Genomic DNA, 56,015 nt, shown 5'->3' with positions numbered 1-56,015 from the left:
CACCGCGGGCAGCATGCCGACCAGGTCGCTGCCCTGGATCAGGAACAGTCCACCGGCGGGGTTCGGCACGCATGCGACGACCCGGCGACGCAGTCCGTGCTCGGCCAGCAGGTCGTCTACCGGTCCGCGCAGCCGACCCCTGCGAGAGAACACCACATGCTCGGCATCGGAGAACCGGCGCAGCGTGACGCGCTTGTCCGCAAGTTCATGACCCTCCCGCACCACGCCCACCAATCGCTCATCGATCAGGTGCTCGATGAGCGTCTCCGGTTCGGTACGGCGGATCTGACCGATCTCGATGTCCACCGAGCCGTCGCGCAACGAGTGGGTGTCCTCGTGGCTCTCCCCCACGAATCTGACTGTGACGCCCGGCGCTTGGTCGTGTATGCGAGCCAGTAAGCGCGGGCCGCAGGTGCTGAACAGGCCTTCCCCGAGCTGAATCGAGAAGGTCCGCTGCAGGTTCGGCAGATCCGGGACGTCCGGCGGCGTGAACACCGCCCTGGCCTGCGCCACGATGTCGTGCACGCGACCCTGCATCGCCAGTGCCCTTGGCGTCGGGACCATTTCACGACCGGCCCGCACCAACACCGGATCCCCCAACGCGCGCCGCAAGCGCGCCAGGGTCCGGCTCATCGCCGGCGCCGAGGTGTGCAGCCGCTGCGCCGCGCCGCCGACGCTGCGTTCGTCGAGCAACGCGTCGAGGGCGAGCAGCAGGTTGAGGTCGAGATTCGGCTCCATCTTCAATTCCATTTCTGATAACTATTGCTTACCAAACATGCACTGGAAGGCAATCCAGAACGAGAATACCGTGAACCGCATGACAAGTACCCTGACCAGCGATTCGGTCGCCACTGTCCTGCAACGTCTTCTGTCGGCTGAACAGGACGGTGACCCGGCCGCATTCGCCGCGGTCGGCGAGTTCCCCCTGGAGTGCGGCGCGGCCGAGCGTGCCGAACTGTTCAAAGACGTCTACATGTCGGTCTCCGCAAGCGGGGGCGAGCTGCTGTACCTGCTCGCCCGTGCCGTGGGTGCCCGCACGGTCGTCGAGTACGGCACGTCATTCGGGGTCTCGACGATCTATCTCGCCAGCGCCGTGCGCGACAACGGCGGTGGGACAGTGGTCGGGACCGAACTGCAGCCCGACAAAGCCGCTGCGGCACAACGGAACTTCGAGTCCGCGGGGCTCGACGACGTGATCGATCTTCGGATCGGCGACGCCAGGGACACACTGTCCGCACTTTCGGGCCCGGTGGATCTGGTTCTGCTCGACGGCTGGCCCGAGCTGGCGCTGCCCGTGCTCAAGATTCTCGAGCCGCGGCTACGTACCGGCGCCCTGGTCCTGATCGACGACGTGAACCACGATTTCGGCAACGACGCACACGGCGCATTGCTGCGCTACCTGGCCGAATCCAGCGACTACCTGTCGGTGACACTTCCTGTCGGCGATGGGATCGAAGCCTGCATTCGGTTGACCTGAAGCTCAGCCCGCGATCAACTCGGCCGCCTTCTCTCCGACCAGCACACTGGGCGCGTGCGTGTGGCCACGGATGAGCGTCGGCATCACCGATGCGTCGGCGACCCGCAACGCCTCGATTCCCCGGACTCGTAGTTGCGGGTCGACCACGCTGCCCTCGTCGGTTCCCATGCGGCAGGTGCCGACGGGGTGATACAGCGTGTGTGACACTGAATTGATTGCCCGCGTGAATGTTTCGTCGTCCAGATCGGCCGCGTCGAGTGGCCTGGCCACCTTGCCAACCACATTCGCCAGTGCCGGCGCCCGCGCGATATCGGCGGTTATCCGCAGGCCTGCCATCAGTGCGGCGCGGTCGGCTTCGTCGCTCAGGTAGCGCGGGTCGATGATCGGTTTGTCCGTCGGATCGGCCGACCGCAGCGTGATGGTGCCCTGGCTGCGGGGCTTGAGCAGGATGGGGCCCATCACGACGGCGTGACCGTACGGGTCACCGATACCCTCGTCGAAGAAGGGGGCCGGGGCGAAGATCAGTTCGAGGTCAGGGAGATCCAGTTCCGGACGGCTCCGGACGAATCCGTACGCCTCGCCGACGTTGGAGGTCAGCATGCCCCGGCGGCGAGCCAGATAGTTGACCAGTTCGAGCGGCTTCTCGGCGGCGAACAGGCTGTCGTCACGGACGTCGAACCCCAGCGGAACCACCAGGTGGTCGAGGAGATTGGTGCCGACGGCGGGCGCGTGCCGGGTCACCTCGATCCCGTGGCGCGCAAGCTGGTCCCGGTCTCCGATTCCCGACAGCATCAGCAGGTGCGGGGAATTGATCGCGCCCCCGCACAGGATGACCTCGCGGCGCGCCGTCACCACATCCCGAACACCGCCCCTGTCGAACTCGAGGCCGATGGCCCGATTGCCCGCGAAGACGATCCGCGTCGCGGTGGCCTCGGTGAGCAGTTCGAGATTGCGCCGCCGCAGCGCGGGCTTGAGGTACGCGTCGGCGGTGCTCCACCGGGCGCCGCGGCGCTGGGTGACCCTGGTCTCGCAGAAGCCGTCGTGTCCACACTCCTTGGCCGCGGCCAGCCACGCCGCCGTCGAACTGCGCGGGCTGCGCTGCGCCTCGATCGCCAGCGGCCCGGCCTCGATCCGCTTCAGGTACTTTTCCAGGCCGGCGTAGTTCCAGTCCGCGCCGGCATGTTCGCCCCACTCGTCGTAATCGGCGGGGAAGCCCGGGACCCACATCATCGCGTTCATCGACGACGAGCCGCCGAGTGTTTTGCCACGCGGCCAATAGATCTGGCGGCCGTCGAGTTCCGGTTGCGGCTCGGTCAGGTAGTCCCAGTCGACCTCGCTGCGGAACAGCTTGGAGAATGCCGCCGGGATGTGGATGAACTTGTTGCGATCGCGCGGCCCGGCTTCCAGCGCCAGCACCGACACATCCGGTCGTGCACTCAGCCGGTTCGCCAGGACCGCGCCTGCCGAACCGGTCCCCACCACGATGTAGTCAGCCTCCACGTGGCGGAGTGTATGGCCCTGCACGGCCACGTGCGGCTAATTCGATGTGGCGGTCAGTTCGATGTGGTGTGCGCCGGCGACGCTGGCGTAGCGGTCTGGGCTGCAGGTCAACACGATGACCTGTCCGTCTCCACCGACCGCGTCGAACACCGCGCCCATCTTGGTCAGCCGGTCCGGATCGGTGAAGCCGAGCGCGTCGTCGATGATGACGGGCACGCTGTCCTCCTTGGCCACCATCGTGGCACCGGCCAACCGCGCGACGATGGCCAACTGCTCCTTGGCCCCGCCGGACAGCGATTCGTACGGAACCGTCCGACCGGACAGCGTGCGGGTCCTGATGTTGAGATCACTGTCGACATCGACCTCGAAATCCTCACCGAACACGAGCCGGCCCAGCCGCTGCACCTCGAGGCGGAACGGATCGGCGTACCGCTGCCGGGTGGCGTCACGGTGGCGCGCCATCACCGACCGCAGCGTCTCGGCCGCGCGGGCCCGACGGTGCACCCGTAGATACTCGGCATGGGCGTGCTCGCGTTCGGTCTCGGCGGCATCGAGATGCCCCTTGCGGCCCTGCGTGCCGTACACCTTCAGTTGCGCGGCCACCTCCCGCAACCCCTCGACCGCAGCCTCGTGACGGGTATTGAGCAGTTCCGCGCGGCGCACCGCTTCGTCGAGCGCGGCCTTCACCGAATCCGGTTCAGTCGCCGACAATTCGGTCCGCAGCGCGGCCACCCGGCTCGCGGTGGCGGCGGCCTCCTCGTGGGCGGCCTGCGCCTGCACCGCCAACTCGTCATCGCCGGTTTGGGCGCGCTGGACTTCGAGCCGGCCGCCGGCCACCGTCAGCTCGGCCTGCGCCGTGGTGAGCTTGTCGCGCAGCACGCTGCAGCGGGTCGACTTCTCCGACAGCTTCTTGGCCGCCGCGACGATCACCTTGCGGCTGGTCTCACTGTCGGCCACCGCTCGGCGGTGCGCCCCCACCGCGGCTTCGAGTTCGGTTCGGGCGCCGGCGGTATCGGTGGGCCCGACCAGCTCGAACAGGCCGGCCTCATCGGGCTGGTCGGCTTGCAGCTGTGTCAGCCGTGATCGCAGATCCGCCAACGCATCGTCACCGGTGAGGGCTTCTACCGTGGCGCGCAACCGATCCCGGCCACCGAGCAGCTCCCGGCGACGGGCGTCCAGGACACGCGCGCCATCCACATCGTCTACCCCGGCTGCGGCCAGCGCGGCGATCAGCGCGGTCTGTGCCTCGTCGAGACGGGCCTGCGTCTGAGCGGCCGGCGTGCCAGGCACCACGCGCACCGTGAGCACCCCGGGCACGTCGATCTCGGTGTCGGCGGTGGTGTTGACCGACCACGGTTGCCCCGCTTCCAGGGACACCTGCACCTCGTCCACCCGGACATCGAAGTCGGACACCGCCACGAGTTCGATTCGCGCGGAGGCGAGTTCCGCCTGTCCCGCGGCACGTTCCACCGCTACCGCGGCGGTCTCGATGGCCCGCAGCCCCGCATCGTCGAGGGTGATCTCGGCGAGTTCGCGGTCGACCCGGTCGAGTTCACGCGCACCGGCGTCGATCTTGCCCAGCCGGGTGGCCAGCCGGTCGGCCTCGTCACGATCCGTCATCCGCGTCAGCGTCGTGCGGGCCGTCTCGACCCGGGTTTCGTGCTCCTGCGCTGCCACCCGCGCCTCTTCGGCTGCCACCTCGGCTGCCTCGTGAACCTCACGGGCCGTGGCGGTTTCGCCGTCGGCCACAGCCAGCGCCGCCTGCAATTCGGTGATCGTGGTGGCGCGCTCGTCGAGCTCGGCGCGCAGCCGCCGGCGTTCGGTGAGCGCAGCGGCCGATGCGGTCCGGGCCACCCGGGCGGCCTCGGCGACCACCTCGGCCTCCTTGAGCCGCTGGACCAGTGCGGCGACCGCATCGGCGGCCTTGCGGGCGGCCGCCAGGCCGGCCTGGGCCTGTTCGCGTTGGCCGGAGGCACCGGTGACCTCGGCGGTGAGCTCGGCGTGCCGGCGCACTGCGTCATCGACCTCGGCCACAGCGGCGGCGCACTGCGCCACCTCGCCCTCGGCGGCGGCGAGCCGCTTGGTCACCGCCGCCCACTCGCCGGTCGGCCGGCCGGTGGCGGTGAAGTAGCGCAGATACTCCGCATCGATCCGCTCGATCAGCAGCGGCTCGTCCCCGGAGAGCGCGACCGCCTCGCCCGCGGCCACATCCAGCGCGCGGGCCAGCGCATCCGACCCCGACAGGTCGACCGGTGCCGTCGAGCTCGACTGCAGCACCCGCTGGGCCTGCCACAGATTGGTGTCCACGGTCTCGGCGAGCATGCCCAGCACTCGCTCGTGCGCTTCGTCGCCGCTGAGCTGCTCGCGGACCGGCGCCAGCACCGTCAGCTGGGTCTCGGCACGCTTGTGAAAGCGCTTGCGGTACATGAACCGGTAAGGGCCGGTGGAGATTTCGGCCATCACCTCGGCACCGACATCGGCGTGGGTGGGCTTGACCTGCTTGACTTCCTTCTTGCCCGAGCGGTCCTTGGCCTCGAGCAGCAGATCCAGCGCCTCGATCATCGAGGACTTGCCGATCTCATTGGCGCCGCTGACGACCACCACACCGTGATCGGGGAATTCGATCTCGCGGTGGGTGATGCCGCGGTAGTTGGTCAGGACCAGGCGGTGCAGCTTCATGCCGCACTCCCCCGGTCGACCAGGCGCAGCAGAAGCCCCAGCGCGGCCCGCGCGTCGTCGGCCCCGGGGCCGTCGGTGCGGGCGGTGGCCACCAACTCGTCCACCGCGGCTGCGGCGAAACCGCCGATTCCCAGGTCGTCGAACTCACCGTCGGCGGGCAGGACCGCGATCTCGGTGTGCCGCTCCCACAACGTCAGCGCGGCGAACAGCCGGGCGTAGCGGTCCAGGCAGGCATCCAACGCGGCCTTGTCCGTCACCGTCAGCGAGCCCGTCAGTGCCAGGCGCACCACGGTGCGTTCCTTGTCCTCCAACAGATCCAGATTCAGGTCCAGATCGGCCACGTCGCGGTCGGTGTCCACCTCACGGCGCAGCGTGATGAACCGCCAGCGGCCCACGCGTTCGGAGTCGACCCGGACGCCGCGGTGCGGATCGGTCTCGTCGATCTCGACCAGCAGTACATGCCCCGGATCGGATTCGATGTCGTCGTAGTTCGTCACCTCGGGTGAGCCCGAGTACCAGACCCGGCCGGTCGACCCGACCTCGGTGCGGGAGTGCTTGTCTCCCAATGCCACATAGTGAACCGCGCCCCGCGCCAGGGCGTCTTCGACGGCGGCCAGCCGGATCAGCGACGGCTTGTCCTTGTCCGGATCGAGGATGTCGACGCCGCCGTGGCCGACGACCACGCGGGTGACGCCGTCGGCGGGCAGATCGGCCAGCACGTCCCCGATCAGATCCGAGGTGGGCGCCTTGGAGCGCCACGGCGCCGCGACGATCTCCAGCCCCGGCCGCACCTCGTGCACGCCCGCACGATCGAGGACGACGACGTTGTCCGGGCATTCGGCGGTGAACAGCGCACTGGTGTAGATCGACGCGGCATCGAGCGGGTCATGGTTACCGGGCAGCAGATACACGGGCACGCCGATGGCACGCATGGCCTCCAGCGACAAGCTGACCTCACGGGGGGCCAACTGGTTGTGCTCGAACACGTCCCCGGACACCACGACGAACTCCGCGCCCGATGCGGCGGCCACCGGGCCCAGGGCCGCGACGGCCTCCCGGCGCGACGCCGAGTAGCGGGGCTGGGCCTCCCCGTCGCCGGCACTGAGGAAATGACGGGTCATGCCGAGTTGCCAGTCGGCGGTGTGCAGAAAACGCATCGGCCCCGTCCCTTCTGTGTCCGTTCCCCGTGGGTTCATCCCGGAAGCAAGGCGAGTCTAAAACCGGGGGCCGACAAGTCCGGGGACCTGCGGCGGCATGGCCCCGGTTTGCCGATACCGTATGAAGAATGGCCAGTCCGATCAGAACCCTGCTGCTGATGCGCCACGCCAAGTCGGACTATCCCGACGGGGTGGCCGACCACGATCGCCCGCTCGCCACGCGTGGCATAAGGGAGGCTGCGCTGGCCGGAGACTGGATCCGGGCCAATTTCCCCGTGGTGGACGCGGTGTTGTGCTCGACGGCGACGCGGACCCGTCAGACGCTGGAGCGCACTGGTATCGAGGCACCCGTACAGTTCGCCGAGCGCATCTACGACGCCCAGGGCACCGTCATCGACGAGATCAACGGTGTGTCGTCACGTTTCGGCACCGACCCGTCCACGGTGTTGGTCATCGGCCACGAACCCGCCATGTCGGCCGTCGCACTCGGGCTGGACGACGGATCCAACCCCACTGCTGCGGAGAGCATCTCGCTGAAATTCCCGACCTCGGCGATCGCGATGCTGCGCACCGGCGACCCGTGGAACCAGCTCGCGCTGGGCGGCGCGACGCTGGTGCGTTTCCACGTGCCTCGCTAGGAGTTGGTGGCCAGCGTCAGTTCCATGAGCTTGATGGCCATGGGGCAGGCATCGATCCCCGGCCCTTGCGGATTGACCCACCAGCCGACCACACCGGCCGCGTCGCTGGCCACGCCGCACGCGCCGTTGAGCCCGTTGGGCCGCATGATGATCGAATCGACACCGGCGATCCGGCGTTGCTCGATCGCGTACTGCAGCTTCTCGGCGGTCTGGCGCTCGTTGGCCAGGCTGCCCTGCTCGTACCAGAACCGGGTGATGTCGACCAGGCCGGCCGGGTTGGCCGCCTGCCAGCGGCACACCGCGCCGACGAACGTGCTCTGGATGTCCAGCGGGTCGGCACCCACCGTCTTGGCCAGGATGTCCGTGGTCAGGACGTCACATTCCTTGAGCAGGTTGGGGTAGGTCTTCTCGGACTTGTTGTTGCTGGGGCCGCCACCGGAACCCTCCTTGGCCGCGGTGCCCTCCACCGTGCTGGTGCACCCGGTCAGGCCGACGAACACCGCCATCGCTGCCACGAGTCCGGCGGCCCCACGTCGCGTCATCATTTGGAATTCACAATCGACTGGCGGGTCAGCTCTTTGGCGACCTCGCACGGATCGGGATAGGGCTTCTGGTCGAAGCTCACGGACCACTCGATGAAATCGTCGTCGAACTGGATGCCGATCTCACACAGGTTCACGTCGCCGGCCTTGAGCGGGTTCTCGCCGATGGCGATGAAGCCGCCGTGACCCTCGATGTTGATGTCCTCCACGCTGGTCCGCGACAGCTCCTCGGTCTTGCGCTCCCGGCCGATCGGGCTACCCCGGAACCAGGTGAAGGAGAAGTGCGGTCCGAGGATGCTGCCGCCCTGCAGCCACTGGCAGCCAGAGGAATTGGTCGCGGTGTTGACCAGCCCCTGCACCTGGGTCAGCTCGGTCACCGTCTGATCGGTGACGCCGCCGCAATGCGGGAAATGCGGACCGTGCTTGCCCGAGGCATCGGCACTCGGCGTCTCTGTCTGGGGAACCTGCGGAGACGCGGGCTCGCCGGACGAGCAGCCCGCGAACACGGGAACCACTGCGGCAGCCAGCACCGCAAAGGCTCTGGCGTGGGCGAATCGTGCCTTGGCGGCCGTGCGGACAGTCACGCCATGCACTGTAGCGGCAACACCTATGTCGTATCCCTACATACCGACTGACCTGGAGTTTCATGAACGCGGACACGACGACCTCAGGAAACGGACGACATCGGGCCGGTATGCGAGAGTAGCCAGATGCTCTGGGCGCTGCTGCGACAGTACGCGCGGCCGTACCGGCGGCTGCTCGCGGTCGTCGCGACGCTTCAGGTGATCAGCACCCTGGCCTCGCTGTATCTGCCCACGGTCAACGCGGCCATCATCGACGACGGAGTGGCCAAGGGCGACACCGGGCTCATCGTCGAGCTCGGCGGCGTGATGCTGGGTGTCACCGGTTTGCAAGTGGCCTGCGCCATCGGAGCGGTGTTCTTCGGGTCGCGCGCGGCCATGAGTTTCGGCCGCGACCTGCGCTCGTCGGTCTTCCGTCACGTCACCACGTTCTCGGCCGAGGAAACCGCCCGGTTCGGCGCGCCGTCGCTGCTGACCCGCACCACCAACGACGTCGGCCAGATCCAGCAGCTGCTGCAGATGACCGCGACGATTCTGATCACCGCCCCGATCATGTCGGTGGGCGGAATCCTGATGGCGGTGCATCAGGACGCGGGCCTGTCCTGGCTGCTGTTGATCAGTGTCCCGGTCCTGGCGCTGGCCAACTACTGGGTCATCACCCACCTGATGCCGATCTTCCGTCGCATGCAGCGAATGATCGACGGGATCAACCGGGTGATGCGCGATCAGCTTTCCGGCATCCGCGTGATCCGGGCGTTCGCCCGCGAACCCGTCGAACAACGACGCTTCGACGACGCCAACCAGGCCCTGTCGGCCACGGCGCTGGAGGCCGGACAGTGGCAGGCGCTGGTGCTGCCGGCCACGACCCTGGTGATCAACATCTCCAGCGTCGCGCTGATCTGGTTCGGCGGGCTGCGCATCGACGCCGGGCACATGCAGGTGGGCTCGCTGATCGCGTTTCTGGCCTACTTCATGCAGATTCTGATGGCGGTGCTGATGGTGGCCGTCCTGGCGGTGATGCTCCCGCGCGCGTCGGTGTGCGCCGAGCGCGTGACGGGCGTGCTGGCCACCCGGCCCGAGATCACCAGCCCCGAGAACCCGGTCCGTCCGCCGGCGCTGACCGGCGAGATCGCCTTCGACGACGCATCGTTTCGCTACCCCGGCGCCGATCGCCCCGTGCTGCAGCAGGTTACGTTGCGGGTACAGCGCGGCACCACCACCGCGGTGGTCGGCTCCACCGGCTCCGGCAAGTCCACTCTGCTCGCCATGATCTGCCGGTTCTACGACGTCACCTCAGGGGCAGTGCGCGTCGACGGCCACGACGTCCGGGAACTCGACCTCGAACAGCTGTGGGCGTCGATCGGTCTGGTCCCCCAGCGCGGCTACCTGTTCTCCGGAACCATCGCCGAGAACCTGCGCTACGGCGCAGCGCCGGGCCAGGAACTCACCGACGAACAGATGTGGGAGGCACTGCGCATCGCGGCGGCCGACGACTTCGTGGCCGCCCACCCCGACGGGCTGCAGCGCCCGGTGGCCCAGGGCGGCATCAATTTCTCTGGCGGACAGCGACAACGGCTCGCGATCGCCCGTGCGGTGATCCGCAGGCCCGCGATCTACCTGTTCGACGATGCGTTCTCGGCACTCGACGTACACACCGACGCCCGGGTACGGGCCGCCCTACGCGAGGTATCGGCCGACGCCACCGTGGTCATCGTGTCGCAACGGATCTCGACGGTGACCGACGCCGACCAGGTGGTCGTGGTCGAGGACGGGCGCATCGTCGGCACCGGCACCCATGAGTCACTGCTCACCGACTGCCCCACCTATGCCGAGTTCGCCGCATCGCAGGCGGTCACCGCCGGAGACCCGCGATGACCGGGCCCGTGTTGCGCCGCAGCGGAACCCCGACCGCCCCGGTCGAGCGCACCCGGGACTTCCGCGGATCGGCCCTGCGACTGGTCAGACGCCTGGTACCGCAACGCGGCCTGGCGATCTCGGTGGTGCTGCTCGGCGTGGCCGGGATCGCGATCGGGGTGATCGGTCCGCGGATTCTCGGGCACGCCACCGACCTGTTGTTCAACGGCGTGATCGGGCGGGAGCTGCCCGCCGGCCTGACCAAGGAGCAGGCCGTCGAGGCCGCCCGGGCCCGCGGCGACACCAGGTTCGCCGACCTGCTGTCCGGGATGAACGTGGTCCCCGGGCACGGGGTGGACTTCGGGGCGGTGGCCCGCACGCTGGCGCTGGCACTGGGCCTGTATCTGCTTGCCGCCGTGCTGGTTTGGCTGCAGGCCAGGCTGCTCAACGTCACGGTGCAACGCACCATGGTGGCGCTGCGGGCCGAGGTGGAGGACAAACTGCACCGACTTCCGCTGTCCTACTTCGATTCCCGTCAGCGTGGTGAGGTCCTCAGCCGGGTCACCAACGACATCGACAACATCCAGACCTCGGTGTCGATGACCATCAGCCAGCTGCTGACATCGGTGCTGACGGTGTTCGCGGTGCTGGTGATGATGCTGACCATCTCGCCACTGCTGGCGTTGCTGACCGTCGTCACCGTGCCGTTGTCGCTGTGGGTGATCCGCTGGATCACCCGCCGGTCGCAGCCGTTGTTCGTCGCGCAGTGGCGCAACACCGGCCGGCTCGCGGCCCACATCGAGGAGACCTACAGCGGGTTCACGATCGTCAAGACCTTCGGGCACCGGGAGGCCGCACAGCGACGCTTCGATGAGCTCAACGACGAGGTCTACCGGTCGGCCATCGGGGCGCAGTTCTTCTCGGGTCTGGTCGGCCCGGCGACGATGTTCATCGGGAACCTCAGCTATGTGGCCGTCGCCGTGGTGGGCGGCCTGCAGGTGGCCGGAGGACAGATCACCCTCGGCAGCATCCAGGCGTTCATCCAGTACGTGCGGCAGTTCAACCAGCCGCTGGGCCAGATGGCCGGGATGTACAACACGCTGCAGTCCGGGATCGCCAGCGCCGAGCGTGTTTTCGATCTGCTCGACGCGGAAGAGCAGAGTCCGGAGCCGGCCACCGCACTCCAGATCCGTGCCGGCCGCGTCGAATTCGACCGGGTGAATTTCGGTTACCTCCCGGACACCCCGGTGATCGAGGACCTGTCGCTGGTGGCCGAAGCCGGCAGCACCGTGGCGATCGTCGGCCCCACCGGTGCGGGAAAGACGACGTGCGTCAATCTGCTGATGCGGTTCTACGACGTCGATTCCGGCCGGATCCTGATCGACGGTGTGGACATCTCCACGGTGAGCCGGGAGTCGGTGCGATCCTCGATCGGCATGGTGCTGCAGGACACCTGGCTGTTCGGCGGGACCATCTACGACAACATCGCCTACGGCCGGCCGGACGCTTCCGAGGACGAGGTGCGCGAGGCCGCCAGGGCGGCGTACGTGGACCGGTTCGTGCACACCCTGCCCGCCGGCTACGACACCCGTGTCGATGACGACGGAGGCGCCATCAGTGCCGGTGAGAAGCAGCTCATCACGATCGCCCGGGCGGTGCTGGCGCGACCCCGGGTGCTGGTCCTCGACGAGGCGACCAGCGCGGTGGACACCCGGACCGAACTGCTGATCCAGCACGCGATGGCCGAGTTACGCCGGGACCGGACGAGTTTCATCATCGCCCACCGGCTCTCGACGATCCGCGATGCCGATCTGATCCTGGTGATGGATGCCGGCCGGATCGTCGAACGCGGTACCCATGAGGAGCTCGTGGCGCGGCATGGACGGTACTGGGAGATGACCCAGGCTTAGCGTCAGGTTGCGATTTCCGAGCCGGCAGCGCGGAGGTTCCACAGTCCGCTGGTGGTTGTCAGATAAGGAGTGCCGTCGCCTGCGATCACGACGGTGCCGGAGGGCGTGCCGGGCAACTCGTACGTCGCGCTGCTGCCGTCAGGCTGCAGAACCGAGACGACGGTGCTTTCCGTCTTGATGCTGACTTGGTAGGCCGCGCCGTCGGGGCCGATGACGGCACCGCGACCGGACTGGCCTGCCTGGGCGTGATCGGTGAATGTCCCGTCGGGATGGTAGGCGCGCACCAGCGTGGTTTGGTTCTGGTAGGTGCCTCCTCCGGTGGTTAGGTAGATGGTGCCGTCGGATGCAATCGCGAACAGGCCGGAGCCGCCGACTGGCTGGCCTGGCTGGGTGTAATCGGTGGTGGTGCCGTCGGGGTGGAACGCTCGCAGAGTGGTGGTGCTGTCGCTCATGTTGTAGCTGGTCGCGTAGACGGCTCCGTCCGGCCCGACCTCCAAGTTCGAAAACGGCCGGCCGGGTTGGGCGTAGGAGGTGGTGGTGCCATCGGCGTGCAGCACAGTGATCGTGGTCGTGGTGGCCTGGTAGGCGTCGCCGTTGGGGGCTACGACTACCTGGGTCAACGGCTGGCCGGTCAATGTCGTCGTGGTGGTGGTGCCGTCCGGATGCAGCACGCTCACGACTGTTCCGGTGGCCGAAGATCCGGATCGATAGATCGTGCCGTCGGCGGCGACGATCGCGCCGCCGATCTGGTCGGCGGGGCCCGGGCGGGCCGTTGTGGTGCCGTCGGAATGCAACTCGACCAACACGGCGTCCGAGGTCATGGTGCTGGAGTTCCTGACCGTGGTGTTCAGGTAGACCGTGTTGCTCGGTCCGAGAATCACCCCGTCGAGGGGCGCGCCGTTCAGCGTGTATTCGGTGGTGGTCCCGTCAGGACGCAAGGCGACGACAACGGTGGTGAAGCTGTGGTCGGCGAGTTCCCGGTAGCTGGTTTGGTATGCGGTGCCGTCAGAGCCGATGACGACGCGGCCGCTGATTCCGCCGGCTTGGGTGTGCGTGGTGCTTGTCCCATCAGGACGCACGACCAGGACCGTGGTCGTGCGGTCGGCGGGGCTACTGCCGTTCGCGATGGTCTGATAGATCGTTCCGTCGGTTCCGACGACTGGGCCATGTTCGCCGACGCCGGATTGGGTGTAGTCGGTAGTGGTTCCGTCGGCGTGGATCACTCGCATGGTCGTGGTGTAGTAGGTGAAGTCGCTGCCGTAGTTGTCGGTGAAGCTCGTTTGGTAGATGTCGCCGTTGGGCCCGACCACCACGCCGTCGTAGCTCGTACCGGGCTGTGAGTAGTGGGTAGTCGTGCCGTCGGGCTTTACGACGGTCACGTAGGTGACGTATTCGCCGGATGAAGTTCGCCCCGCGCTGGTTTGGTAGACGGTGCCGTCATGGCCGACGACCGCCGCACTCTTCGGACTGCCGGGTGTGGGGACGCCTCCGGGGGGCCGGTTTGTCGCGGTGACGCTGACCGGGACGGTGACGGTTGTGGTGTCAGAGCCGCTCAGGCCGACGGCTTGGGCCAGGGTATGGAAGAGCCCGAAAATCGCGCCGGCGACACCGGCATTCCGGTAGGCCGCTCCGCTGTCAACGGCAACGGTGAAGTGATCCATTCCGCCGCTGTTCGCGAAATCTGTGTCCGGGGTATAGACGTAGCTGCCATCGGGATTTACCGTCACGCTGCCGTGCGCGGGCTGCGCGGTGACGGTGTAGGTCACCTGATCGCCGTCGGAGTCGCCGGCCCAGAGATTGCCGGTAACCACTCCCATGGGGGATTGTCCGGGCGTCTGCGCCGGACTGGCGGTCGGGGCCTTGTTGGAGAATGCATGCTGCAGCATCTGAAGCACCGAAGGTGGCGTGCTCTGCGTGGCCGTCGCCGCCACAGGTTCGGCAGCAACGGTCTGGCTGCTTGCCGCCGTCCGCACGGTGGATGCCGTTGGGACAGCAAGCAACCGAGTGTCCTCGAAACGGCGGACCGCCGCCCACGCCAGCTCGGCCAGTTGAGGCACGGCGACCGGGCTTGCCGGGGTGGTTGAGGCCAGCAGCCGCACCGTCTCTCCTTCGGCAGCGCCACTGTTCACCACGACCTCACCCGGGTCGACCTTGCTCTGCTTGATGCCGGCCGGACGGAGACGCGCCACACGGCCGGCCATCGCCGGGCGTGGCCCCTTGGACTTGTGCGTCACAGAGACCACGTCACCGTCGGTGGGAGACACCCTGATCGCGCTTGACGTGCGACGGCTCTTGGGCTTGGGTGTCGATTTCACGCCGTCAACCGAGCCGGTGGCGCTGGTCGACCTCGCACCGGATGACGAATCGTGGGCCCTGCTGCTCCGGGGCGAGGAGGAAGTGCCGGAACCGGTGTCGTCGGCATGCGCGATCCCCGAACCGCTCGCGAGCGCTGCGCCAACGCCCAACGTGATCGCACCGGCACCCAACCACGAACCAATCCCGAGCTGCCGACGACTCCGGGTGCGACGTCGCCCCCGGGGGTTGTTGCCACTCGCCGAAGCCTTCGATCCGCGCACGCCAGCCACTGCCATCCCCTGTATCGCTGTGAAAACGCAGGACAACGGCTGTCACAGCGCTGCGAGGATATATATCAGACCGCGATCGCGCCGGATGCCCCAATCGGCGAATCATGGCGCCGCAGTGGGCAGCTCAGGGCTCACCGGGATCGCACGTCCGGATTCAGTACCCGAAACCCGTTACAAATTGTAGTGTCGATGTAATGACGACCAGTACCGTGCACACGTTCTGCCGGTACTGCCTGGCGTCCTGCGGTCTGGAGGTGACGGTCGAGGACAACCGGGTGGTCAAGATCGCTGCCGACAAGCTCAACCCGCACACCTGGGGCGATTTCTGTGCAAAGGGCCGCACCGCCGGCCAGGTGGTGGACCATTCGCGCCGCATCGTGGCGCCGATGCGGCGGGTCGGTGACAGCTATGTCGAGGCGACATGGGACGAGGCGATCAGCGATATCGCGCAGCGGATGAACCGGATCATCGAGACCGGGGGCCCCGACGCGGTGGCGGCCTACTACGGCAATCCGGCCGGGTACTCGTCGTCGAACCTGGTGTTCATGAACGCCTGGCTGGACGCCATCGGCACACACAACCGGTACGCGGTCGGATCGGTGGACCAGAACGCCCTGCACGTGGTGGCCGAGGCCATGTACGGATCGCCGCTGATGGTGCCCGTGTCCGATGTCGACAACTGCGACTACTTTCTGATCGTCGGAGCCAATCCCGCTGTGAGCGCCTGGAATTGGGTCGAATCAGTGCCGGGCGGCTGGCGTCGCGCGCTGGCCCGCCAGAAGCAGGGTGCCCGCATCGTCGTGGTTGACCCGATCCGCACCGAGAGCGCCCAGGCCGCCGATCTGCATCTCGCGGTGCGCCCAGGTCAGGACTGGGCGCTGCTGCTGGCGATGGTCAAGGTGATCCTCGACGAGGGACGCGAGCACCGCGGCGATTGCGCCGAGCTGGCCACCGGGGTGGCCGATCTGCGCGCCCTGACCGCCGGGGCCGACCTCGACGACCTGGCCGCGCGTTGCGACATCGCCCGCGACGTGATCGAGCAGGTGGCCCGCGATTTCGCCTCGGCACCAGGAGCGATGGCCATCACGCGGACCGGGGTGTCGCTCCATGCCGCCGGCACGGTGGCCGAATGGCTGGGCCACGTGCTCAACCTGGTCACCGGGCGCATGGACCGCCCGGGCGGGCGCCGCTTCGAGCCCGGATACGTCGACACCTTGCGACTGGCCGGGCTGGCGGCTACCCGCCCGCACTCGAGCCGGCTTGCCGGGCGGGACCTGGTGGCCGGTGCGCACGCTCTGGCCGAACTTCCCGACGAAATCACCACGCCGGGCCGCGGCCAGATCCGGGCCTTGCTGATCAACTCAGGTAACCCGGTGGTCTCCGGACCCGACGGGGCCAGGCTCGACGAGGCCCTGGCCCAGCTCGACCTGCTGGTGGCCATCGATCTGGTGCAGCGCGAGAGCCACCGGCATGCGCACTGGCTGTTGCCCGCGGTGCATTGGCTGGAACGCGACGATCTGCTGGCCTTCACCAGCGGCATGCACGACGAGCCGTACGTGCAGTACGGCGTGAAGGCCGTCGAACCACCGGACGGCGCCCGCGAGGAGTGGCAGGTATTCACCGATCTGGCGCTGGCGATGCGCCGTCCACTGTTCGGCGCCAAGGGGTTCAACGGTTTCGTCCGCGCCACCCGCCGGCTGGCGGCGCGGACCGGGCGGCGCGGGCTGGCGTTCGGGCCGCAATGGATGGACCGCCTGATCATCCTCACGTCACGGAAGTTCGACGGGCACAAGCTCACCTGGCGCGAGCTCAAGGCGCACCCGCACGGACTGGTGCTCGGCCCCAGACAGTTCGGCCGGTTCCGGGAGGCGTTGCGGACCCCGGACCACAAGGTCAATGCCGCGCCCGCGGAGTTCGTGGCCCGGGCCCGTGAACTGCTCGCCGCACCGGATCCCGGGGCGCCCGAGGGCTTCCCGTTCCTGCTGGGCAACCGGCGCCGACGGCACTCGATGAACTCGTGGCTCAACGAATTGCCGGGCCTGCATCCGGCAGGCAAGGGCAACGAGGTGCTGGTTCACCCCGATGACGCCGCAACGCTGGGTATCGCGGCCGGCGACCGGGTCCGGGTGTTCTCGCCGGTCGGGCGGTTGGAGGTGACGGCCGCACTCAGCGACCGGCCCCGCCGCGGAGTCGTGGTGCTCGACCATGGCTGGGGCTCAAGGATATTCGACCCGCGCCACGGCGGAGCGCCGGATTCCTACGGGGTCAACCGCAACCTTCTGGCCGACCGCACAGCGATCGATCCGCTCTCGCAGACCTCGACGCTGGGCTCGGTGTACGTCGGGATCGAACGGGTCTAGGCGCCTGGGCCTTCGGCACGCAGATCGTCGACCGCCTTCATCGCGTCACGCAACTTGTCCAGCCACTCCTCGGTGTGCTCACCCACCAGGCGCACCGACCAGGCCAGCGCGTCCGAGCGCGACCGCGCCACGCCCGCGTCGACCAGAGTGTCGAGCACCTGCCGTTCGGGCTGCTTGAGCCGGGTCATCACCGGTACGGCGATGTGGGTGAACAGGATTCGCTCGACATCGGCGCCGGTGCTGATCTCCACACCCCAGGACACCTTGCGGTCGAAGCGGCCCTGCGCCTCGTCGGCGATACGCATGCGCTCGCCACGAGTCTCCTCGCGGAACCGGGCGGCCCGCCCGGACGCGCGGGCAGCGGTCTCGCCTTCTGGATTGTCCGTGACCTCGGGGAGCCTGCCGATGACGGTGATCTCTTCACGGTCGACGATCACGGTCGGGTCGCCGGTGAACCAGGTATCGGGCAGTCGGCCCGCGAACCATTCGGCGGCCTCATCGGCAGACCGGCGATGGTGCTGATGTTTATTCATGATTACATGATTACACCGTTACATCGCTGATGGGACGGCGTTCACCACCGGCGAACGTCATTTTCGCCGCTGAGTGATCAGTTGCGCTTGAGCAGCAGCGCAGCGCCGCCGGCCAGCACCAGGGCAACCAGCAGCAGACCCGCCCAGCCCGGGCCGGCGATCCACCACACGGCACCCAGCAAGATGATCGCCGGCGACACCGCGAACAGCACCATGCCGGGGTGCTGCTTCAAGACCGCGAGCGCACCCTGGGCGCGGATCGGGTCGATTTCCTTTGCCATGGCACCAGGATGCCAGCTGACCGCCGGTCAGGATGGCAGCAGCAGAATCTTGCAGTGTCTGTCGGGCTGCCGGAGTTCATCGAAGGCCTCGGTGGCCGCCTCCAGCGGCAAGGTCGCCGTGACGAACGGCGCGACATCCACCGTGCCGGTGACGATCCAGTCCAACGCCCTGGCGAACTCGTCGGGGCGGTAGGCGAACACGAAACGGATCGAGAGTTCCTTGGTGATGCCGACCACCGGGGTGATGGTGTCCGGTTGCTGGCACACCCCGACCACCACGATCCGGGTGTGCGGGGGCACCGAGTCCATCACGGTCGCGAGAATTCCTGGTACACCGACACATTCGAAAAGCACAGTGTTGGCCCGCTTCGGCGTGTCCATCAACGGCGACATGGGCACCGGGGCGCCGGCCAGCTCGGTCCAGCTCCGGTAGGGACTGCTCACGGCCGGATCGATGACCACGTCGGCACCGATCTCTTCGGCCAGGGCCCGGCGACCTGGGGAGAAGTCCGCCGCGACGACGGGCCCCACCCCGGCGGCCTTGAGGCACGCGATGACCGACAGGCCCACCGGGCCGCAGCCGACGACGAGAACGGCATCACCGGGCTGCAGGTCCGCCGCGGCCACGGCGTGCACGCCCACCGCCAACGGCTCCGCAACCGCCGCATAGCGCAGGGGGATGTCCCCCGATACCGGCAGCAACCGCTTCTCTTGCAGAACAAGGCGTTCAGCCAGCCCGCCCGTCACCGCCGGGGAGAGCCCCACCAACTGCGGTCCGTCGCCGGTGTCCAGGTAGGGAACGGAGGTGACCGGTGTTCCGATCGGGATCGAGCGGTCAGTGCCCGGACCATAGTCGAGCAGTTCGCCGACGAACTCGTGCCCGAGCACGATGGCCGGCACCAGATCCGGCATCGCCGCCTGCGACTCGACCAGATGCAGGTCCGAACCGCAGATCCCGCAGGCCAGCGGGGCGACCAGTACCTGGCCGGGCCCCGGAACAGGGTCGGAGATGCTCTCGACACTCACCGACCCACGCTGCGCGACAACGGCTTTCATCGACCACCGAACCTCTCGCGGATGCCCTGGGCGGAGCTACCGTAATCGTTACAGTACTTGGCGGAAACCACGACTTGTAGCCTGGTGTCGATTTCTCCCCCACCTGACGATTCGAGGATTGACTGTGAACGGAAACTGGCAACCCGGCTGGCTGCCCGATCCTGAAGGCCGCTACGAATACCGCTGGTGGGACGGACAATCCTGGACCGATCAGATCTCTCATCAGGGCCAGGCCGGCAGGGCACCGCTCAGCGCTTCCCCACAGCAGCCACAGCAGGCTCAGCAGCAGCCGCAGGTTCAGGCCCAGCCCACCGGTGACGGGTTCAACGGCATCAGCGGGGATCTGGTCGACGGGCGGTTCAGCGAGAAAGAGGCGACGCCGATCGCCAACCAGAACAAGAAGATGCTGCGGGTCCGCCTCGGCGAGCCCTTCATGGCCCGGCAGGGTTCGATGGTCGCGTACCAGGGCAACGTCGACTTCGCCTTCGAGGGCGGCGGCGCATCGAAGTTCATCAAGAAGGCCCTCACCGGTGAAGGCCTACCGCTGATGCGCTGCCAGGGGCAGGGCGATGTGTTCCTGGCCGATCAGGGTTTCGACGTCCACCTGCTGCAGCTGTCCAACTCGGGTCTGTCCATCAGCGGCAAGAACGTGCTGGCCTTCTCGTCGAGCCTGGACTGGAACATCGAACGGGTCCGCGGCGGCAGCATCGCCACCGGCGGCCTGTTCAACACCACCCTGCGTGGCACCGGATGGGTGGCGCTGACCACCGATGGCCCGCCCGTGGTGCTGAACGCCTCCGAGGCCCCGACCTTCGCCGACACCAATGCCGTCGTGGCCTGGTCGGCGCACCTGCAGACCCAGCTCAAGACCAGCTTCAAGGCGAGTGCCCTGATCGGCCGGGGCTCCGGCGAGGCCCTTCAGGTCGCGTTCCACGGCAATGGCTTTGTGATCGTGCAGCCCTCGGAGGGGGTCACCGTTCCGATGCAGTGAGCGCCGCGTCCGGCGCCAGCTTCCCGCCATCCCGGGTCAGCGCGTAGAGCGCCGCCGCGGACACCAGCCCGATTCCCGTGAGGCCCAGCCACACCAATTCGGCCAGGTCCGCGGCGCGCGCCGCGCCGATCAGCGAGCCGGTCGCCACATTACCGAGCAGGATCCCCACGCCGACGACGGTGTTGTAGAACCCGTAGTGGGTGGCCACCAGCCGATCGCCCGACAATGCCACGACGGTGTCCATCTCGAACGGGAACACCGCGGCCGAGCCCAGGGCCAGCAGCGCGGACGAGCCGAGCAGTGCGGCCACCGCGGCGCCGGTACCGAACCGGCCCCCGTCCGGTACCACGGCCATCGGAACGAAGGCCGCCGCCAGCACCAACAAGCCGACCACCAGGCTGCGGCGCGGACCCCAGCGGCTGGAGAACCATCGGGTGATGCGCAGCTGGCCGCCCACCGCGACCAGGCCGGAGACCACGAACACAGCTGCCACCAATACGGTTTCGTTCCCCGGCCGCAGCGCCGCGGCCTGTAGTGGCAACGCCAGGTAGACCTGGAAGGACAGCACGTAGGAGCCGATCATCGCCACCGCGAACAACAGGAACCCGCGGTTGGCGACGACGCTGCGCCAGTCGTCGAGTACCGAACTCCGCTGTTCGACGGGTTGGGCGCGCTGTCGCGGCAGGGCGAGCAGCTGGGCCACCGTCAGCACCGCGAACACTCCGGCCGCTGCGGCCGCGGTCACCCGGAAATCGAAGGCCAGCAACGCCATTCCCGCCAGCGGGCCCAACAGGATCCCAGCCTGGTAGAACACGTTGAACGTCGCGAAGGCCTCGACCCGGCGGTCACCGGCGTCGGCGGCCAGATAGGCCCGCACCGCGGGATTGAACAATGCTCCTGCGAAACCTGTTGCCGCCGAGGCAATCAGCATCGCCGGCAGGGAATCCGCGACGACCAGCAGGCCGAACCCGGCGGTGCGCAACAGACACCCGGCGACGATCAGCGGCTTGTAGCCCAGCCGGTCGGCCAGCGTGCCGCCGACGATGAACATGCCCTGCTGGGAGAAGTTGCGCACGCCCAGCACCAGGCCCACTGCCCACGCCGCCAGACCCAGCGGCCCGGCCAGATAGCCTGCCAGGTACGGCATCAGCATGTAGAAGCCGAGATTGATGCCGAACTGGTTGACCATCAACAACCGGCTCGGCAGGTCGAAGCTGCGGAACTGCGTGATGAGTCCGCTCATCGGGCCGGCGCCGTCGGGTCGGCGACCGTCTCGCAACGGGTCCAGGTCTGCACCACGCGGTCGCCTGCGTTGGCGATCGTCTCCGGCTCATCGGCCGGTTGGTGATCGAGCAGACCGAGGTCGCGGCAGTAGTCGTCGTTGTACACCGTGTCGAAGTAGCGCTGCGGTCCGTCGGGGAACACCGCGGCGATCGTGGTGCCGGCCGGATGGTTTCGTGCTGCCCAGCCCGCCACCAGACCGACCGCGCCGACGCTCCATCCCCCGCTCGCGTAGTACGTCGACGCCAGCGTCCGGGCGGCCCACACCGCGTCGGCCGGCGCGACCCAGTGCACCTCGTCGAACGCGGCGTAATCCACGTTGCGGGGATAGATGCTCGAGCCGAGGCCCCGCATGACGCGGGTCGCGGCGGGTTGACCGAAGATCGTCGAGCCGATGGTGTCGACCCCGATCAGGCGCAGGTTCGGGTTGAACTCACGCAGCACCCGCGCCACCCCGGCCGAATGCCCGCCGGTGCCGACCGAGCAGACCAGCACGTCGACATGGCCGATCTGGGCATTGAGTTCCAGCGCCAGCGGCCGGTAGGCCTCGACGTTGTCGGGGTTGTTGTACTGGTCCGGGTACCAGGCGTTCTCGTCAGCCGCGAGCAGTTCGGCCACCCGGTCCCGCCGGGCCTGCTGCCACCCCCCGGTGGGATGCGGTTCGGTCACCGTAGACACCTGGGCACCGTAGGCGGTCAACATGCGCTCGATGATGGGTTCCAGACCCGGATCGGTCACCAGGGTCACCGGGTGGTGGTAGATCGTTCCCGCGAATGCGAGCCCCAGACCCAATGTGCCACTGGTCGATTCGATGATGCGGCCACCGGGTTTCAGGTCGCCGCGGGCGCGGGCCTGCTCGACCATGTGCATGGCGGGCCGGTCCTTCATGCCGCCGGGGTTGAAACCTTCCAGTTTCGCCCAGAATCCGCGCCCGGCATCGGCGAACGGAGTGGACACCCACAGCGTGGGAGTGTGGCCGACCATGGTGTTGGGACCACGGTTGCGGCGCAGAACGTGGAATGAACGGGTGGACAGGGCATGGTTCATGGATTCGTCGTTTCTGTATCCGGCCGCGACTGAGCGCGGCAACTGACCTGGACAGCGTTGGAACGCTGTGAGATCAGCGGCGCGCGATACAGATCCGGACCAGAAGTTCCTGTCCGGCGAGTAGGACACCGTGCCGGTCGGGTGGACCCCGCTGCGTGCGTACCGCGGCACACGCGCACACCACCGCACAGCCGAGGACGAGCGCCACAACCGACAGCGCTACAGGGGTGACGGAGGACCTGGGCAGAACGGCGGCGTTGAAGCCGTCCGGCATGTGAGAAGGTGAGCCATCACTGACGTGCGGGTGATCCAGCATCATCAGATCGGCACCCTCGCCGATCGCCGCCGAGACCGCGTGCGGCAGATGCGTCGGATGCTCGTGGCTCGTCGCCTGCCATTGCCCGGTGAGTACCCCAGCCCACAAGACAATCGCCATCATGGCTGCCAGCCGTGACAGTGAGTGCATGCGAGAGCTGCGCGATATCACGATATTTCCAACTGTAGCGGCGCGATGCCCACGATTCTGGTTGTGCGTGAATCGAATCCAGCCTGTGATTGATCTGCGATCATCGGAATCGTCTCAGCCGCAGGCTGTTACTGACCACGAACACCGAGGAGAACGCCATGGCGGCGCCGGCCAACATGGGGTTGAGCAGTCCGGCAGCGGCCAGCGGCAACGCGGCGACGTTGTAGGCGAACGCCCAGAACAGGTTGCCCTTGATCGTGGCCAGCGTGCGCCGGGACAACCGGATGGCATCGGCGGCCGCCCGCAGATCACCGCGGACCAGGGTCAGGTCACTGGCCTCGATCGCCACGTCGGTGCCGGTACCCATGGCGAGGCCGAGATCCGCCTGGGCCAGCGCCGCGGCGTCGTTGACGCCATCGCCGACCATGGCCACCACCCGGCCCTCGTCCTGCAGGCGTTTGACCACATCGACCTTGTCCTGCGGCAGCACCTCGGCGTAAACCTCTTGGATACCAACCTGTTCGGCGATCGCCTGCGCCGCCGCCTCGTTGTCGCCGGTCAGCATGATCGGATCCAGACCGAGTGCGCGCAGCTGCTCGATCGCCTCCTTCGAGGTGGGCTTGACCGCGTCCGCGACCACCAGCACCGCCCGCGCCTGCCCGTCCCAGCCCACGGCAATCGCCGTGCGGCCCAGGGCCTGGGCCTCGCGCATCGCGGTATCCAGCTCCGGGGGCAGACTCTGTGACCAGTCGGCCAGCAACTGGCGCCGGCCGACCACGAGGGCATGGCCGTCGACGACGCCCTGCACCCCGAGTCCCGCCGCATTCGCGAAATCCTCCACCGGAGGCAGCTCCCCGACCTTGTCTCGCGCGCCCTTGGCGACGGCCCGCGCGATCGGGTGCTCGGAGCCGTCCTCGACCGCTCCGGCCAACCGCAGCACCTCGGCGGGATCCTCTCCGGCAGCGGCGATCACGTCTAGCAGCGTCATCGCCCCGGTGGTCACCGTCCCGGTCTTGTCCAGCACCACGGTGTCCACGCGACGGGTGGACTCCAGCACCTCGGGCCCCTTGATCAGGATGCCGAGCTGGGCACCGCGGCCCGTGCCGACCAGCAGCGCCGTCGGGGTGGCCAGGCCCAGCGCACACGGGCAGGCGATGATCAACACCGCCACCGCGGCGGTGAAGGCCGCGGCCACTGGGCCGCCGGTACCCAGCCAGAATCCCAGGGTGCCCACCGCGAGCGCGATGACGATCGGCACGAACACCGCGGAGACCTTGTCGGCCAGGCGCTGTGCCTGCGCCTTGCCCGATTGTGCGTCCTCGACCAACCGGGCCATCTGGGCCAGCTGGGTGTCGGATCCGATTCGCTTGGCCCGCACCACGACCCGGCCGCCGACGTTGACCGTCGCGCCGACGACCTGGTCCCCCGGGGCGACTTCGACCGGCACCGATTCGCCGGTGAGCATCGAGGCATCCACCGCGGACGAACCGTCGACCACCTCACCGTCGGTGGCGATCTTCTCTCCGGGCCGGACCACGAACTCGTCGTCGACGGAGAGCGACTCGATGGGAATGCGTTGTTCCACACCGTTTCGCAGCACCGCGACGTCTTTGGCGCCGAGCTCGAGCAACGCGCGCAGCGCCGCCCCGGCACGCCGCTTGGACCGTGCCTCGAAATACCTGCCGGCCAGGATGAAGGTGGTGACGCCCGCCGCGACTTCCAGGTAGATGTTGCCGGTGCCGTCGGATTGCGAGATGGACAGCGAGAACGGATGCGTCATACCCGGCATCCCGGCGGTACCCCAGAACAGCGCGTACAGCGACCAGCCGAACGCAGCGATGGTGCCCATCGAGATGAGCGTGTCCATGGTGGCGGTGCCGTGCCGCAGGTTGGTCCACGCGGCCCGGTGGAACGGCAGCGCGCCCCACACCACGACCGGCGCGGCCAGGGTCAGCGAGAGCCACTGCCAGTTGGTGAACTGCAGCGCAGGGACCATCGCCATGGCCACAACGGGAATGGTCAGCACTGCCGACACGATCAGCCGGGTGCGCAACGCGGCGGTCGGATCGTCCTCGGCATGACTCTCGCCCGGTTCGGTGGCGGGCAGTTGTGCTGTGTAGCCCGCGGTTTCGACGACCTCGATCAGCTGTTCGGGCGTCACCTCACCCGCTACGTCGACGGTGGCCTTCTCGGTTGCGAAGTTCACTGTCGCCGTGACGCCGTCCAGGTTGTTGAGCTTCCGCTCGATGCGTCCGGCACACGAGGCACACGTCATCCCGCCGATCTCGAGTACGACGTGTCCGGTGGCGGTGCTCACGGTGCCCCCTCAACGGTGAATTCGGCGGTGTGCACCGCATCGCGGTGCTTGAAGTCCAGGAACAGCCGGTACTCACCGGCACTGGGAAGCGTGGTGTGGAACGCGATCTGCGGACCGGGCGCAGTGGCCGGGTCGGCCGCATCGCTCATCGGATGGACGTGCAGGTAGCCGAGATCCGACGCGCGTAACGCGACCAGGTGTCCGTAGGCGCCCAGGTACGGCTGCAGATCGGTGACCGGCTTACCGTCGCGGCTGACCGAGAGCGTCAACTCCGAGGGTGCGCCGGCCCTGGCCACCCCGGCCAGAGTCACGGTGTAGCCGTCGACCGTGGCGGTGCCGGATGGCGCGGGTAGAGGCTGCGGCGCATACCTGCCGGCAACGGTCATGTCCGCGCCGAGCGTGACCGCGCGGCCGTCGGCGGGCACGAAGTCGGCGAACACCCGGTAGTCCCCGGGCTCGGTCAGATTCAACGGGACGCTCCACGTGCCCGAATCGTCGAGCACCGGATGCACATGCTGGTAGTCGGCGAGATCGCGGCGCACCACGATCAGATGCAGCAGCTTCTCGTGGCTCTCGACGTACTCGGTGACCGGGGCGCCGGTACCGTCGGCGATGCGGAACCGCAGCGGCACCGCGGCGCCGGACGGCAGAGCCGCCTCTTCGAGTTGGAGCGTGTACGCGGACCCATGGTCCGCGACATGGCCGGCGTCATGACCTTCGGCCGGGACGCTGCTCATCGTGACCGCAGAACCGATCCCGAAGGACACGGCGAAGACCACGACGAGTCCGACGACGAACCCGATGAGCTTCCGCGGCGCACTCATGATCGACCCCTGCTCAACCCGCGACGGCGTAGCCGGCCTCGGCGACCGCGTCGCTGATGGCGGACGGATCGAGCTGACTGTCGCTGTCGATGGTCACCAGCCCGGTCGACAGGTCGACCTCGACGGTGCGCACACCAGGTAGGCCGCCGACCTCTTCACGCACCGACGTGACGCAGTGCCCGCAGGTCATCCCGGTGACCGTGACAGTCTGGGTACTCATGCAGTTTCCTCCTCAACCCGTTTCGTTGTCGCTTCATACTATACCCCCCTAGGGTATGAATTCCCTATGTCGCCCTCCTCACTCCTGCACTATGGGCTGATGGAGCACATTCCGGGTGGCTACCGGGCCCTGGTGGTCGACGACGAGGCCCCGCTCGCCGAGGTCATCGCCAGTTATCTGACCCGCGAACAGTTCGAGGTGACCCTCGCCCACGACGGGTCGGAGGCACTGCGGTTGGCCCGCGAAGTCGACCCCGACGTGGTGGTCCTCGACCTCGGCCTGCCCGGCATCGACGGCGTGGAAGTCTGCCGATCGCTGCGCACGTTCTCCGACGCCTACGTGGTGATGCTGACCGCCCGCGACACCGAGGTGGACACCATCGTCGGCCTGTCGGTCGGCGCCGACGACTACATGACCAAACCGTTCAGCCCGCGGGAACTGGTGGCCAGGATCCGGGCCATGCTGCGCCGGCCGCGCGTCTCCTCCCCCGCGGCGACCGGCGGCCGGGTGTTCGGCGCCCTGCGTATCGATGTGGACGGCCGCCAGGTGTTCCTCGACGACGACCCGATCATGCTGACGCGCACCGAATTCGACGTACTGGCCGCCCTCTCGGCCCGCCCAGGGGTGGCGCTCAGCCGTCGTCAGCTGCTGGAATCCGTCTGGGAGACCACCTATGTCGGCAACGAACACCTCGTCGACGTCCATATCGGTCACCTCCGCCGCAAACTCGGCGACGATCCCGCCGACCCGCTGTACGTGATCACGGTGCGCGGTGTCGGATACCGGATGGGTACCGGGCAGGACGGCCAGCGGTGAGCGTCGGCCTGCGTACCCGGCTGCTCTCGGCCCAGGCCCTGGTGCTGGTCGCCGGTGCGGGCACCACCGGACTCGTGGCCGCCATCGTCGGTCCCCCGCTGTTCCGCGAACATCTGCACCGCGCAGGGGTATCCGGCGACTCGGCCGAACAGATACACGCCGAAGAGGCGTACGTCTACGCCACGGTGATCTCGATCGGGGTGGCATCCTGCGTCGCGATCCTGGCCGCGCTCATCGTCACCTGGTACTACGGCAGGCGGCTGCAGAAGTCGCTTACCCAGGTGTCGCAGGCCGCCACGGCCATCGCCGACGGCCACTACGATTCGCGGGTTCCGCCGGCCCGTCTCGGTGACGAGTTCGACTCCCTGGCAAGTTCTTTCAATCAGATGGCCGGGCAATTGGAGGCTGTCGACGCCGGTCGGCGCAGATTGTTCAGCGATCTTGCCCATGAGATCCGGACTCCGGTTTCGGTTCTGGAGGCCTACTTCGAGGCCATCGAGGACGGCGTGAGAACTCTTGACCCCGAGACCGTTTCGATGCTGCGCCAGCAGACGCACCGCCTGGTCCGGTTCGCCGACGATGCCGGCGCCCTGGCCAAGGCCGAAGAAAGCCCCGCCACGGTCACCCCGGTCCCGGTGGCGACGGACGCCGTGGTGGCCGCGGCGGTCGCCGCGGCCCAGGACCGCTTCGACGACAAGGGCGTGACGTTGAGCTGGCGGGCGGACGAGAGCCTGCCGTCGCTCTGGGCGGACCCGCACCGGCTGGCCCAGATCCTGGGCAACCTGCTCGACAACGCGCTGCGGCACACCCCGGCCGGGGGCCGGGTGACGATCGACGCCGCCATGGCCGCCGACCGGAGCGTCACGCTGACAGTGACCGATACCGGCGAGGGCATCCCTGCCGAGCACCTGTCCCATGTCTTCGAACGGTTCTATCGGGCCGACACCGCGCGCGACCGCGACCACGGCGGCTCAGGAATCGGACTGGCGATCGTGAAGGCCCTGGTCGAAGCGCACCGCGGCCGTATCAGCGTGAGCAGTTCGGGCGCTGGGACCACCTTCACGATCATCCTGCCGACCGGTTAGAGCGAACCCAGGATCTGGCGCATGGTGTCGATCTCCTGCTGCTGCGTCTTCACGATGGTGCGGGCCATCTCGATCGCGGCGGGATACCGACCGTCCTTGATCTCATCCTGCGCCATGGTGATCGCGCCCTCGTGGTGAGCGATCATGTGCGTCAGGTACAGCTTGGCCGCCTCGGCGCCCTGGGCGCTGCGCAGCGCGGTCATGTCGGTCTCCGACACCATGCCCTGCATGGCGGGCATGTCGCCCTGGCCCATGCCACCCATGTCTCCGTGGCCCATGTTGCCGTGGCCCTGCTGCGGCATCGGCGGCATCGCGGGGTTGCCCCACTGCTTCAGCCAGCCCTGCATCTGCTCGATCTCCGGGGCCTGGGCACCCTTGATCTGGGTGGCCAGATCCGTCACCCGGGCGTCGATGCCCTGCTTGGCCAGCAGCACGTCGCTCATCTCGACCGCCTGCTGGTGGTGCGGGATCATGTGCTGGGCGAACATCACGTCGGCATCGTTGTGAGCCTCGCTGGCGACCGGTGAGCTCGCAGCCGCCGAGGTGCTCTGGGTGTTGGTCATTTCCAGATCGGCAGTCCTGTCGGCCTTGTCGTTGCTACAACCGGCCACCAGGGCCGCCGCGACCACCGCGCCGGCGCTCAGCATCATCAGTTTCGTCATGTCTCAAGCCTTACGAGAGTCGATGTGGCTGCCCTAGTCGTTCGATGAAGATTCGATAAAGGTCTACGCGGGCCTGGCCCGGAACAGCTTCACGTCATTCTTGACGCCCTTGAGATGACGAGCTCCGGCAAATGACCAGCCGAACCGGTCTTCGGCCCCGGCCTCGGCGATCGCGGCGCGGGCGGACTCGGCCACCAGCACGGTGCCGGGCCGAGCCGCCCCGGTGACCCGGCTCGCCAGGTTGACCGAGCTGCCGAACCAGTCACCGGCCCGGCTCACCGCGGGCCCGGTCGCCAATCCGACCCGCAGCCGAGGGAAGTCCTCGTCGGTTTCGGTGGCGGCCACCAACTGCAGGGCCGCATCGAGCAGCGCGGCCGGATCGGTGCTGACCAACATCACCGCATCGCCGATCGTCTTGATCAGCCGCACCGGGCCGACTGCCACCTCACGTGCCGCGTCGGCCAACCGATTCGCGAGCCGCTCAAGGTCTTCGGGCTGCACAACCTCGCCCAGCCGGGTGAACCCGACGATGTCGGCGAACGCGATGGTGACCAACCGGGCACCGGGCATCGGCAATCCCTCGGCACGCTCAGAGGCAGTCACGGCCTCGGTCTCCAACGAGTGGCGCAGTTGCACGAACAGCATGTCCCTGATCATCGGCCCGATCAGCGGGGCGGCTTCCGCCACCAGCGCCTCGGTCGCCTTGGCGGTTTCCAGCTCTGTGGCTCCCGGCGTCAGCACGGCCGCCAGCGCGGCGTAGCGCATCACCTCGGCGGCCCGTCCCAGTCCCTCGGAGAGCACCCGGGTGATCAACACGATCTGGTCCGGGGCGATGCCCAGCTCCAGGAACCGCTCGGCGAACGCCACCGCCTCGGCGTCGGCACGCAACAGCACCGCGGCATCCGGGTCCTCGACGGTCGACAGCCCCATCGCTCGTTGCAGCCGCTGCACCAGTGCGACATCGAGCCCGGTTTGCTCGCTGATCTCGCGAGTCGACACATAGGTGCCGTCGTCGCCTGCCACCCGGCGCGAGGCCAGCAACATCGGGGTACCGGCCTGGCGGATCTGATCGGCGCTGATGCCGCGGGCCAACAGCCATTCGACCAGCTCGGCACGCTGTGCGCCGGCCTCACCGTCGAGCCCGTCAAGGAGTGTGGGGTCTGCCACCATCAGGTCAAGGTATACCGACGGGCCGCATGAACGGCCGGAGCGGTCGAGGACGCCAGCAACGACGACATGTCCTGGGGATAACGGACGTCCACGACCACCGAATCCCCGAAGCGGTACGGCCTACCGGCCACCAGACCGACGAACTGCTTACGCAGCCGCGACATCTCGGCGCGGACCGTCACCACCCTGGACCGGTCGCCGTAGAGATCCTCCGCCAGCTCCGGCGCCGACCGGCCCTGCTTGCTGGTCGCCAGGACCAGCAGAATCTCGGCGTGCCGGCAGGAGATGCCGCGCCGCCAGCTGCCGAACTGGCCGGACATCTCCAGCGTCGGTTCGCCATCCCGTAGGTCGAGGATGACCCGCGACGGCGCCGCGCTGGCCTCTGCGTCGTCGGCCACCCGAACCAGCCACCCGCCCGGCAGTGCCTCCACATCGCACATTCCCAGCGGGGGAATCCATACCCGGCCGGGTAACCCGCTCTCGGGCAACAGGATCCGGTTGTGCAGCGGCAAGGAGTCCACCGCCGCGACCCAGCCCTCGCCATCGACTGCCAGCGCGGGGCTGCCCACCCTGGCCAGGATGGGTGCCGCCACCGCACACAGGCGGTTCAACGTTCTGTCATGGGCCTCACGCAACTGCGATTCCGCGAGCCGCGCCACCAAGTCCACCAGGGCGACCGTCGTCGGATGCACGGTGGAGGCCGGGCCGGACACGTCCACGATGCCGATCACCTGGCCGGTCCGGGGATCCCGGATCGGCGCACCTGCGCACGTCCACGGGTGGTGGCTGCGCAGGAAATGCTCGGCTGAGAAGATCTGCACCGCGCGGTGCGACGCGAGCGCCGTGCCGATTCCGTTGGTGCCCACCGCGTTCTCACTCCACGTCGCGCCCTCGATGAACCCGAGGCGGTCGGCGAGGCTGAGCACGCGCGGTGAGCCCGAGCGCCAGAGCACGCGGCCGCGGGCATCGGCCACCACCAGGATGTTGTCGCCCTCTTCGATCACCGAGTCCAGCCCGCGCGACACATCGTCGAGTACGGCGATGAGTCCGGACTGCTGCCGCAGCAAGTCCAGCCCGGTCGTCTCGACCTGTGGCGGAATGTGATGATCCGGGTTTATCCCCTTGGCGCGCAGTCTGTTCCAGGAGTCTTCGATCACCGCCCGGGGACGCGCGGGCGCGCGGTCACCGGACATGGTCGCGTCGTACACCGCCGACAGGAGCATGGCGTACCGCCGCGGGTCCTCACCGGGTGAGACCGCGGGCTCAGGTATCGATGAACCGGCCATCACCGCCGATTGTGCTCCACATCACATCGGGAAGCCAATCTCGGGCTACCGATAGACCAACCCACCGTCGATCAGACCGGCCTGGCCAGTCATGTAATCGGCATCCGGCCCGGCCAGATAGGCAACGAATCCGGCCACGTCCTCGGGTGTTTCCGGCCGCCCCAACGCGATGCCGCCCGCGTACTTCTCGAATGTCTCCCCCTCGGCGGCGCCGGTCAGCTCGGCGAACCTCTTGTCGATCTCGACCCACATATCGGTGCCGACGATGCCGGGACAATAGGCGTTGACGGTGATGCCCGCCGACGCGTACTCCTTGGCCGCGGCCTGGGTCAGACCTCGCACCGCGAACTTGGTCGCGCTGTACACCCCGAGCATGGCGAAGCCGTCATGACCGGCGATCGACGAGGCGTTGATGATCTTGCCCGGCCGGCCCAGCTCGATGAACTTGGCTGCGGCAGCCTGGATTCCCCACAGCACGCCGTCGACGTTGATCGACCACACCCGGGCGGCGTCTGCGGGAGTGACCTCGGCGATCGGTCCGACCAGCGCGACCCCGGCGTTGTTGACCATGATGTCGAACCCGCCGAGGGCTGCCGCGGCGTGCTCGACCGCCGCGTACACCGAGTCCCGGTCACTCACGTCGGTGACGAAAGTGGTTGCTTTCGACCCTATTTCGGCGACCTCCCCGGCCACCTCGTTGATGCCGTCCGGCACCACGTCGACCAGTGCGACGTCGGCGCCTTCCCGTGCCAGCCGCAGTGCGATGCCCCGCCCGATCCCGCGGCCCGCGCCTGTCACCAGCGCCACCTTGCTCTTCAATGTCACGATGCGCCTCCGCTCGGGTCGACCAGAACCTTCATCTTCTTGCCTGCGTGCAGGGCTTCGAATCCCTCGTCGATCACGTCGTCGATGGCGATGGGAGTGACCCATCCCCTCGTGTCGTACACCCCCTGCGCCATGAGATCAATGACTGCCTCGAAGTCCGCCGAGGTGTAGCAGAGCGACCCCTGGATCCTGGACTCGTTCATCACCAGATTGAGCAGCGGTGTCGTCAGCGGCTTCTCGTAGATCGCGACACTCACCGTCGGTTTGCGTGCACCCACACACGCGGTGGCCGCCTCGATCGCCGGGGCCACCCCCGCCGCGTCGAAGGCGGCGTCGGCGCCGCGACCACCGGTCTGATCGGCGATGAACGCCGGGACGTCGAGTTCCGTCGGGTCCAGGGTCCTGGCACCGAGTGTCTCGATCGCGGACCTGCGGGTGGGTGAGGGTTCCACCACGAACACGTCGTCGAGTCCTTTGCCCCGCAACGCGAACCACAGGCCGATACCGATCGGCCCGGCCCCGAAGATCACCGCGGTGTGTAGCGGTCCGACCTCGCCGAGCGTCGCGGCGTGGTAGGCCACCGACATCGGCTCGACCAGCGCGCCGAGCTCGAGGGAGACATTGTCGGGAAGCCGGTGCAGCATGCCGGTCGGCACCACGGTGTACTCGGCCATCCCGCCGTCGGACATCAGGCCGTGGAAACCGATCTGCTGACAGATGTTGTAGGTGCCCGCCCGGCACGGTGCGCAATTGCCGCATCGGTAAATCGGCTCGACTGCCACCCGGTCGCCTGGGGCGAAGCCGGTGACGCCCGCGCCCACATCGGTGATCGTGCCGGAGAACTCGTGGCCCATGGTCAGCGGCAGCTGCCGGCCGGTCAGCGGATGCGGCTCGGTCGGCACGAAGATCGGTCCTGCATAGTATTCATGCAGGTCAGTGCCGCAGATTCCGTTGAAGCCCACTTTGATCTTGACGGTGCCGGGGGCGGGGTCGGGCTCAGGGACGTCGGCGACTTCGACCTTGTTCGGTCCGTAGTACACGGCTGCTTTCATAGGGCCGTTCTAGGCGACCTGCCGGGTTCGCCGTAAGGGTTGCAAGACGTTGCGGTCTCAAACGCCGGGTGGGTTGCAACCCCGTGCAACCCTTGTTGCGGTGTTTGACACGGTGTGGGCTGGGCCACATGACGCAGACCACCGCCGCACCGCTGGCCACACTGTCACCACAGGAACGGGTTGACGCCTGGCTGGCCGATTTCGAATCCGCACTGGCCGACCGCGACATCGAGCGCGTCGTCGGAAAGTTCGCAACGGACAGCTTCTGGCGTGATCTGGTCGCCTTCACCTGGAACCTCAAGACCCTCGAGGGCCGGGACAGCATGGCCGACATGCTGACCACTCGACTGGCGGACACGGACCCGTCCGGGTTCCGGACGGCGGAAACCCCGACCGAGGAATTCGACGGCGAGCACGTCGTCACCTCGGCGTTCATCGAGTTCGAGACTGCCGTGGGCCGCGGCAAGGGGCATCTGCGCCTGCGCGACGAGCTGGGCTGGACCCTGCTGACCACACTGCAGGAGCTCAAGGGGCACGAGGAGCGCAAGGGCGCCAACCGGCCGCTGGGCGCCGTGCACGGCTCCGACCCGGACCGGCGTTCATGGGCCGAGAAGCGCCTCGACGAGGACCTGACGCTGGGCTACACCGAGCAGCCCTACATCCTGGTGATCGGCGGTGGCCAGGGCGGCATCGCACTGGGTGCCCGGCTGCGCCAGCTCGGCGTGCCCGCGATCGTTGTCGACCAACACGAACGCCCCGGCGACCAGTGGCGCAAGCGCTACAAGTCGCTGTGCCTGCACGACCCGGTCTGGTACGACCACCTGCCTTATCTCCCGTTTCCGCCGAACTGGCCGGTGTTCGCACCCAAGGACAAGATCGGCGACTGGCTGGAGTTCTACACCCGCGTCATGGAGGTGCCGTACTGGAGCTCGACCACCTGCCTGTCGGCGTCCTACGACGAAGACGAACAGCGGTGGACCGTCGAGGTGAACCGCAACGGCGAACCCGTGACGTTGCGGCCGGCGCAGCTGGTGCTGGCGACGGGCATGTCGGGCAAGCCCAGCATCCCCACGCTCCCGGGCCAGGACGTGTTCCGCGGCGAGCAGCACCACTCCAGTCACCACCCCGGCCCGGACCGGTACACCGGCAAAAGAGTCGTGGTGATCGGCTCCAACAACTCCGCCCACGACATCTGTAAAGCGTTGTACGAGAACTACGTCGACGTCACGATGGTCCAGCGCTCCTCGACACACATCGTGAAATCGGACTCGCTGATGGAGCTGGGTCTCGGCGACCTGTACTCGGAGCGGGCCGTCGCTGCCGGAATGACCACCGAGAAGGCCGATCTGACCTTCGCGTCCCTGCCCTATGCCATCATGGCCGACTTCCAGCGACCCATCTACGATGCGATCCGCCAGCGCGACAAGGACTTCTACGCGCGACTGGAAGCCGCCGGATTCGATCTGGACTTCGGCGACGACGACTCCGGACTGTTCATGAAGTACCTTCGCCGCGGCTCGGGCTACTACATCGACGTCGGGGCCTGCGAGCTGATCGCCGACGGCAGCATCAAACTCGCGCACGGCGAGGTGGACCGCCTGACCGAGGATTCGGTGATCCTGGCCGACGGCACCGAGCTGCCCGCCGATGTGGTGGTGTACGCCACGGGGTTCGGCTCGATGAACGGCTGGGCGGCCGACCTGATCAGTCAGGAGGTCGCCGACCGGATCGGCAAGGTGTGGGGCCTCGGCTCGGGCACCACCAAGGATCCCGGGCCGTGGGAAGGCGAGCAACGCAACATGTGGAAGCCCACCCAACAGCCCAACCTGTGGCTGCACGGCGGCAATCTGCACCAATCCCGGCACTATTCGCTGTATCTGGCGTTGCAGCTCAAGGCCCGCTACGAGGGCCTGGCAACGCCGGTGTACGGACTGCAGGAGGTCCATCACCTGAGCTGACGACTCACGACATGGCGCCCCGAACGTGAATCCCCCACCGCCGTTCGGGGCGCCCGCGTGTATGCCGGGCTTGCTATACATGCTGGGATGCGCCGATGGATGTGGAGCCTGGTCGTCCTGCTCGTCGTGGCGGTGACCGTGCTCGCCAGCGGGTACCGGGTGATGAACTCGCGTACCTTCGCGCTCGCCGGGCATCTGGTGCCCCGGGGCGACACCACGGCCAAAGTCGTTGCGCTGACCTTTGACGACGGCCCTACCGGCCATACGCGGGACGTGCTGCGGATGCTCGACGACGCAGGAGTTCGGGCCACGTTCTACCTCACCGGCGCCGAGTTGACCGCCGCGCCGCAGTTCGGCACCGCGATCGCCGCGGCCGGCCACGAGATCGGCAATCACAGCTACTCGCATCGGCGGATGGTGCTGCTGTCGCAGTCCGCCGTCGCCGACGAGATCGAACGGACCGACGCAGCCATCCGGGCCACCGGATACCGAGGTCCGATCACCTTCCGCCCGCCCTACGGAAAGAAGCTCTGGACCCTGCCGCGCTACCTGTCCACCCATGACCGGACCATGGTCACCTGGGACGTCGAACCCGATTCGGCCACCGGAGCAGGTGCCGATGCGATCGTGGCCGAAACCGTCTCCGGGGTGCGGCCGGGCTCGATCGTCCTGCTGCATGCCATGTATGACAGCCGAGCGGCATCGCGGGCTGCGTTGCCCCGCATAATCGACGAATTGCGCTCGGCGGGTTACCGGTTCGTCACCGTGTCCGAACTGCTGGCGAACCCATGACCGAGCTGCTGCACGGGCTCGATCCCATCGTCGGCGAGGCGCCCCAGGTGCTGATCCTGGGAAACATGCCCAGTGTGATGTCGCTGGCCTCCGGTCAGTACTACGGCAATCCGCGCAACGCGTTCTGGCGCATCACCGGTGCGCTCTTCGGGTTCAGTGCCGATGCGCCCTATCCGGAGCGGGTGACGTCACTGTGCACCCACCAAGTGGCGGTGTGGGATGTGCTGCGGTCCTGCCGCCGGGTGGGCAGCCTGGACTCCGCAGTCGAGCGGGACAGCATGGTGCCCAACGACTTTGCAGCATTTTTCGCCCGTTATCCCACGCTCGAGCGGGTGGTGTTCAACGGGGCCGCCGCCGAGGCGAACTACCGGCGCCTGGTGGGCACTCCCCCGCTGCCCAGCGTGCGGGCACCGTCCACCAGCCCCGCTCAGACCATGCGCTACGAGGTCAAACTCGAGGCGTGGCGCGGCATGCTCAGTGGCTAGGCGGACGGCGGTGCTTCCACGGCCGAGCACTCTCGATCTGAGCACTCAGCGACAACAGCGTGGCCTCGTCGAACGGTCTGCTCACCAACTGGAGGGACAACGGCACTCCGTTGTCGTCCAACCCCCACGGCACGACCGCCGCGGGCTGGCCCGTGGCATTGAACGCGGCCTGGAACGGCACCCGCGCCGCCACTCGCGCCAGCGTCGCGACCGCACCGAGTTTGCGGTAGGCGCCGATCTTCGACGGACCCGCCGCCGTGCCCGGCGTGATCAGGACGTCGACATCGTCGAAGATCGAACCGATTCGCGCAGCCAGCTCCGGCTCGCGGGCGCGGATCGACGCGATTCGCCGGTCGGAGATCAGTCCACCGATCCGGGCCATTCCACGTGAACGCGAATCCAGCAGATCAGGCCTGGCCAGGGCTTTCGCGTCGTCGTAGATGCCGCGGAAGTAACGAGGCAGCACATGCCCGTACACCGCCCAACGCGGGTAGTCAGGATCGCGGACGATGACGTCGTGCCCCAGCTCGCGCAGCAACATCCCGGCCTGATGCACCGCGGCCTGTTGGGCCCGGCCCACCCGGGCGACCAAGGTGGGCGGCACCGCGGTGCTCAGGGCGATACGTAGTCGCCCCGGGGCACGAGCGGCCGCGGCGACGAAGTTCTCCCCGGGCGCCGTCACGTCGAGGAACAGCGCGGCGTCCTCGACTGTGCGCGCCAGCGGCCCGTTGACGCACATTCCGCACCACTCGTCGTCGAGCGGTGTCATCGGGACACGGTCCCGCTGCGGTTTCACCCCGAACAACCCGCACCAGGTCGACGGAATCCGAATCGACCCTGCCCCATCGGATCCCAGGGCCAGTGCCGCCAGGCCGGCCGCGACCGACGCGCCACTACCGCCACTGCTGCCGCCCGGTGTGTAGTCGGTGTTCCACGGGTTCCGGACCGCCCCGAACGCGACCGTCTCGGTGAACGGCCAGATCATCAGTTCGGGTACCGCGGTCTTGCCGAGGATCACCGCACCCGCGGCCCGCAGCCGCGTAACGACTTCGGCATCAACGGTTTTCGCCGGGCCGTGCCCAGCGCCGCCGTACGTCGTCAGTTGTCCGGCGACATCGGTGTCGTCTTTGATCGCTATCGGTACGCCGAGCAACGGCAACCGCTCTCCAGCATCCAATCGCGCCTGGGCCGCGGCTGCCTCCTGCCGAGCCGATTCGGCAAGAACCACGCGGTATGAGCGTATTTCGGAGTCGATACGGGCGATCCGGTCGAGGTAGAGCTCGACCAGGTCCGGCGCCCGGACGGTACCCGCGGCCAGAAGCCGGGCCTGCTCGGCGGCACCGGCGAAGACCAGGTCTGGCGAATCCACGGCCGCAGCCTCGCGATTTGTACGGCCCGCCGGGTGGCTAGGCCAGCCGGTCGACGATGTCCTTGGCCTCTTTGAGCCGCAGCCCGGTCTCATCGCGCAACAGTTTGATGGCGGCGATCTTGTTGCCCTGGAGGGCTAGCTGGCGAACCATCTGACTGGCCATCATCTCGCTGGGCTGACCCGCCGGCGGCACCGACACCGGGTGCCCGGCCGCCGACGCCGCGCGTTCCAGTGCCGCGACCCGGCGCTCGAGTTCCTCGACACGTCGGCGCAGGTCGTTGCTCGATTCGTCACGCCCGGCGAAAAGTCCCATCGTGCCAGTGTCGCATCACTGTCCTTTCTGCATTGCTGCGTTCTATCCTCGTTGCAGCAGGTTCTCCGATGGCGGGGGCTTCGAATGACGGAAACTGCGACGTGCCGGGCATGTGGCACCGAGCCTCGGGCAGGCGCCCGGTACTGCGACGCGTGCGGCGCGCCCGTCACATCGACACCGGGTGCCGAATACAAGCAGGTCACCGTACTGTTCGCCGATGTCGTCCGGTCCATGGACATCGCGGCGACCCTGGGCGCCGAGCGGCTGCGCGAGATCATGAGCGACCTGTTCAACCACTCCGCGGCCGTGGTCCGCCGATACGGCGGCACCGTCGACAAATTCACCGGCGATGGCATCATGGCCATCTTCGGGGCACCTGTTGCGTTGGAGGACCACGCTTTTCGCTCCTGCCTGGCCGCACTCGAGATCCAGCAGCAGACCGCCGGTCTGGCGCTGCAGGTAAAGGCCCGCGACGGCCTCGACCTGCAGTTGCGCATCGGATTGAGCTCCGGCCAGGTCATCACCGGCGAGGTCGGCACCGACACGATGAGCTACACCGCGATCGGCGAGCACGTCGGTATGGCACAACGCATGGAATCGGTCGCCCCGCCCGGCGGGGTGATGCTCACCGAGTCGACCGCACACCTGGTCGAAGACACCATGATGCTGGGTGAGCCCGAGATGGTGCAGGTCAAGGGCACCGACCACCTGATCCGAGCACGCCGGCTGCTGGAGCTCAATTCCGCACACAACCTGCTCAATGTCGGCGAATCGACCCTGGTCGGCCGAGGCTGGGAATTGTCCGCCGTGGAGGGCATCCTGGAGCGCTCGATCCAGGGGCACGGCAGCATCGTCCTGCTGGTGGGCGGGCCCGGCATCGGCAAGAGCCGGCTGGTCAGCGAGCTCGCGGCGAAGGCGGCAGCCCGCGGTGTGCCGGTGAACTCCACCTTCTGCGAGTCCCACACCAGCGAGATCCCATTTCATGCCATCACGGGCCTCCTGCGGGCGGGATTCGGGGTGGCGGACCTCGATCGCGATGCTGCCCGCGCGAAGCTTCGAGACCAGGTTCCCGACGACACCGAGGAGAGTCTGGAGCTACTCGACGACCTGCTGGGAATCGGCGACCCCGAAGTCGTTCTGCCGGTGATCGACCCCGATGCCCGGCGGCGCCGGCTCACCACCCTGGTCAACGCGGCGTCGCTGGCGCGGACCACCCCCGCGGTCTATGTCGTCGAGGATGCCCACTGGATCGACAGCGTCAGCGAATCGATGTTGTCGGACTTCCTGTCGGTGACGCCGCAGACTCCGTCCCTGGTCGTGATCACCTACCGGCCCGAATACCACGGGGCATTGAGTCACGTCCATGGCGCCCAGACCATCGTGCTTGCACCACTGGATGATTCGGAGACCGCGACCTTGATCACCGAGCTGCTGGGGACCGGTGACGGGGTGGCCGATCTGACCGGCACCATCGCCGATCGGGCGGCCGGGAATCCCTTCTTCGCCCTCGAGATCGTCCGGGATCTTGCCGAACGCGGTCTGCTGCGGGGCGAACGAGGCGCCTATGTACTGAACGGCGGCCATGGCCGGGTCAGCGTGCCCGCCACGCTGCAGGCCACCATCGCCGCCCGCATCGACCGGCTGGATCCGGCGGCCAAACGGACGCTGAGCGCCGCCGCCGTGATCGGGTCCCGGTTCAGTGCGGGTTTATTGGTCTGCCTGGACACCGAGCCGGTCTTCGAGGATCTGATCGAAGCCGAGCTGATCGACCAGGTGCAGTACACGCCGTATGCGGAATACGCCTTCCATCACCCGATGGTGCGGACCGTCGCCTACGAATCGCAGCTCAAGTCCGATCGCGCCGAACTGCATCGGCGACTGGCCGACACCATTGCAGAACGCGAACCCGAACTGGCCGACGAGAACGCGGCCTTGATCGCCGAACACCTGGAGGCCGCCGGTGACCTGCATGCGGCCTACGCCTGGCACATGCGCGCCGGAGCGTGGACGAACACCCGGGATACCGCCGCAGCCCAGATGTGCTGGGAGCGCGCCCGTCAGATCGCCGACTTGTTACCCACCGACGATCCCGACCGGCCGGCGATGCGGATTGCTCCGCGCACCCTGGTGTGCGGCAATGGCTTCCGCAGCAACGTGAAGGTTTCCGGTGCCCGATTCGAGGAATTGCAGGAGTTGTGCGAGGCCGCCGGGGACAAAGCCTCGCTGGCCATCGGCATGGCCGGGCTCACCGGCGAACTGATGCTGCAGGGTCGGGTACGCGACGCGTCACGGCAGGTGTCCGAACACATGACCCTGATCGAGTCCATCGGAGATCCCGCGCTCACCGTCGGCTTGTCGGCCACCCCGATCGCACTCAAGATCGAGAGCGGCGAAATGGGTGAGGTGCTGCGCTGGTCCCAGATGGCGATCGACCTGGCCGACGGCGACACCACCAAGGGCAACTTCATCATCGGCTCACCATTGGCGGCGGCCTACGCGGCCCGCAGCATCGCCAAATGGGCACTGGGCCTTGAGGGTTGGCGCGCGGACCTCGATCACGCGCTGGCGCTGGCACGCAACACCGACAGGTTCACGCACGCACTCGTCATCACCTGGACGTACTTCACCACGGTGTCCTGCGGAGTACTGCTCGCAAGTGACGATGCGCTGCGCGACATCGACGGGGCCCTGCAGATCACCGAAGGTGCCGGCGACGACATCGCGCTCGGCCTCGCCCGGGTGACCATGGGATACGCCTTGCTGAACCGAGATTCACCGGCAGACCGCGAGCGTGGGCTGACCATCCTCGGCCAGGTGCGCCAGATGTGCGTGAGCGGACGGTTCTATATGTCCGAGTTGATCGGCATCGACGTGTACACCGCGCGCGAACGGGCCAAGCGCGGCGACCGGGCCGGGGCCATCCGCGTGCTGCGCGAAGCGATCGACGACCTCTTCCACAGTGGACAGCTTCCGTACAACATCTTGGCGACCGGAATCCTCGCGGAGACCCTGCTGGACCGCGGCGCGCAAGGCGACGTGGCCGAGGCCGAAGCGGCGATCACCAGACTGGCGGCGACGCCGGCCGAGGACGGCCTGGTCATTCGCGACATCACGCTGTTGCGGGCGAACGCGCTCATCGCGCGCGCCAAGGGTGACGACGCGAGCTACCGCGAGTTCCGCGACCAGTACCGGGATCTGGCTACCCGGCTCGGCTTCGAGGGGCATATGGCGCTGGCCGCGGCAATGCCGTGATCTGACGGATTCATCCCTGGTGTGTCGGTGGGTGGTGGCATACTCGAACGTATGTTCGATAACTGTTCCGATGTGGCGTTGATCGACAGGATCAGTGCCACCGCGCGGGCGGAGTCGGTGGCGGTCGCGGCCCGGTTGGCCGCGATCGGGGCGTTGGACTCTCTGCGTGAGCAGGAGTTGATCGAGTCGATTTTCTGGCGGACCGATCCGTTTGAGGAGGTGGCTGCCGAGGTGTCGGCGGCGTTGCGGATCAGTCGGGGCCGCGCGGGCACGCAGGTTCAGCGGGCTCGGGTGTTGCGCGACAAGCTGCCGTTGGTGGCGGCGCGGTTGGCGGCCGGGGAGATCGATTATCGGGTGGTGTGCATGATCATCGCCCGTACCGGCATCGCCGATCCGGAGGTGTGGGCGGTGTTGGATGCGGAGTTGGCGGCGCGGGCGCATCGGTGGATGCAGCTGTCGGAACCCAAACTGCGGGATCGGGTGGATCAGTGGATCGCCAAACTCGATCCGAACGGGGAGCGGGTGCCGCCGAATCTGGTCGAGGAGCGGTTTGTGCAGATTGAGCCGCACAGCCCGGGTAGGGCCTCGGTGTGGGGCAACGTCGATGCCGCCGACGGGGCGGCGTTGAATCAACGCCTGGATGCTTTGGCGGCGACGGTGTGTGAGAACGATCCGCGCACCCAGCAGCAGCGCCGCTGTGATGCTGTGGGTCCGTTGGCGCGGCTGGAATCGCAGTTGGTGTGCCGGTGCGGGCTGCCGGACTGCCCCGCCGCTCAGAAGCGGGCCGCCGCCAATGCCGCGGTGATTCACGTGCTGGTCGACCACACCACCTTGGATGGCACCAGTGATGATCCGGGTTATCTACCTGGGTATGGGATCCTGCCCGCCGACCGCGTGCGCGACCTGGCCGCTATGGCCAAGCTCAAGCCCCTGCGGGTGCCCACCCAACCCACCGAGCAAGGCGAAGCGGCTGACATGCCTGCGCCGGCTGAACCCGACGTGGTGACGGAATCGGGCAAGGCCGCTGACACAGGTGAACCGGCTGTCCCCGCCGAGCCGGGGTATCGCCCCTCGGTGGCGCTCTCGGAGTTCATCCGGTGGCGGGACCTGACCTGCCGGTTCCCGGGTTGTGACGCCCCTGTCCAACGTTGCGATATCGACCACACGATGCCCTATCCGCTGGGCCCGACCCACCCGTCCAACACCAAGCTTTACTGCCGCACCCATCACCTGGTCAAAACGTTCTGCCCCGGATGGTCGGACCGCCAATTACCTGATGGCACCGTCGAAATCACCGCACCCACCGGCCACACCTACACCACCGAACCCCACGGCGCCGGCATGTTCCCCACCCTGGGCACCCCGACCGGGGAACTGAACCTGCCCGAACCCCCAGCCGCCAGCCCGCACCGCGCCGCAATGATGCCAAGACGCCGCCACACCCGCGAACAAGACCGCCAAGACCGCATCACCGCCGAACGACGTCAACGCGCCGAACTCAACAACGACCTCGAAATCGAACGCCAACACCAAGCCTGGCTCGCCGAACAATACGGACCGCCACCACCATTCTGATGAATAGACGCTGCCTGCCCGCGGCTGAAGGTACAAACACGCCACCAATGAGTTGCGTGAGCGGTAGGTTCGTGGCTACCGGCAGACGGGAGAACCCATGAAGCTCTTCATCATCGGAGGCTTGGCCACCGTGCTGACGGTGGGAGGGCTGATCACCTCGGCCCCACCGGCCAGTGCCGGCTGCGTGTATGGCGGCAACGTCATCAGCAAGTGCGACGGACCCATCCAACCCGACGGCAGCTGGCAACGTTGCATCGGAACTTGGGGTTATGTGCCCAGTGGCTGGAGCTCCCATCTGGTGCCCGTCAAGCGCTGCGACCCGATGGGTCCCGGCCACGACTATCCGTTCGATTTCACCTTCACCGACCCGCCGACCCATATCGACGACTAGTCGCGGCCGCGTACTCCCCCGGTGTGCTGCCCAGCATGGACCGGAAGTCGTTGATGAAATGGGCCTGGTCATACCAGCCGAGTCGTACTGCGAGATCGGCGAAATCGACATCAGGCGCACTCTCGATCTCCAGGGCGGCCTGTTGCAACCGGTACCGGCACAGCACCCACTTGACCGTCACCCCGACATAACGCCGGAACACCCGCTGCGTGGTCCGCGTACTCCACGGCGAGAGCGCCATGACCTGATCGACCCGGTGCAATGTCGCGTCGTCACGTATCCGGTCGATCAGAGGCGTCAACGCGCAGTACGTCGGATCCACATCTCCGGTCATCGCACCGATCGCCGTGTCGAGCCCGAGCCGGACCGCCGACACGTCATCGCCGAGAACGACTGGCGCACCCAATAGCTCGTCGTCCACCGACGTCACCCGTCCGGTCATCGCAGCGGCGTCCCCGCCGAACCGGGCGGTGAAACCGCCGGGCCGAAACCGCGCCCCAACCACGGCCCCGTGCCCGCTGATGGTGATACGGAAGACCTGGGGAACCACACCGTGCAGCAACGTGCAAGGCAGCCGATGGCCATGGCGCACAACATCATCACCCCACTCACGCGTCAGATGCATGGCCGGGAAGGTGATCACCGTGCTCTCGAACGGACCTTCGTGGTGCCGGTCCCAGGTCACCGACCAGAAGTGCTCGACGAATCTCGCGGCCTCCTCCGACGGCGCCCACCGGTGGAGGTCGAACGCCGAGACACTGCCGGGGCGGCCGACCACGCCCCGCACTGGCTTGTTTTGCTCTGACGCATTTTTCCAAGCCGCCACGAACACAGCCTACGAAACTGGTCGGCATGAGTGTCACACCCATTCCGGAGGGCTACACCAGCCTGACCCCGTTCATCTGCGTCGACGGCGCCGCCGAGGCGATCACGTTCTACCGCAACGTATTCGGCGCTGAAGTCATCGAGCGGATGGACGGACCCGACGGCACCGTCGCGCATGCGGAACTTGACTTCGGTACCGGCCGGCTACAACTAGGTGACCCGCAGGAGGCCTATCAGATCGCCGCCCCCACGCCGGGAGCAGCCGCCACACATTCGATCGGGTTGTACTGCCCGGATGTCGATGAAGTGGTGACCCGGGCTGAGCAGGCGGGTGCGACGATCCGCGAGCCCGCGCAGACCTTCGTCACGGGCGACCGGTTCGCCTCCATCCTCGACCCGTTCGGCCAGCGCTGGACCGTGATGACGCGCGTCGAGGACTTCACGCCGCAGGAGCGCGAACGCCGCGTCGCCGAATGGGCGGCCACCGCCGGGGGTTAACGTGGCGGCATGTCTTGCGTGTTCTGCGCCATCGTCGCCGGGGAAGCCCCGGCCATCCGTATCTACGAGGATGACGACTACCTGGGCATTCTCGACATCAGGCCATTCACCCGGGGACACACCCTGGTGATCCCGAAGCGGCACACCGTCGACCTGACGGATACGCCGCCGGAGACCGTGGCCACGATGGCAGGCATCGGCCAGCGCATCGCGCGTGCAGCCCGGCTGTCCGGGCTGCACGCCGACGGGAACAACATCGTGATCAACGACGGCAAGGCCGCGTTCCAGAGCGTGTTCCACATCCATCTGCACGTGGTGCCACGCCGCTCCGGTGACAAGTTGTCGTTCGCCAAGGGCATGATGCTGCGCCGTGACCCGGACCGCGAGGAGTCGGGACGGCTCCTACGTGCGGCGTTGGCGCAGCTCGACGAATCCGCGCAGGATTGAGCGCATGAGCATGCCCTGGTGGGAGCGCTATATCGGCCTCCCGATGTTGATGTTGCACGACAAGATCTACAAAGCCACGGACGGCCGGATCGGGCACACGATCCCGGGTGGCCCGCCGACGCTGATCCTGCATACCGTCGGTGCCAAAACCGGCCAGCAGCGCGCGAATTCGCTGGCCTACGCAAAAGACGGCGCCGACTACCTCGTGGTGGCATCCAAGGGCGGCGAGCCCACGTCACCGGGCTGGTATCACAACCTGAAGGCCAAGCCGCAGGTCGAGATCAACGTCGGCCCCAAGCGATTCGGCGTCACGGCCAAGCCGGTGCTGCCCGGAGATCCCGACTACCCACGGCTGTGGGACATCGTGAACGACATGAAGGGCAACAAGAACCGCTACATCGGCTACCAGAAGCGGACGACGCGCCCGATTCCGGTGGTCGTGCTGACGCCCTAGCAGTCAGACCTAGAACAGCTCTTTGGCGAGCAGTTCCAGCGTGGTGTCGCGCGCCGTCGCGGTGGCCGGATCGGCACCGCGGCGGGCCGAGCCCACCGGGTTGACCATGACCTCGTCGACGTCGAATTCTTCGGCCAGGGCCCGGACCTGATCGGCCGCCTCGGTGGGCGAGCCGACCACCGCACGGGCCAGCCCGGAGGCCACCACGGCCTGGGCCTGCGGAGAGAGGGTGCCCGACTGTGCCACGGCCTCGGCATCCTCGACCAGGTCGAGGGCACCTAACGGCTGGCCGGTGCGCAGCCGGCCCATCATCTGCAGTTGCGGCAGGATCAATGCCTTGGCCTCTTCGGTGGTCTCGGCCACCGAGGCGTTGACCGTCAGGAAGGTGACGGGCTCTGTTGCCAGATCACTGGGCTGGAACTCGTCGCGGTAGACGGCCAGCGCCTCGGCGGTGCCGTGCCCCGAGAAGTGATGGGCGAACACATACGGCAATCCCTTGGCCGCCGCCAGGTGCGCCGAGTACATCGACGAGCCGAGCAGCCACATCCGTGGCTCGCTGAGCGCGGCCGGCGTCGCCTTGAGCACATAGTTCTCGCGCATCAGATCCCGAGGCAACGGCACCCGCACGCCGCGCGCACTCATCAGCGCCACGACGTCGTCGAGGTACTGCGGGAACGCCTCGATATCGCGATCATCGCGGCCGGCGGCGCCGCGCAGCGCCAGCGAGGTGACCGGATCGGAACCCGGCGCCCGGCCGATGCCGAGGTCGATGCGACCCGGATTGGCCGCCTCCAGCAGCGCGAACTGCTCGGCCACCGCCAGGGGTGCATGGTTGGGCAACATCACCCCGCCCGAGCCCAGCCGCAGCTGCGTGGTGTGCGCGGCCAGATGGGCGATCAGCACCGGCGGGCTGGTGGCAGCCACCGCGGGCATGTTGTGGTGCTCGGCCAGCCAGTAGCGCGTGTATCCGAGCCGGTCAGCGGTCTGCGCCAGGTGAGTCGTTGCTGTCAGGGCATCGGCAGTGGACTGATCGGTACGCACCGGGACGAGGTCGAGGACAGAAAGCCGCATGACAGCGTCAACGTCATCAGCCGGCGGGTTCGTTCCCGAGACGCCGGGCGGTGACGAAGAGGTCGTCGAGCATGGCCTCGGTGAGCCGGCCGGTGAAGGTGTTCTGCTGGCTGGGGTGGAAGCAGCCGAGCAACGTGACCGGGCCGAACTCCGAGGTCAGCGCCACCGTCGCACCGTGGCCGAACTTGGGCGCGGGTTTGATGGTCGAGCCGAGCAGCTCCAGGGCCGCCCGCCACGCGAAACCGCCCAGCGCGATGACCACCCGCACCGACGGCCCGACCAGTCGCCATTCGGCCTGCAGCCACGGCGCACAGGTGGCCCGCTCGGCCGGGGTGGGCGCGTTGGCCGGCGGTGCGCAGCGCACCGCGGCGGCCATGCGGGTGTCGATCAGCTGCATGCCATCGGCGGCATCGACGCACACCGCCTGGTTGGCCAGACCGGCCCGGTGCAGCGCGGCGAACAGGAAATCCCCGGACCGGTCCCCGGTGAACACCCGCCCGGTGCGGTTGGCGCCGTGGGCGGCCGGGGCTAGCCCGACGATGAAGATGCTGGGCGCCTCCGCACCGAAACCGGGGGCCGGCCTGCCCCAGTATGGTTGATCGGCAAAGGATTTCCGTTTGGCGACGGCCACCTCTTCGCGCCATTTGACCAGCCGGGGGCAGGCCCGGCACACCGAGACCAGCGCGTCCAACTCCGAAACCGTGGACACCCGGGCAGCCAGTCGCCGCACCTGCGCGGGGGTCTTGGCCACCGGCGTCGTCGCATCCGCCGGATCGCCGGGCCAGCCCGAACCGGGCGGTACCGGGGAGTCGAATAGATCTCCGGTCCTCGGATGGGGCAGCTCCATCACCTAACTGTGCCCCAAAATCCGTCGCGTACACCCGGGGCGCGCTGTTAGATTCGCCGCGATACCCCATGACGAACACCAAGCGCGGCCCACTGCTGCTGATCCTGTTCGCCGCGTTGATGGCCGGCGCCGGCAACGGCATCACGATTGTCGCATTCCCGTGGCTGGTGTTGCAGCGCAACGGATCCGCGCTCGACGCGTCGATCGTCGCGATGGCCGGGACCCTGCCGCTGCTGGTGGCCACCCTGATCGCCGGGGCCGCCGTCGACTATCTGGGCCGCCGACGGGTCTCGATGATCTCCGATCTGCTCTCGGCACTCTCGGTCGCGGCAGTCCCGACGCTGGCCCTGATATTCGGGGTGGACGCGGTCAACGTCGCGGTGCTGGCGGCCCTGGCCGCGCTCGGCGCATTCTTCGACCCGGCCGGGATGACCGCGCGGGAGACCATGTTGCCCGAGGCCGCCGGCCGGGCCGGCTGGACCCTGGACCACGCCAACAGCGTGTACGAGGCGGTGTTCAACCTGGCTTACATCGTCGGCCCGGGCATCGGCGGCCTGCTGATCGCCACCCTCGGCGGGATCAACACCATGTGGGTGACCGCCGGGGCGTTCTGCTGCTCGATCCTGGCCATCTCGGTGCTGCGACTGGAGGGCGCGGGTACCCCGGACCGCTCGATGCTGACCGAAGGCGTGCTCGCGGGCATCGTCGAAGGGCTGCGATTCGTCTGGCACACACCGGTATTGCGCACGCTGGCCATTGTCGACCTGGTGGCCACCGGCCTCTACATGCCGATGGAATCGGTCCTCTTTCCGAAGTACTTCACCGACCGCAACGAGCCCACCGAACTGGGCTGGGTGCTGATGGCGTTGAGCATCGGCGGGCTGCTGGGCGCACTCGGCTACGCGGTGCTGTCGAAGTACATGAGCCGACGGGCCACCATGCTGACCGCGGTGATCACGCTCGGTGTGGCGATGACGGTGATCGCCTTCCTGCCGCCGCTCCCGCTGATCCTGGTGCTGTGCGCGATCGTCGGGTTCGTCTACGGGCCGATCGCACCCATCTACAACTACGTCATGCAGACCACGGCCCCGCAGCACCTGCGGGGCCGGGTGGTCGGGGTGATGGGTTCACTGGCCTACGCCGCGGGCCCGCTCGGGCTGATCCTGGCCGGGCCGCTGGCCGACGCAGCCGGGCTGCACGCGACGTTCCTGGCGCTGTCCCTGCCGATGCTGCTGCTCGGCTTGGTCGCGGTGTTCTTGACGGCGCTGCGCGAGCTGGACCGGCCGCCACGAGCGGAACATGGTTCGACGTAACCTTTTCGGGTGAGCGACGCCCCCGAGGACCGCGACAGCCGTATCTCCGCGAACGTGGCCGATCACGGCTGGCACGTGATGGGTGTCGGCGCCGGGGGCGAGGCCCCTGCCGACTGGGCGTACTCGATCGGCCTGTGGCATACCCTGCGCAGTCCGGAGGTCTGCCTGTTCGGCCTACGGATCGAGACGATGATGACGATCGTCAACGTCGCGGGACAGGAAGTCCGCGACGACCGCCCGCTGGAATCCGGCCAGGTGCGTGACGACATCCTCGACGACTACTCGGTGGCCGTCCGGGAGGTCCACCCCAGTTGGTACCGGGACTTCTTCGGTGCCGGGATCGACTTCCATCAAGCATGGTTTCCGGTCGTACAGATGTTCTGGCCCGACCGGGACGGCAGGTTCCCCTGGCACGAGCAGGTGCAGGAATACTGCCGGGCCAGCCAGCCGCTTTTGTGGATCCCGAAAGAAGAGACCAGCGGACCGTGGGCTGAGCTCGACTAGCTCCTGATCCGCGGTGGGGCAAAGACTTTCGCCAACTGCCTGACCGCGGCGGGATCTCCGTCGATCACCAGGCTGCCATCGGCTACCAGGGCGGGCACCTGCGCCGGGTCCATTGCCGCACCCAACACCTCGGCCTCGCCCGTGAGTGTCACGTCGGGCGCCGCCCCGTCCTCACACGCGTCGATGCGGTCCGGCCCGATCTCGACGGTCGCCTGCCCCTCGGGCGTCACCAGACAGACGGTGACCGGCGGCCCGTCACGGTCCGCACTGACGAAGGCACGCACCGCGCGGATCAGCCACTCGGGACGCACCGCGTCCCCGGGTGCGCGGGTCTCGATCAGATGCCGGCCCCACCGGGAGTAGGAGTTGATCACGTCCTCCAGCGCCCTGCCGTCGTCGGTGAGCTCGTACACCGCGGTGGATGCGGGCTTGGGCAACATCCGCTTGCGCACCAGCCCGTTCGCCTCCAGGTCGCGCAGCCGGCCGGCCAGCATGTCGGTGGAGATCGGGGCCAGCGAGCTCAGCAGATCCCCGTACCGCAGCGGACCTTCCAGCAGGTCCCTGACCACCAGCAGGGTCCAGCGATCCCCGACCATGTCGAGGCTCTTCGCCAGTGCGCAGTGCTGCCCGTAGGACCGTGACGCCATACGCCCAGAATAGCTCAACTTGGTATTTCCAATTTAATACTTGTTTTTTCCAAGTTGATGGGCCTACCGTGACGACATGACCCTCGACCATCTGCTCACCGCCGCCACCGACGAGGCCCTGGCCTTCGCCGACCTGCTCGAAAGCCTCGACGCGGACCAGCGCCGCTCCCCCACCCCATGCGTGGGCTGGACCATCGACGACCTGGCCGACCACGTGGCCGTCGTCTGTTTCCGCGACGCCGAGGCCTACCACCGCGCACGGGCCCAAATCGCCACGCCGCCAGGAGAACTCACCCTGGCCAACCCCGACCTACCGGCGGCCATCCGGCTGGCCGTCGGACATCTGCGGGCCGCGTTCGACCAGGCGCCCGGTCAGTGGCCGGTGATACCGGCACCGTTCGGCGACTTCCCGGTGGCCGCCGCGCTGCGCTCGCTGATCCTGGAATTCGGGGTACACCTCGACGATCTGAAGGTGGCCACCGGCGACCGCCACTCGACGTTCTCCCCCGCCACCATCGAAGCGATCCTCGGGTTCGGCGAGTTGTTCCTGTTGCGCCAGGCCCAGCCGCTGGAGAGCGGACCCGTCACCCTGCGACTGACCGCGCCGTCGAAGTCCATCGCGATCACCTGGACGGGGAAGAACTGGGTCCAGGGCGCCGGCGCCGACGAGCACCGCGTCGAAGGCTCCGACGACGCGATCGCCCGGCTCATGCTGCGCCGGGGCGAAGCCGACGACCTGGTTGGCGCAGCAATTCGTCCGCTTTAGGAGGGAACCGAAATGACAACACTGACAACACCTCTCGTCGATATCGACGCCACCCCGTCCCTCGACCATCTGCTCGACATCCGCATCGCCTTCGAATCGGTACATGTCTTTGCCACCCCGTTGGGCACTCGCATGACCTATGTCGTCAAGCAGGGCCGGTGCGTCGGGCCGCGTATCGCGGCCGACGTCCTGCCCGGCGGAGGAGATTGGGTCCTGCTCGGCACCGACGGGGTGGCACGCCTGGATGTGCGCGCCACCCTGCGCACCGACGACGGCGCCATCATCTACCTGACCAACACCGGCCGGGTCCAGATGGACAAGGCGACCGCTGACCGGTTCACCGCCGGAGAGCTGATCCGCCACGACGAGATGACCGCGAGGTCCAGTCCGCTCTTCGAGACCGGTGACGAGCGCTACCGGTGGCTGAACGCCGTCCACACCGTTGCCATCAACCAGGTATCGCTCAGCGAGGTGCACTACCGGGTATTCGCCGTCGGCTGAACCCGCTCGTAGGATCGCGGTGTGCTGTCAGAGCTGATCGCCGAACTGCCCGAAGGTGTCGTCGTCACCGACGCCGACATCCTGGCCTCCTACCGCCAGGACCGGGCCGCCGATCCGGCCGCGGGCACACCGCTGGCGGTGGTCCGGCCCACCCGCACCGAGGAGGTGCAGGCAGTGCTGCGCTGGGCCAGCGCGCACCGGGTGGCGGTCGTGCCGCGCGGCGCGGGGACCGGGTTGTCCGGCGGTGCGACGGCGCTCGACGGCGGCATCGTGTTGTCCACCGAAAAGATGCGCGACATCACCGTCGACCCGGTCACCCGCACCGCCGTAGTACAGCCCGGCCTGCTCAACGCAGAGGTCAAGAAAGCCGTTGCCGCACAGGGGCTCTGGTACCCACCCGATCCCTCATCCTTTGAGATCTGCAGTATCGGCGGCAATGTGGCCACCAACGCGGGCGGGCTGTGCTGCGTCAAGTACGGCGTGACCACCGATTACATCCTGGGCCTGCAGGTGGTGCTGGCCGACGGCACCGCGGTGCGCCTTGGCGGCCCGAGGTTGAAAGACGTTGCGGGCCTGAGCCTGACCAAGCTGTTCGTCGGCAGCGAGGGCACCCTGGGCGTGGTCACCGAGGCGACGCTGCGGCTGCTGCCGCCACAACACGCCCCGTGCACCGTGGTGGCCACGTTCGATTCGGTGGAAGCCGCATCGAACTCCGTCGTGAAGATCACCGGAAAGATCCGGCCGTCGATGCTGGAGTTCATGGACTCGGTGGCGATCAACGCGGTCGAGGACAAGCTCAAGATGGGGCTGGACCGCAACGCCGCGGCGATGATGGTGGCGGCCTCCGACGATCGAGGCGCCGCGGGCGCCGACGACGCCGAGTTCATGGCTCAGGTATTCACCGAATGCGGTGCCACCGAGGTGTTTTCCACCTCCGACCCGGACGAGGGCGAGGCGTTCGTGGCGGCGCGCCGATTCGCCATCCCGGCCGTGGAGGCCAAGGGGTCACTGCTCCTGGAAGACGTCGGGGTGCCGCTGCCCGCGCTGGCCGAACTGGTCAGCGGGGTGGCGGCGATCGCGGCCCATCGGGATCTGCTGATCTCGGTGATCGCCCATGCCGGCGACGGCAACACCCACCCGCTGATCGTGTTCGATCCGGCCGACGCCGACATGGCCGCGCGGGCCCAGCTGGCCTTCGGCGAGATCATGGACCTTGCGGTGGGACTGGGCGGCACGATCACCGGTGAGCACGGTGTGGGCCGGCTCAAGCAGCCGTGGCTGGCCGGCCAGATCGGCCCGGACGCAGTGGAACTCAATCACCGGATCAAGCGGGCACTGGACCCGCAGAACATCCTCAATCCGGGCGCGGCGATCTAGGCCTCAGGCCATGCCGAAGCCGGCAAGCAGACTGCTTGTGCGCCAGGCGATCAACGCGGCGAACAGCACCAGCACCGCCACCGATACCCCCGCCTGAATCGCGTTGCGGCGCTCGCGCGGGGCGTATACGAAGGCCGCGGCGATCAACGCACCGGTGACCAGGCCGCCGATGTGGCCCTGCCAGCTGATCGCTCCGGTCCCGAGCGCGGGTCCGGCGAAGGTGAACACCAGGTTGATGATGACGACGGCAGCAATCGAGCGGACATCGAGGTTGAGCTTGCGGGCGACCACGAAGATCGCGCCGAACAGGCCGAAGATCGCCCCGGAAGCCCCGGCCGTCGCACTGTTCAGCGGGGACAGCAGGTACACCAGCACCGAGCCGCCGAGCCCGCTCAGCGCATACAACGTCCCGAACCGCAGCCGGCCCAGCCACTGTTCCAGCGGCGGCCCCACCACGTAGAGCGCCCACATGTTGAACAGCAGGTGCATGGCGCCGTAGTGCAGGAACATCGAGGTCACCAGGCGGTAGTACTCGTCGTGCGCGGCGACGCCGGGCGGCCACAGCGTGAGTTCCTGCTCCAGGTTCTTCGACGTCATCTGCAGCACGAACATCAGCACGTTCACCGCGATGAGCGAGTAGGTCAGGATCGGGGCGCCCGTGCGCACCTTCCCGCCGAACTGGGTGCGCGGTGCCTGAATCGACTTGGCTCCCTCGTTGACGCAGTCCACGCACTGATGGCCCACGGCCGCCGAGCGCATGCACTCCGGGCAGACGGGACGCCGGCAGCGCGTGCAGTGCACGTAGGTGGGACGGTCCGGATGCCGGTAACAGGTCGGCGTCTGGGCAGGTAACTGCGGCGCGTCAGGGGTGCTCATCACGCCCGAGCCTAATGCGGGCCACCGGACGGCGACGACGGCCCGGCCAACCGACTATTGACACAAATCTGCTCAATGTCGTACGAATAAGACATGGCAGCGACTTTGTCTCACAGCCCCGCCCGGTTCGTCCCCGCAGATGCCGATACCTGGCCCAACCCGTGGCCCATGTACGCCGCGTTGCGCGACCACGACCCGGTGCACCACGTGGTGCCCGACGAGCACCCCGAGCAGGACTACTACGTGCTGTCCCGGCACGCCGACATCTGGGCCGCGGCCCGTGACCACGGCACCTTCTCCTCGGCACAGGGCCTGACGGTCACCTACGGCGAGCTGGACATGATCGGCCTGGCCGACAATCCGCCGTTCGTCATGCAGGACCCCCCGGTACACACCGAGTTCCGCAAGCTGGTCTCCCGCGGGTTCACCCCGCGTCAGGTTGAAGCCGTCGAGCCGAAGGTTCGGGACTTCGTCGTCGAGCGCCTCGAGGGGTTGCGCTCGAACGGCGGAGGCGACATCGCGGCCGAGCTGTTCAAGCCACTGCCCTCGATGGTCGTCGCGCACTATCTCGGGGTGCCCGAGGAAGACCGGGACCAGTTCGACGGCTGGACCGATGCGATCGTCGCGGCCAACAGCTCGGCCGGCGGCATCACCGCGGCCATGGGGACTGCCGGCGCCGCCGTGGCCTCGATGATGGCCTACTTCTCGGAGCTCATCGAACGGCGCCGCAGCGAACCCGGCGACGACACCATCTCGCACCTGGTGGCCGCAGGCGTCGGAGCCGACGGCGACATCGCCGGCGTGCTGTCGATCCTGGCCTTCACCTTCACCATGGTCACCGGCGGCAACGACACCACCACCGGAATGCTCGGCGGCGCAGTGCAGCTCCTGCAGCAGCGGCCCGATCAACGCAAGCTCCTGATCGACGATCCCGAGTTGATCCCGGAGGCGATCGACGAATTCCTGCGCCTGACCTCCCCGGTCCAGGGCCTGGCCCGCACCACCACGCGCGAGGTCACCGTCGGTGACACCACCATCCCGGCCGGACGCAAGACTCTGCTGCTGTACGGCTCGGGCAATCGTGACGAGCGCGAATTCGGCACCGATGCAGCCGAACTCGACGTGCGGCGCGCCCCGCGCAACATCCTGACCTTCAGCCACGGCGCGCATTTCTGCCTCGGCGCGGCCGCCGCCCGGATGCAGTCCCGGGTCGCGCTGACCGAACTGCTCTCGCGTTACCCCGATTTCGAGGTCGACCTGGACTCGGTGACATGGGCCGGCGGCAGCTACGTGCGACGGCCCTTGTCGGTGCCGTTCCGGGCTGGCACCTGATGCCCCGCGACTGGCTGTCGGCCCGGCGGTCCGAAGTTGCCGCCGACCACATCCTCGACGCCGCTGACGCCCTGTTCACCCGGCAGGACGCGGCGACCGTCGGCATGCACGAGATCGCGACGGCCGCCGGCTGTTCCCGTGCCACGCTGTACCGCTACTTCGAGAATCGGGACGCGCTCTACACCGCCTACGTGCACCGCGAGGCGCGCCGGTTGTACGAAGAGGTCAGCGAGCAGGTGGCCGCGGTGAAGGATCCGGCGCAGCGACTGATCGAAGGTGTGATCACCGCCCTGCACGCGGTCCGCGACAGCCCGGCCCTGTCGTCGTGGTTCGCCACCGCGCAGCGACCGATCGGCGGCGAGATGGCCGAACACTCCGAGGTGATCCGGGCGCTGGTCGAGGGCTTCGTCGGTTCACTCGCCGGCGGAGCAACGCAAGCCGACGATGAGGTGGGCCGGCGAGCGAGGTGGTTGGTGCGCGTCATGGTGTCGCTGCTGGTCTTCCCCGGCGGCGACGAGACCGACGAACGCACGATGCTCGCCGAGTTCGTCGCCCCTCTGGTCATCCCGGCACAACTACCGGTGGAGTAGCCGATTGCCGGGCGGAACAGGCCCACCTGCCCCATACTTTCGAGTATGGCCAGTCACCCGACGCCACTGCCGCCGATACCGCCGGTCACCAGCATTGCCGAGGTCGTCTCGGCCACCGACACGGTCACCGACTGGGCGGTGGAAAACTCAAGTCGGCTGGGCTATTTCGCAGCCCTGTACAAACGGATTACCATCGCGGTCGGTGTCGCGGTCGAGGACGGGGCATTCGAGGACGGCCCGCGGATGGACCGGCTCGACGCAGCGTTCGCGCAGCGCTACTTCGATGCGCTGAACGGGTACTTCCACCCCGACCGGTACTCGAAGCCCACCCGGTCGTGGCGGGCCACCTTCCAGTGGGCCGACAAGCCCGAGCCGATCCTGGTGCAGCACATGCTCGCCGGGGTCACCGCCCACATCGTCCTGGACCTCGGCATCGCGGTACAGGGTCTCGTCGGCCCGGGCCAACTGCCCTCGCTGCACAAGGATTTCGACACCATCAACGCGGTGCTGGCGAGCCAGATCGGCGGGGTGGTCAACGACATAAACGAACTCTCCCCGGCGCTGGCCGATATCTATGCTGTGCTCCAACAGCATCAGATCTTCGTCCTCAACGAGGCGATCCGCTCGCTGCGCGACA

Annotated in this window: 53 protein-coding genes (2 of these 53 running past the window's edge); 25 read left to right on the top strand and 28 right to left on the bottom strand. The window is 67.8% G+C overall.

From position 1 onward, the window contains the following. Positions 1 to 750: the 5' portion of a LysR family transcriptional regulator gene (locus tag ACNQVK_RS13460; RefSeq protein WP_418029909.1), read on the bottom strand. It extends 165 nt beyond the left edge of the window; only the first 750 of its 915 coding nucleotides appear in the window; the start codon lies at positions 748 to 750; the stop codon falls past the left edge of the window. A gap of 67 nt (positions 751 to 817) precedes the next feature. Here ACNQVK_RS13460 and ACNQVK_RS13455 point away from each other — a divergent pair, with 67 nt between their 5' ends. Continuing rightward, the gene (locus tag ACNQVK_RS13455) at positions 818 to 1,477 is read left to right on the top strand and encodes an O-methyltransferase (RefSeq protein WP_418029908.1); all 660 of its coding nucleotides are present in this window, start codon (positions 818 to 820) and stop codon (positions 1,475 to 1,477) included. 3 nt (positions 1,478 to 1,480) lie between these two features. Here ACNQVK_RS13455 and ACNQVK_RS13450 read toward each other — a convergent pair whose 3' ends face one another. From ACNQVK_RS13450 to ACNQVK_RS13440, 3 genes are read right to left on the bottom strand one after another with little or no spacing between them, the layout of a single operon-like run. Further along, positions 1,481 to 2,977 carry a GMC family oxidoreductase gene (locus ACNQVK_RS13450; RefSeq protein ID WP_418029907.1) on the bottom strand — a complete coding sequence of 499 codons (1,497 nt, stop codon included), beginning with the start codon at positions 2,975 to 2,977 and terminating at the stop codon, positions 1,481 to 1,483. Positions 2,978 to 3,013: 36 nt separating this feature from the next. Next, complete coding sequence (locus ACNQVK_RS13445) at positions 3,014 to 5,656, bottom strand: AAA family ATPase (RefSeq protein ID WP_418029906.1); 2,643 nt, start codon at positions 5,654 to 5,656, stop codon at positions 3,014 to 3,016. Further along, complete coding sequence (locus tag ACNQVK_RS13440; RefSeq protein ID WP_418029905.1) at positions 5,653 to 6,813, bottom strand: metallophosphoesterase family protein; 1,161 nt, start codon at positions 6,811 to 6,813, stop codon at positions 5,653 to 5,655. Before ACNQVK_RS13440 ends, ACNQVK_RS13445 begins: the two co-directional genes overlap by 4 nt. Positions 6,814 to 6,941: 128 nt before the next feature. Between ACNQVK_RS13440 and ACNQVK_RS13435 the strand changes: the two genes are divergently transcribed. Next, positions 6,942 to 7,451 carry a SixA phosphatase family protein gene (locus tag ACNQVK_RS13435; protein WP_418029904.1) on the top strand — a complete coding sequence of 170 codons (510 nt, stop codon included), beginning with the start codon at positions 6,942 to 6,944 and terminating at the stop codon, positions 7,449 to 7,451. Here ACNQVK_RS13435 and ACNQVK_RS13430 read toward each other — a convergent pair. Then, positions 7,448 to 7,993, bottom strand: coding sequence for a DUF3558 domain-containing protein (locus ACNQVK_RS13430; protein ID WP_418029903.1), 546 nt, complete (start codon positions 7,991 to 7,993; stop codon positions 7,448 to 7,450). The two genes, ACNQVK_RS13435 and ACNQVK_RS13430, sit on opposite strands and share 4 nt — an antisense overlap. After that, the gene (locus tag ACNQVK_RS13425; RefSeq protein WP_044519687.1) at positions 7,993 to 8,586 is read right to left on the bottom strand and encodes a DUF3558 domain-containing protein; all 594 of its coding nucleotides are present in this window, start codon (positions 8,584 to 8,586) and stop codon (positions 7,993 to 7,995) included. Before ACNQVK_RS13425 ends, ACNQVK_RS13430 begins: the two co-directional genes overlap by 1 nt. 117 nt (positions 8,587 to 8,703) lie before the next feature. Between ACNQVK_RS13425 and ACNQVK_RS13420 the strand changes: the two genes are divergently transcribed. Continuing rightward, entirely contained in the window at positions 8,704 to 10,449 is a 1,746-nt protein-coding gene (locus ACNQVK_RS13420) for an ABC transporter ATP-binding protein (protein ID WP_418029902.1), read from the top strand. Continuing rightward, positions 10,446 to 12,338 carry an ABC transporter ATP-binding protein gene (locus ACNQVK_RS13415; RefSeq protein ID WP_418029901.1) on the top strand — a complete coding sequence of 631 codons (1,893 nt, stop codon included), beginning with the start codon at positions 10,446 to 10,448 and terminating at the stop codon, positions 12,336 to 12,338. The genes ACNQVK_RS13420 and ACNQVK_RS13415 overlap by 4 nt, the downstream gene beginning before the upstream one ends. Before the next feature lie 2 nt (positions 12,339 to 12,340). On the opposite strand, the gene ACNQVK_RS13410 is transcribed toward ACNQVK_RS13415, so the two are convergent. Beyond that, positions 12,341 to 14,653, bottom strand: coding sequence for an Ig-like domain-containing protein (locus tag ACNQVK_RS13410; protein WP_418029900.1), 2,313 nt, complete (start codon positions 14,651 to 14,653; stop codon positions 12,341 to 12,343). A 464-nt stretch (positions 14,654 to 15,117) separates the two neighbouring features. Here ACNQVK_RS13410 and ACNQVK_RS13405 point away from each other — a divergent pair, with 464 nt between their 5' ends. Beyond that, positions 15,118 to 17,283, top strand: coding sequence for a molybdopterin-containing oxidoreductase family protein (locus ACNQVK_RS13405; RefSeq protein WP_418029899.1), 2,166 nt, complete (start codon positions 15,118 to 15,120; stop codon positions 17,281 to 17,283). Here ACNQVK_RS13405 and ACNQVK_RS13400 read toward each other — a convergent pair. From ACNQVK_RS13400 to ACNQVK_RS13390, 3 genes are all read right to left on the bottom strand, one after another. Next, positions 17,280 to 17,816, bottom strand: coding sequence for a hypothetical protein (locus tag ACNQVK_RS13400; protein ID WP_418029898.1), 537 nt, complete (start codon positions 17,814 to 17,816; stop codon positions 17,280 to 17,282). The two genes, ACNQVK_RS13405 and ACNQVK_RS13400, sit on opposite strands and share 4 nt — an antisense overlap. 77 nt (positions 17,817 to 17,893) lie before the next feature. Next, a complete protein-coding gene (locus ACNQVK_RS13395) occupies positions 17,894 to 18,097 on the bottom strand; it encodes a hypothetical protein (RefSeq protein WP_090428445.1) in 204 nt (67 codons plus the stop codon). A gap of 27 nt (positions 18,098 to 18,124) precedes the next feature. After that, a complete protein-coding gene (locus tag ACNQVK_RS13390; protein WP_418029897.1) occupies positions 18,125 to 19,123 on the bottom strand; it encodes a zinc-binding dehydrogenase in 999 nt (332 codons plus the stop codon). 154 nt (positions 19,124 to 19,277) lie between these two features. Here ACNQVK_RS13390 and ACNQVK_RS13385 point away from each other — a divergent pair, with 154 nt between their 5' ends. Beyond that, positions 19,278 to 20,144 carry an AIM24 family protein gene (locus ACNQVK_RS13385; RefSeq protein WP_418029896.1) on the top strand — a complete coding sequence of 289 codons (867 nt, stop codon included), beginning with the start codon at positions 19,278 to 19,280 and terminating at the stop codon, positions 20,142 to 20,144. On the opposite strand, the gene ACNQVK_RS13380 is transcribed toward ACNQVK_RS13385, so the two are convergent. The 6 genes from ACNQVK_RS13380 to ACNQVK_RS13355 all read right to left on the bottom strand — a co-directional run bounded on the left by ACNQVK_RS13380 (position 20,125) and on the right by ACNQVK_RS13355 (position 26,299). Further along, positions 20,125 to 21,387, bottom strand: a complete 1,263-nt coding sequence (locus ACNQVK_RS13380) for an MFS transporter (RefSeq protein ID WP_418029895.1) — start codon at positions 21,385 to 21,387, stop codon at positions 20,125 to 20,127. The genes ACNQVK_RS13385 and ACNQVK_RS13380 overlap by 20 nt on opposite strands. Next, positions 21,384 to 22,472 carry a PLP-dependent cysteine synthase family protein gene (locus tag ACNQVK_RS13375; RefSeq protein WP_418029894.1) on the bottom strand — a complete coding sequence of 363 codons (1,089 nt, stop codon included), beginning with the start codon at positions 22,470 to 22,472 and terminating at the stop codon, positions 21,384 to 21,386. Before ACNQVK_RS13375 ends, ACNQVK_RS13380 begins: the two co-directional genes overlap by 4 nt. A gap of 73 nt (positions 22,473 to 22,545) precedes the next feature. Continuing rightward, positions 22,546 to 22,938: a hypothetical protein gene (locus tag ACNQVK_RS13370; protein WP_418029893.1), complete on the bottom strand. Its 393-nt coding sequence runs from the start codon at positions 22,936 to 22,938 to the stop codon at positions 22,546 to 22,548. Between the two features lie 100 nt (positions 22,939 to 23,038). Beyond that, the gene (locus ACNQVK_RS13365; protein WP_418029892.1) at positions 23,039 to 25,255 is read right to left on the bottom strand and encodes a heavy metal translocating P-type ATPase; all 2,217 of its coding nucleotides are present in this window, start codon (positions 25,253 to 25,255) and stop codon (positions 23,039 to 23,041) included. Further along, the gene (locus ACNQVK_RS13360; RefSeq protein ID WP_418029891.1) at positions 25,252 to 26,079 is read right to left on the bottom strand and encodes a hypothetical protein; all 828 of its coding nucleotides are present in this window, start codon (positions 26,077 to 26,079) and stop codon (positions 25,252 to 25,254) included. The genes ACNQVK_RS13365 and ACNQVK_RS13360 overlap by 4 nt, the downstream gene beginning before the upstream one ends. Before the next feature lie 13 nt (positions 26,080 to 26,092). Continuing rightward, positions 26,093 to 26,299 (bottom strand): heavy-metal-associated domain-containing protein, encoded by a 207-nt coding sequence (locus ACNQVK_RS13355; RefSeq protein WP_044519704.1) that lies wholly within the window; start codon positions 26,297 to 26,299, stop codon positions 26,093 to 26,095. A gap of 99 nt (positions 26,300 to 26,398) precedes the next feature. Between ACNQVK_RS13355 and ACNQVK_RS13350 the strand changes: the two genes are divergently transcribed. Continuing rightward, positions 26,399 to 27,115, top strand: a complete 717-nt coding sequence (locus ACNQVK_RS13350) for a response regulator transcription factor (protein WP_044519705.1) — start codon at positions 26,399 to 26,401, stop codon at positions 27,113 to 27,115. Next, complete coding sequence (locus ACNQVK_RS13345) at positions 27,112 to 28,200, top strand: ATP-binding protein (RefSeq protein ID WP_418029890.1); 1,089 nt, start codon at positions 27,112 to 27,114, stop codon at positions 28,198 to 28,200. The genes ACNQVK_RS13350 and ACNQVK_RS13345 overlap by 4 nt, the downstream gene beginning before the upstream one ends. On the opposite strand, the gene ACNQVK_RS13340 is transcribed toward ACNQVK_RS13345, so the two are convergent. The 5 genes from ACNQVK_RS13340 to ACNQVK_RS13320 form a co-directional block, all read right to left on the bottom strand. Then, complete coding sequence (locus ACNQVK_RS13340; protein WP_418029889.1) at positions 28,197 to 28,862, bottom strand: DUF305 domain-containing protein; 666 nt, start codon at positions 28,860 to 28,862, stop codon at positions 28,197 to 28,199. The genes ACNQVK_RS13345 and ACNQVK_RS13340 overlap by 4 nt on opposite strands. 63 nt (positions 28,863 to 28,925) lie before the next feature. Beyond that, positions 28,926 to 30,032, bottom strand: coding sequence for an adenylate/guanylate cyclase domain-containing protein (locus ACNQVK_RS13335; RefSeq protein ID WP_418029888.1), 1,107 nt, complete (start codon positions 30,030 to 30,032; stop codon positions 28,926 to 28,928). Further along, positions 30,032 to 31,318: a GAF domain-containing protein gene (locus ACNQVK_RS13330; RefSeq protein ID WP_418029887.1), complete on the bottom strand. Its 1,287-nt coding sequence runs from the start codon at positions 31,316 to 31,318 to the stop codon at positions 30,032 to 30,034. The genes ACNQVK_RS13335 and ACNQVK_RS13330 overlap by 1 nt, the downstream gene beginning before the upstream one ends. A 45-nt stretch (positions 31,319 to 31,363) precedes the next feature. Beyond that, positions 31,364 to 32,143, bottom strand: a complete 780-nt coding sequence (locus tag ACNQVK_RS13325; protein WP_418029886.1) for an acetoin reductase — start codon at positions 32,141 to 32,143, stop codon at positions 31,364 to 31,366. Next, a complete protein-coding gene (locus tag ACNQVK_RS13320; RefSeq protein ID WP_418029885.1) occupies positions 32,140 to 33,195 on the bottom strand; it encodes a 2,3-butanediol dehydrogenase in 1,056 nt (351 codons plus the stop codon). Before ACNQVK_RS13320 ends, ACNQVK_RS13325 begins: the two co-directional genes overlap by 4 nt. A gap of 128 nt (positions 33,196 to 33,323) precedes the next feature. On the opposite strand from ACNQVK_RS13320, the gene ACNQVK_RS13315 reads away from it, so the two are divergent. The 3 genes from ACNQVK_RS13315 (at position 33,324) to ACNQVK_RS13305 (ending at position 36,430) form a co-directional block, all read left to right on the top strand. Continuing rightward, positions 33,324 to 35,153, top strand: a complete 1,830-nt coding sequence (locus ACNQVK_RS13315) for a flavin-containing monooxygenase (protein WP_418029884.1) — start codon at positions 33,324 to 33,326, stop codon at positions 35,151 to 35,153. Between the two features lie 87 nt (positions 35,154 to 35,240). Then, positions 35,241 to 35,945, top strand: coding sequence for a polysaccharide deacetylase family protein (locus ACNQVK_RS13310; RefSeq protein WP_418029883.1), 705 nt, complete (start codon positions 35,241 to 35,243; stop codon positions 35,943 to 35,945). Further along, a complete protein-coding gene (locus tag ACNQVK_RS13305; protein WP_418029882.1) occupies positions 35,942 to 36,430 on the top strand; it encodes a DNA-deoxyinosine glycosylase in 489 nt (162 codons plus the stop codon). The genes ACNQVK_RS13310 and ACNQVK_RS13305 overlap by 4 nt, the downstream gene beginning before the upstream one ends. Here ACNQVK_RS13305 and ACNQVK_RS13300 read toward each other — a convergent pair. Together ACNQVK_RS13300 and ACNQVK_RS13295 are read right to left on the bottom strand one after the other, a co-directional pair. Then, a complete protein-coding gene (locus ACNQVK_RS13300; protein WP_418029881.1) occupies positions 36,420 to 37,799 on the bottom strand; it encodes an amidase in 1,380 nt (459 codons plus the stop codon). The genes ACNQVK_RS13305 and ACNQVK_RS13300 overlap by 11 nt on opposite strands. Before the next feature lie 37 nt (positions 37,800 to 37,836). Further along, on the bottom strand, positions 37,837 to 38,112 hold the full coding sequence (locus tag ACNQVK_RS13295; RefSeq protein WP_044519716.1) for a ribosomal protein L7/L12: 276 nt from the start codon (positions 38,110 to 38,112) through the stop codon (positions 37,837 to 37,839). An 84-nt stretch (positions 38,113 to 38,196) separates the two neighbouring features. Between ACNQVK_RS13295 and ACNQVK_RS13290 the strand changes: the two genes are divergently transcribed. The 3 genes from ACNQVK_RS13290 to ACNQVK_RS13280 all read left to right on the top strand — a co-directional run bounded on the left by ACNQVK_RS13290 (position 38,197) and on the right by ACNQVK_RS13280 (position 43,330). After that, on the top strand, positions 38,197 to 41,364 hold the full coding sequence (locus ACNQVK_RS13290; RefSeq protein ID WP_418029880.1) for an ATP-binding protein: 3,168 nt from the start codon (positions 38,197 to 38,199) through the stop codon (positions 41,362 to 41,364). A gap of 51 nt (positions 41,365 to 41,415) precedes the next feature. Next, positions 41,416 to 42,939, top strand: a complete 1,524-nt coding sequence (locus tag ACNQVK_RS13285) for an HNH endonuclease signature motif containing protein (RefSeq protein WP_418029879.1) — start codon at positions 41,416 to 41,418, stop codon at positions 42,937 to 42,939. A gap of 97 nt (positions 42,940 to 43,036) precedes the next feature. Then, positions 43,037 to 43,330 carry a hypothetical protein gene (locus ACNQVK_RS13280; protein ID WP_418029878.1) on the top strand — a complete coding sequence of 98 codons (294 nt, stop codon included), beginning with the start codon at positions 43,037 to 43,039 and terminating at the stop codon, positions 43,328 to 43,330. Here the strand turns inward: ACNQVK_RS13280 and ACNQVK_RS13275 are convergent. Continuing rightward, positions 43,299 to 44,156 carry an AraC family transcriptional regulator gene (locus ACNQVK_RS13275; protein ID WP_418029877.1) on the bottom strand — a complete coding sequence of 286 codons (858 nt, stop codon included), beginning with the start codon at positions 44,154 to 44,156 and terminating at the stop codon, positions 43,299 to 43,301. The two genes, ACNQVK_RS13280 and ACNQVK_RS13275, sit on opposite strands and share 32 nt — an antisense overlap. Before the next feature lie 26 nt (positions 44,157 to 44,182). Here ACNQVK_RS13275 and ACNQVK_RS13270 point away from each other — a divergent pair, with 26 nt between their 5' ends. Genes ACNQVK_RS13270 through ACNQVK_RS13260 form a run of 3 tightly spaced genes read left to right on the top strand, consistent with a single transcriptional unit; the run spans position 44,183 to position 45,554 of the window. Beyond that, positions 44,183 to 44,653, top strand: coding sequence for a VOC family protein (locus ACNQVK_RS13270; RefSeq protein ID WP_418029876.1), 471 nt, complete (start codon positions 44,183 to 44,185; stop codon positions 44,651 to 44,653). Positions 44,654 to 44,662: 9 nt separating this feature from the next. After that, a complete protein-coding gene (locus ACNQVK_RS13265; protein ID WP_418029875.1) occupies positions 44,663 to 45,100 on the top strand; it encodes an HIT family protein in 438 nt (145 codons plus the stop codon). Positions 45,101 to 45,110: 10 nt separating this feature from the next. Continuing rightward, on the top strand, positions 45,111 to 45,554 hold the full coding sequence (locus ACNQVK_RS13260) for a nitroreductase family deazaflavin-dependent oxidoreductase (protein WP_418034154.1): 444 nt from the start codon (positions 45,111 to 45,113) through the stop codon (positions 45,552 to 45,554). A 9-nt stretch (positions 45,555 to 45,563) separates the two neighbouring features. On the opposite strand, the gene ACNQVK_RS13255 is transcribed toward ACNQVK_RS13260, so the two are convergent. Together ACNQVK_RS13255 and ACNQVK_RS13250 are read right to left on the bottom strand one after the other, a co-directional pair. Next, a complete protein-coding gene (locus tag ACNQVK_RS13255) occupies positions 45,564 to 46,625 on the bottom strand; it encodes an LLM class flavin-dependent oxidoreductase (RefSeq protein WP_418029874.1) in 1,062 nt (353 codons plus the stop codon). A gap of 16 nt (positions 46,626 to 46,641) precedes the next feature. Continuing rightward, positions 46,642 to 47,472: a uracil-DNA glycosylase gene (locus ACNQVK_RS13250; protein ID WP_418029873.1), complete on the bottom strand. Its 831-nt coding sequence runs from the start codon at positions 47,470 to 47,472 to the stop codon at positions 46,642 to 46,644. A gap of 68 nt (positions 47,473 to 47,540) precedes the next feature. Here ACNQVK_RS13250 and ACNQVK_RS13245 point away from each other — a divergent pair, with 68 nt between their 5' ends. Together ACNQVK_RS13245 and ACNQVK_RS13240 are read left to right on the top strand one after the other, a co-directional pair. Beyond that, positions 47,541 to 48,785 (top strand): MFS transporter, encoded by a 1,245-nt coding sequence (locus tag ACNQVK_RS13245; protein ID WP_418029872.1) that lies wholly within the window; start codon positions 47,541 to 47,543, stop codon positions 48,783 to 48,785. A gap of 9 nt (positions 48,786 to 48,794) precedes the next feature. Then, entirely contained in the window at positions 48,795 to 49,289 is a 495-nt protein-coding gene (locus tag ACNQVK_RS13240; protein ID WP_418029871.1) for a DUF4262 domain-containing protein, read from the top strand. Here the strand turns inward: ACNQVK_RS13240 and ACNQVK_RS13235 are convergent. Continuing rightward, positions 49,286 to 49,936: a winged helix-turn-helix transcriptional regulator gene (locus tag ACNQVK_RS13235; RefSeq protein ID WP_418029870.1), complete on the bottom strand. Its 651-nt coding sequence runs from the start codon at positions 49,934 to 49,936 to the stop codon at positions 49,286 to 49,288. The two genes, ACNQVK_RS13240 and ACNQVK_RS13235, sit on opposite strands and share 4 nt — an antisense overlap. A 76-nt stretch (positions 49,937 to 50,012) precedes the next feature. Between ACNQVK_RS13235 and ACNQVK_RS13230 the strand changes: the two genes are divergently transcribed. Genes ACNQVK_RS13230 through ACNQVK_RS13220 form a run of 3 tightly spaced genes read left to right on the top strand, consistent with a single transcriptional unit; the run spans position 50,013 to position 52,580 of the window. After that, positions 50,013 to 50,702 carry a maleylpyruvate isomerase family mycothiol-dependent enzyme gene (locus ACNQVK_RS13230; protein WP_418029869.1) on the top strand — a complete coding sequence of 230 codons (690 nt, stop codon included), beginning with the start codon at positions 50,013 to 50,015 and terminating at the stop codon, positions 50,700 to 50,702. A gap of 12 nt (positions 50,703 to 50,714) precedes the next feature. Next, on the top strand, positions 50,715 to 51,203 hold the full coding sequence (locus ACNQVK_RS13225) for a DUF3237 domain-containing protein (protein ID WP_418029868.1): 489 nt from the start codon (positions 50,715 to 50,717) through the stop codon (positions 51,201 to 51,203). Between the two features lie 21 nt (positions 51,204 to 51,224). Continuing rightward, positions 51,225 to 52,580, top strand: coding sequence for an FAD-binding oxidoreductase (locus ACNQVK_RS13220; protein WP_418029867.1), 1,356 nt, complete (start codon positions 51,225 to 51,227; stop codon positions 52,578 to 52,580). Between the two features lie 3 nt (positions 52,581 to 52,583). On the opposite strand, the gene ACNQVK_RS13215 is transcribed toward ACNQVK_RS13220, so the two are convergent. Next, positions 52,584 to 53,456 (bottom strand): rhomboid family intramembrane serine protease, encoded by an 873-nt coding sequence (locus tag ACNQVK_RS13215; RefSeq protein WP_418029866.1) that lies wholly within the window; start codon positions 53,454 to 53,456, stop codon positions 52,584 to 52,586. 93 nt (positions 53,457 to 53,549) lie between these two features. Here ACNQVK_RS13215 and ACNQVK_RS13210 point away from each other — a divergent pair, with 93 nt between their 5' ends. The 3 genes in view from ACNQVK_RS13210 to ACNQVK_RS13200 are tightly spaced (at most 45 nt apart) and all read left to right on the top strand, a layout consistent with a single transcriptional unit that may run on beyond the window. Next, positions 53,550 to 54,788 carry a cytochrome P450 gene (locus ACNQVK_RS13210; RefSeq protein WP_418029865.1) on the top strand — a complete coding sequence of 413 codons (1,239 nt, stop codon included), beginning with the start codon at positions 53,550 to 53,552 and terminating at the stop codon, positions 54,786 to 54,788. Beyond that, positions 54,788 to 55,378: a TetR/AcrR family transcriptional regulator gene (locus ACNQVK_RS13205; RefSeq protein ID WP_418029864.1), complete on the top strand. Its 591-nt coding sequence runs from the start codon at positions 54,788 to 54,790 to the stop codon at positions 55,376 to 55,378. The genes ACNQVK_RS13210 and ACNQVK_RS13205 overlap by 1 nt, the downstream gene beginning before the upstream one ends. 45 nt (positions 55,379 to 55,423) lie before the next feature. After that, positions 55,424 to 56,015, top strand: the 5' portion of a protein-coding gene (locus tag ACNQVK_RS13200) for a DUF5995 family protein (protein ID WP_409549059.1). The gene runs 245 nt beyond the window's last position; only the first 592 of its 837 coding nucleotides appear in the window; it begins with the start codon at positions 55,424 to 55,426; its stop codon lies beyond the right edge, outside the window.

This window comes from Mycobacterium sp. 134 (genome assembly GCF_048282715.1).
Classification (GTDB): domain Bacteria; phylum Actinomycetota; class Actinomycetes; order Mycobacteriales; family Mycobacteriaceae; genus Mycobacterium; species Mycobacterium septicum.
The sequence above is the reverse complement of the archived record's forward strand: the minus strand, read 5'-3'. Positions and strand labels throughout refer to the sequence as shown.

Excerpts from the sequence above, each read along its gene's own strand:
- ACNQVK_RS13455 (WP_418029908.1), top strand. The coding sequence starts at position 818 with ATGACAAGTACCCTGACCAGCGATTCGGTCGCCACTGTCCTGCAACGT.
- ACNQVK_RS13445 (WP_418029906.1), bottom strand. The coding sequence starts at position 5,656 with ATGAAGCTGCACCGCCTGGTCCTGACCAACTACCGCGGCATCACCCAC.
- ACNQVK_RS13440 (WP_418029905.1), bottom strand. The coding sequence starts at position 6,813 with ATGCGTTTTCTGCACACCGCCGACTGGCAACTCGGCATGACCCGTCAT.
- ACNQVK_RS13435 (WP_418029904.1), top strand. The coding sequence starts at position 6,942 with ATGGCCAGTCCGATCAGAACCCTGCTGCTGATGCGCCACGCCAAGTCG.
- ACNQVK_RS13430 (WP_418029903.1), bottom strand. The coding sequence starts at position 7,993 with ATGACGCGACGTGGGGCCGCCGGACTCGTGGCAGCGATGGCGGTGTTC.
- ACNQVK_RS13420 (WP_418029902.1), top strand. The coding sequence starts at position 8,704 with ATGCTCTGGGCGCTGCTGCGACAGTACGCGCGGCCGTACCGGCGGCTG.
- ACNQVK_RS13415 (WP_418029901.1), top strand. The coding sequence starts at position 10,446 with ATGACCGGGCCCGTGTTGCGCCGCAGCGGAACCCCGACCGCCCCGGTC.
- ACNQVK_RS13405 (WP_418029899.1), top strand. The coding sequence starts at position 15,118 with ATGACGACCAGTACCGTGCACACGTTCTGCCGGTACTGCCTGGCGTCC.
- ACNQVK_RS13400 (WP_418029898.1), bottom strand. The coding sequence starts at position 17,816 with ATGAATAAACATCAGCACCATCGCCGGTCTGCCGATGAGGCCGCCGAA.
- ACNQVK_RS13395 (WP_090428445.1), bottom strand. The coding sequence starts at position 18,097 with ATGGCAAAGGAAATCGACCCGATCCGCGCCCAGGGTGCGCTCGCGGTC.
- ACNQVK_RS13380 (WP_418029895.1), bottom strand. The coding sequence starts at position 21,387 with ATGAGCGGACTCATCACGCAGTTCCGCAGCTTCGACCTGCCGAGCCGG.
- ACNQVK_RS13375 (WP_418029894.1), bottom strand. The coding sequence starts at position 22,472 with ATGAACCATGCCCTGTCCACCCGTTCATTCCACGTTCTGCGCCGCAAC.
- ACNQVK_RS13370 (WP_418029893.1), bottom strand. The coding sequence starts at position 22,938 with ATGCACTCACTGTCACGGCTGGCAGCCATGATGGCGATTGTCTTGTGG.
- ACNQVK_RS13360 (WP_418029891.1), bottom strand. The coding sequence starts at position 26,079 with ATGAGTGCGCCGCGGAAGCTCATCGGGTTCGTCGTCGGACTCGTCGTG.
- ACNQVK_RS13355 (WP_044519704.1), bottom strand. The coding sequence starts at position 26,299 with ATGAGTACCCAGACTGTCACGGTCACCGGGATGACCTGCGGGCACTGC.
- ACNQVK_RS13350 (WP_044519705.1), top strand. The coding sequence starts at position 26,399 with ATGGAGCACATTCCGGGTGGCTACCGGGCCCTGGTGGTCGACGACGAG.
- ACNQVK_RS13340 (WP_418029889.1), bottom strand. The coding sequence starts at position 28,862 with ATGACGAAACTGATGATGCTGAGCGCCGGCGCGGTGGTCGCGGCGGCC.
- ACNQVK_RS13335 (WP_418029888.1), bottom strand. The coding sequence starts at position 30,032 with ATGGTGGCAGACCCCACACTCCTTGACGGGCTCGACGGTGAGGCCGGC.
- ACNQVK_RS13330 (WP_418029887.1), bottom strand. The coding sequence starts at position 31,318 with ATGGCCGGTTCATCGATACCTGAGCCCGCGGTCTCACCCGGTGAGGAC.
- ACNQVK_RS13320 (WP_418029885.1), bottom strand. The coding sequence starts at position 33,195 with ATGAAAGCAGCCGTGTACTACGGACCGAACAAGGTCGAAGTCGCCGAC.
- ACNQVK_RS13315 (WP_418029884.1), top strand. The coding sequence starts at position 33,324 with ATGACGCAGACCACCGCCGCACCGCTGGCCACACTGTCACCACAGGAA.
- ACNQVK_RS13310 (WP_418029883.1), top strand. The coding sequence starts at position 35,241 with ATGCGCCGATGGATGTGGAGCCTGGTCGTCCTGCTCGTCGTGGCGGTG.
- ACNQVK_RS13305 (WP_418029882.1), top strand. The coding sequence starts at position 35,942 with ATGACCGAGCTGCTGCACGGGCTCGATCCCATCGTCGGCGAGGCGCCC.
- ACNQVK_RS13295 (WP_044519716.1), bottom strand. The coding sequence starts at position 38,112 with ATGGGACTTTTCGCCGGGCGTGACGAATCGAGCAACGACCTGCGCCGA.
- ACNQVK_RS13290 (WP_418029880.1), top strand. The coding sequence starts at position 38,197 with ATGACGGAAACTGCGACGTGCCGGGCATGTGGCACCGAGCCTCGGGCA.
- ACNQVK_RS13285 (WP_418029879.1), top strand. The coding sequence starts at position 41,416 with ATGTTCGATAACTGTTCCGATGTGGCGTTGATCGACAGGATCAGTGCC.
- ACNQVK_RS13280 (WP_418029878.1), top strand. The coding sequence starts at position 43,037 with ATGAAGCTCTTCATCATCGGAGGCTTGGCCACCGTGCTGACGGTGGGA.
- ACNQVK_RS13270 (WP_418029876.1), top strand. The coding sequence starts at position 44,183 with ATGAGTGTCACACCCATTCCGGAGGGCTACACCAGCCTGACCCCGTTC.
- ACNQVK_RS13265 (WP_418029875.1), top strand. The coding sequence starts at position 44,663 with ATGTCTTGCGTGTTCTGCGCCATCGTCGCCGGGGAAGCCCCGGCCATC.
- ACNQVK_RS13260 (WP_418034154.1), top strand. The coding sequence starts at position 45,111 with ATGCCCTGGTGGGAGCGCTATATCGGCCTCCCGATGTTGATGTTGCAC.
- ACNQVK_RS13255 (WP_418029874.1), bottom strand. The coding sequence starts at position 46,625 with ATGCGGCTTTCTGTCCTCGACCTCGTCCCGGTGCGTACCGATCAGTCC.
- ACNQVK_RS13250 (WP_418029873.1), bottom strand. The coding sequence starts at position 47,472 with ATGGAGCTGCCCCATCCGAGGACCGGAGATCTATTCGACTCCCCGGTA.
- ACNQVK_RS13245 (WP_418029872.1), top strand. The coding sequence starts at position 47,541 with ATGACGAACACCAAGCGCGGCCCACTGCTGCTGATCCTGTTCGCCGCG.
- ACNQVK_RS13235 (WP_418029870.1), bottom strand. The coding sequence starts at position 49,936 with ATGGCGTCACGGTCCTACGGGCAGCACTGCGCACTGGCGAAGAGCCTC.
- ACNQVK_RS13230 (WP_418029869.1), top strand. The coding sequence starts at position 50,013 with ATGACCCTCGACCATCTGCTCACCGCCGCCACCGACGAGGCCCTGGCC.
- ACNQVK_RS13225 (WP_418029868.1), top strand. The coding sequence starts at position 50,715 with ATGACAACACTGACAACACCTCTCGTCGATATCGACGCCACCCCGTCC.
- ACNQVK_RS13215 (WP_418029866.1), bottom strand. The coding sequence starts at position 53,456 with ATGAGCACCCCTGACGCGCCGCAGTTACCTGCCCAGACGCCGACCTGT.
- ACNQVK_RS13210 (WP_418029865.1), top strand. The coding sequence starts at position 53,550 with ATGGCAGCGACTTTGTCTCACAGCCCCGCCCGGTTCGTCCCCGCAGAT.
- ACNQVK_RS13205 (WP_418029864.1), top strand. The coding sequence starts at position 54,788 with ATGCCCCGCGACTGGCTGTCGGCCCGGCGGTCCGAAGTTGCCGCCGAC.